This is a genomic window from Micromonospora sp. NPDC047134 (assembly GCF_040643455.1).
Taxonomy (GTDB): domain Bacteria; phylum Actinomycetota; class Actinomycetes; order Mycobacteriales; family Micromonosporaceae; genus Micromonospora.
The window spans coordinates 1-57,671 of record NZ_JBEYUI010000026.1 but is presented as its reverse complement, the minus strand read 5'-3'; the positions used below and the strand labels follow the sequence as shown (position 1 = coordinate 57,671).

General features: G+C 68.5%; 28 protein-coding genes and 1 pseudogene (1 of these 29 running past the window's edge). 7 read left to right on the top strand and 22 right to left on the bottom strand.

Translation table 11 applies throughout. The features are described from left to right. Positions 1–24, top strand: partial view of an FG-GAP-like repeat-containing protein gene (locus tag ABZ795_RS24745; protein ID WP_357532062.1) — the 3' portion only. Its footprint begins 4,374 nt before the window's first position; 24 of the gene's 4,398 nt are visible here — the last part of the coding sequence; its start codon lies off the left edge, out of view; it ends in the stop codon at positions 22–24. Between the two features lie 127 nt (positions 25–151). Continuing rightward, positions 152–473: pseudogene (locus tag ABZ795_RS24740) on the top strand (hypothetical protein); the annotation flags it as partial. A 290-nt stretch (positions 474–763) separates the two neighbouring features. On the opposite strand, the gene ABZ795_RS24735 reads toward ABZ795_RS24740, so the two are convergent. The 5 genes from ABZ795_RS24735 to ABZ795_RS24715 all read right to left on the bottom strand — a co-directional run bounded on the left by ABZ795_RS24735 (position 764) and on the right by ABZ795_RS24715 (position 5,833). Beyond that, positions 764–1,831 carry a DUF808 domain-containing protein gene (locus tag ABZ795_RS24735; protein WP_357532061.1) on the bottom strand — a complete coding sequence of 356 codons (1,068 nt, stop codon included), beginning with the start codon at positions 1,829–1,831 and terminating at the stop codon, positions 764–766. A gap of 861 nt (positions 1,832–2,692) precedes the next feature. Next, entirely contained in the window at positions 2,693–2,962 is a 270-nt protein-coding gene (locus ABZ795_RS24730; RefSeq protein WP_357532060.1) for a hypothetical protein, read from the bottom strand. Positions 2,963–3,023: 61 nt separating this feature from the next. Continuing rightward, a complete protein-coding gene (locus tag ABZ795_RS24725; RefSeq protein WP_357532059.1) occupies positions 3,024–4,550 on the bottom strand; it encodes an alpha-L-arabinofuranosidase C-terminal domain-containing protein in 1,527 nt (508 codons plus the stop codon). 38 nt (positions 4,551–4,588) lie between these two features. Next, positions 4,589–4,741, bottom strand: coding sequence for a hypothetical protein (locus ABZ795_RS24720; protein WP_357532070.1), 153 nt, complete (start codon positions 4,739–4,741; stop codon positions 4,589–4,591). Between the two features lie 96 nt (positions 4,742–4,837). Continuing rightward, complete coding sequence (locus tag ABZ795_RS24715) at positions 4,838–5,833, bottom strand: LacI family DNA-binding transcriptional regulator (protein WP_357532058.1); 996 nt, start codon at positions 5,831–5,833, stop codon at positions 4,838–4,840. Positions 5,834–6,063: 230 nt separating this feature from the next. On the opposite strand from ABZ795_RS24715, the gene ABZ795_RS24710 reads away from it, so the two are divergent. The 4 genes from ABZ795_RS24710 (at position 6,064) to ABZ795_RS24695 (ending at position 10,565) form a co-directional block, all read left to right on the top strand. After that, on the top strand, positions 6,064–7,734 hold the full coding sequence (locus ABZ795_RS24710) for an ABC transporter substrate-binding protein (protein ID WP_357532057.1): 1,671 nt from the start codon (positions 6,064–6,066) through the stop codon (positions 7,732–7,734). Positions 7,735–7,827: 93 nt separating this feature from the next. Continuing rightward, positions 7,828–8,904 (top strand): ABC transporter permease subunit, encoded by a 1,077-nt coding sequence (locus ABZ795_RS24705; RefSeq protein ID WP_357532056.1) that lies wholly within the window; start codon positions 7,828–7,830, stop codon positions 8,902–8,904. A gap of 9 nt (positions 8,905–8,913) precedes the next feature. Then, a complete protein-coding gene (locus ABZ795_RS24700; protein WP_357532055.1) occupies positions 8,914–9,867 on the top strand; it encodes a carbohydrate ABC transporter permease in 954 nt (317 codons plus the stop codon). A 203-nt stretch (positions 9,868–10,070) separates the two neighbouring features. Then, positions 10,071–10,565, top strand: coding sequence for a hypothetical protein (locus ABZ795_RS24695; RefSeq protein ID WP_357532054.1), 495 nt, complete (start codon positions 10,071–10,073; stop codon positions 10,563–10,565). Here the strand turns inward: ABZ795_RS24695 and ABZ795_RS24690 are convergent. From ABZ795_RS24690 to ABZ795_RS24610, 17 genes are all read right to left on the bottom strand, one after another. After that, a complete protein-coding gene (locus ABZ795_RS24690; protein WP_357532053.1) occupies positions 10,496–10,813 on the bottom strand; it encodes a pentapeptide repeat-containing protein in 318 nt (105 codons plus the stop codon). The two genes, ABZ795_RS24695 and ABZ795_RS24690, sit on opposite strands and share 70 nt — an antisense overlap. Continuing rightward, positions 10,810–11,343, bottom strand: coding sequence for a hypothetical protein (locus tag ABZ795_RS24685; protein ID WP_357532052.1), 534 nt, complete (start codon positions 11,341–11,343; stop codon positions 10,810–10,812). Before ABZ795_RS24685 ends, ABZ795_RS24690 begins: the two co-directional genes overlap by 4 nt. A 381-nt stretch (positions 11,344–11,724) precedes the next feature. Then, entirely contained in the window at positions 11,725–11,964 is a 240-nt protein-coding gene (locus tag ABZ795_RS24680; protein ID WP_327026640.1) for a hypothetical protein, read from the bottom strand. A 1,535-nt stretch (positions 11,965–13,499) separates the two neighbouring features. Then, positions 13,500–14,231, bottom strand: a complete 732-nt coding sequence (locus ABZ795_RS24675; protein WP_357532051.1) for an alpha/beta fold hydrolase — start codon at positions 14,229–14,231, stop codon at positions 13,500–13,502. Positions 14,232–14,338: 107 nt separating this feature from the next. Beyond that, a complete protein-coding gene (locus ABZ795_RS24670; protein ID WP_327026642.1) occupies positions 14,339–15,070 on the bottom strand; it encodes an ABC transporter permease in 732 nt (243 codons plus the stop codon). Then, on the bottom strand, positions 15,057–15,950 hold the full coding sequence (locus ABZ795_RS24665) for an ABC transporter ATP-binding protein (RefSeq protein WP_327026643.1): 894 nt from the start codon (positions 15,948–15,950) through the stop codon (positions 15,057–15,059). The genes ABZ795_RS24670 and ABZ795_RS24665 overlap by 14 nt, the downstream gene beginning before the upstream one ends. A gap of 79 nt (positions 15,951–16,029) precedes the next feature. Then, positions 16,030–21,960 (bottom strand): beta-ketoacyl synthase N-terminal-like domain-containing protein, encoded by a 5,931-nt coding sequence (locus ABZ795_RS24660; RefSeq protein ID WP_357532050.1) that lies wholly within the window; start codon positions 21,958–21,960, stop codon positions 16,030–16,032. Positions 21,961–21,962: 2 nt separating this feature from the next. Then, complete coding sequence (locus ABZ795_RS24655) at positions 21,963–25,235, bottom strand: amino acid adenylation domain-containing protein (protein WP_357532049.1); 3,273 nt, start codon at positions 25,233–25,235, stop codon at positions 21,963–21,965. A gap of 92 nt (positions 25,236–25,327) precedes the next feature. Further along, on the bottom strand, positions 25,328–32,083 hold the full coding sequence (locus tag ABZ795_RS24650; protein WP_357532048.1) for an amino acid adenylation domain-containing protein: 6,756 nt from the start codon (positions 32,081–32,083) through the stop codon (positions 25,328–25,330). After that, on the bottom strand, positions 32,080–36,777 hold the full coding sequence (locus tag ABZ795_RS24645; protein WP_357532047.1) for an SDR family NAD(P)-dependent oxidoreductase: 4,698 nt from the start codon (positions 36,775–36,777) through the stop codon (positions 32,080–32,082). The genes ABZ795_RS24650 and ABZ795_RS24645 overlap by 4 nt, the downstream gene beginning before the upstream one ends. Continuing rightward, complete coding sequence (locus ABZ795_RS24640; RefSeq protein ID WP_357532046.1) at positions 36,774–41,360, bottom strand: SDR family NAD(P)-dependent oxidoreductase; 4,587 nt, start codon at positions 41,358–41,360, stop codon at positions 36,774–36,776. The genes ABZ795_RS24645 and ABZ795_RS24640 overlap by 4 nt, the downstream gene beginning before the upstream one ends. Continuing rightward, positions 41,357–42,604: an ACP S-malonyltransferase gene (locus tag ABZ795_RS24635; RefSeq protein ID WP_357532045.1), complete on the bottom strand. Its 1,248-nt coding sequence runs from the start codon at positions 42,602–42,604 to the stop codon at positions 41,357–41,359. The genes ABZ795_RS24640 and ABZ795_RS24635 overlap by 4 nt, the downstream gene beginning before the upstream one ends. Beyond that, positions 42,601–52,536: an amino acid adenylation domain-containing protein gene (locus ABZ795_RS24630; protein WP_357532044.1), complete on the bottom strand. Its 9,936-nt coding sequence runs from the start codon at positions 52,534–52,536 to the stop codon at positions 42,601–42,603. Before ABZ795_RS24630 ends, ABZ795_RS24635 begins: the two co-directional genes overlap by 4 nt. Before the next feature lie 89 nt (positions 52,537–52,625). Continuing rightward, entirely contained in the window at positions 52,626–53,765 is a 1,140-nt protein-coding gene (locus ABZ795_RS24625) for an acyl-CoA dehydrogenase family protein (protein ID WP_327026651.1), read from the bottom strand. Then, positions 53,758–54,054: a phosphopantetheine-binding protein gene (locus ABZ795_RS24620; protein WP_357532043.1), complete on the bottom strand. Its 297-nt coding sequence runs from the start codon at positions 54,052–54,054 to the stop codon at positions 53,758–53,760. The genes ABZ795_RS24625 and ABZ795_RS24620 overlap by 8 nt, the downstream gene beginning before the upstream one ends. Beyond that, complete coding sequence (locus ABZ795_RS24615; RefSeq protein ID WP_357532042.1) at positions 54,047–55,072, bottom strand: HAD-IIIC family phosphatase; 1,026 nt, start codon at positions 55,070–55,072, stop codon at positions 54,047–54,049. The genes ABZ795_RS24620 and ABZ795_RS24615 overlap by 8 nt, the downstream gene beginning before the upstream one ends. Before the next feature lie 109 nt (positions 55,073–55,181). Next, entirely contained in the window at positions 55,182–56,036 is an 855-nt protein-coding gene (locus tag ABZ795_RS24610; RefSeq protein ID WP_327026654.1) for a 3-hydroxyacyl-CoA dehydrogenase family protein, read from the bottom strand. Between the two features lie 643 nt (positions 56,037–56,679). Here ABZ795_RS24610 and ABZ795_RS24605 point away from each other — a divergent pair. Then, complete coding sequence (locus tag ABZ795_RS24605; protein ID WP_357532041.1) at positions 56,680–57,234, top strand: transposase; 555 nt, start codon at positions 56,680–56,682, stop codon at positions 57,232–57,234. The last annotated feature ends 437 nt before the right edge of the window (positions 57,235–57,671 follow it).

The following is a 57,671-nucleotide window of genomic DNA, read 5'->3' as shown; positions in this document are numbered from 1 at the left end:
ACCAACGCCAAGACCATCGGCTGACATCCAGGCGAGAACATCCGCTCAAGCTGAACCGATCAAGGACGGTGCGGATCAGCTCAAAGATCATCAGCGTACGCTCGTTGACGCCCTCACCGGCACCTGCCCGCAGATGACCGCACTGACCGGCTTCATCGGCTCGTTCGCCGGGCTCCTCACGCCCGCAGCCGGCAACGACGACCGTCTCGACTCATGGATCACCGAGGTCAAGGCCACGGACCTGCCCCACCCGGGCACCTTCATCCGCGGCCTCCCTCGGCCTTGACCGCGACGCCGTCAACGGCGCCCTGACCCACCCCTTCCACAACGGCGGCACCGAAGGCGTCAACACCAAACTGATCAAGCGACAAATGCACAGACGCGCCGACTTCGCCCTCCTACGACAACGAATCCTGCTCGGCTGGCCGGCACCCTCGATCACCACCGAATGTGAGACAGAGCCGTTTACTTGACACTCCCGGAACTGGCTGTGCTGTCGGCGCCGCCGCCGGGACGCCGAGTCATCGCTGTGGACGGCAAGGTGCCACAGGGCACTGTTCCGGCCCGAGGAGAGCGGGTCCATCTGCTGTCGGCCTACGACACGTCGACCGGTATGGTCCTGGCTCAGGTCCAGGTCACGGCGAAGTCGAACGAAATCCCCGCGTTCGCCCCGCTGCTGGAGCAGGGTGGTGATCGTCGCGGACGCGCTGCATACACAGGTCACCCACGCCCAGGCCGTCGCCGCGGCCGGATGATTTTGCGGTCAATCGCGTGGCGCTCGGTCCGCAGGAGCGTCGCGACGCTGAGCTGAACGGCTCGGCTGCGCGGGGATGGTGCCGTCAGTACGAGTCGCAGCCGCAGGCTTGGATTTGCGGCGGTGGAGCGTGAGAGTCATGACCAGCACGACCAGCGCTCCGACGATCAGCCCGAGGATCGCGCTGGCCACCGTGTTGACGAGCCAACCGACGAGCCCGCCAAGAACACCCGTGGCGTCGTGGGCGGCGACCTCCACGTGGTGCACGGCCTCGTACAGGAAGTGCAGGTTCAGCTCGTTCGTACCGAGCAGCAGGATGTGCCCGCCCACCCACAGCATCGCCGCGGTGCCGACTACCGTCAGCACGCTGAGGACCACCGGCATCGCCTTCACCAGACCGCGGCCGAACGTGGCGACGGCGCCGGAACGTTGCGACAGGCGCAGCCCGACGTCGTCCATCTTCACAATCAAAGCCACCACGCCGTACACCAGGACGGTTATGACGACGGCGACGACAGCCAGGATCGCCAGGCGGGACCAGAACGCCTGATCGATCACCTCGTTAAGGCTGATGACCATGATCTCCGCCGACAGGATCAGGTCGGTTCGTACCGCCCCAGACACCAGTGTCTTCTCATCCTGCACCTTTTCCTCGCCCGCGCCGGACGCATCGTGATGGGCGATCTTGGCCCACACCTTCTCCGCGCCTTCGTAGCAGAGGTAGGCGCCGCCGAGCATGAGGATCGGAGTGAGCAGCCAAGGCACGAACTGACTGAGCAGCAGCACCGCCGGCAGGATGATGAAGAACTTGTTGCGCAGCGACCCCACGGCAATGCGCTTGATAATCGGCAATTCGCGCTCGGCCGCCAGGCTCCGCACGTACTGCGGCGTGACGGCAGCATCGTCGACGACGACGCCCGCAGCCTTGGCGCCGGCCTTCGCGGCGGCCGCCCCGATGTCGTCGATCGACGCGGCAGCGGCCCGGGCCAGCACCGCCACGTCATCCAGCAGGGCTACGAGTCCACCGGCCAAGGGAGGGTCCTTCCAGAGGGTTGCGCAGAGTTCGAACTGGCCCATTCTCGCCCAGGTCCCTGCGCGCGGCACAACACCTCCGGGATCACTCCACCGCCCGAACTGCCGGCCGCCGTCCCGTCGGTGACGGCACCGATCAATCCCGGCGGCAGTCGTCATGACGCTGGCTTCTGCGGTCTCGCCGCGCTGGTATGTAAATCCTCAGTAAAGACCCCGCGTATCGACCTGATTGCGCTGCGTAACCTCCCGCCAGGAGATCCGCATCCTTGGATCCCATTGGGTTGGAGGCGTAATGCCAGAAGATCGATTGCGCCGGTCAGCGGCGGCCACGGTGTCGGTGCTGCTGACGGTGAGCAGTTTCCTGGCGGTGGCCGAACCGGCTACCGCCGCACCGCACGGCCCGCCTGACTGGGTGGACCAGATTGGTAAGCAGAGCCAGACGGCGCTGCCGGCACCGGAGATCCCGGCGCCGGCGAAGGTGCCGCTGGCGCACAGCACAGCGGCCAAGTCGCCGACATGCGCCTTCCCGACAGCCGCGAGTTGGGACGTACCGGCCGACGCGGGCGCGGCATCCGGCGCGGCTGACCAGGGACGGCCCGTCCGGCTGGTGCTCGCCCCGGCGGCTCGGTCGACAACCGCGCTGCGGGTACGGGTCGCCGACCGGGCCATCGCCGAGCGGGCCGGGGCCAGCGGCTTCGTGTTCAGCGTCAGCGACCCGGCCGCCGGCGCGCAGGCCCCGGCCGGACGGGATCCGGCGACCCCTGGCCGCAACGCCGGACCGCTGGCGGCATCCGAACCGGGCACCGCAGCGGCCGGGCAGCGGCGACCCGCCTTCGGCGGCACCGACAAGGTGGCTGCCCGCATCACTGTCGACTATTCGGGTTTCGCCAACGCCTACGGCAGCGACTACGCCAGCCGGCTCCAGGTGGTGGCACTGCCCGACTGCGCGCTGGCGGCCGCCCTACCGGCCGGGTGCCAACCGGCCGGCAAGCCGGTGCGGTTCAGCAACGACTTAGCGGCACAGCGGTTGACCATCGAGGTCGGTGACCTGGCCAAGCAGGCAGCCGGCACCGACGCCGCCGACGCGTACGGCGCCACCGCCACCTTCGCCGTCACCAGTAGCGTCGGTGGGGACAACGGCACCTTCGGGGCGAGTTCGTTGAACAGCGCCAGCACCTGGTCGGTCTCGCCCGGCTCCGGAGCGTTCCGTCGCGGATGTTCACGTTCGGTCGGTCCATCAGCGCAGCTCGAGCGCCACGGTGACGTAGGAGTGGGCGGGCAGGTCGACCTCGAGCCCCCGGGGATGGGGGCCCACGCCGGCATGGTCGGTGGGGGCGACGGCGTCGGGCTGCTCGGGGATGTTGTGCGCGTCGAGCGCGGTGGCGGTCAGCACCCGCGCGGTGTGCCCGACGACGTCGCGGCCGCGCAGGTCCAGGACGAGGGTGCGGTCCGTCTCGGCGTCGAGGTTGGACAGCGAGACCAGGGCGGTGTCGCCCTTGACCGACGCGGACGCCGAGACCAGCGGCAGCTCGGTCGCGTCGACGGCGCGAGTCTCGACGTCGCGCAGGTGAACCGCGAGGGCGGCGGCATCGTGGTGGCCGGTGTTCATAGCGAAGACGTGGTACGTCGGGGTGAGCACGAGCGCCCCCGTGTCGGGGTCGGTGAGGATCATGGCCTGCAGCACGTTGACGGTCTGGGCGATGTTCGCCATGACCACGCGCTCGGCGTGACGGTGGAACGCGTCGAGGTGCACGGAGGCGACCAGGGCGTCGCGCAGCGTGTTCTGCTGGTACAGGAACCCGGGGTTGGTGCCCTTCTCCACGTTCCACCACGTGCCCCACTCGTCCACGACCAGGCCGACCTTGCGGTACGGGTCGTAGCGGTCCATGACCGTGGAGTGCCGGGTGAGCAGCTCCTCCATGCGCCGGGCGCGGGCCATGGTCACGTACCACTCGTCGGTGCTGAACCCGGTGGCGTCGCCCTTGTCCGACCACGACCCGGCCATCGTGTAATAGTGCAGCGACACGGCCTGGAACGGGCCCGCCGACCCGGCCGGGTCCGCCGCCAGGTCGTCGAACGAGCGCATGAGCGTCTCGGTCCAGTGCAGGTCGGCCTCGTTCGCGCCCGCCGCGATCCGGTACAGCAGGTTGCCGCCGTGGTTGCGACTGTAGGTGGCGTACTGCCGGGCTAGAGACGCGAACTGCTCGGCGCGCAGGTTGCCGCCGCAGCCCCACGCCTCGTTGCCCAGGCCCCAGAACGGCACCCGCCACGGCTTCTCGCGCCCGTTCGCCCGCCGCAGCGCCGCCATCGGTGAGTCGTCCGCCCGGGTCAGGTACTCCACCCAGTCCGACATCTCCGCCACCGACCCGGACCCCACGTTCCCCGACACGTACGGGTCCGCACCGAGCAGCTCGCACAGGTCCATGAACTCGTGCGTGCCGAACGCGTTGTCCTCCACCACGTCGCCCCAGTGCGAGTTGACCATCCGCGGGCGGCTCTCGCGCGGGCCGATGCCGTCACGCCAGTGGTAGTCGTCGGCGAAGCAGCCGCCCGGCCAACGCAGGTTCGGGATCGAGATCGCCCGCAACGCCTCGACCACGTCCGAGCGGATGCCCCGCACGTTCGCGACCGGCGAGTCCTCACCCACCCAGAACCCGCCGTAGATGCACCGCCCCAGGTGCTCGGCGAAGTGCCCGTACACGTGCCGGCTGATCGTGGCGCCGGGCAGGTCGAGGTCGATCACTGCGGTCGTGGTCGTAGTCATTGTCTCCCCATCGGTTGCGTGTTCCGTCATTGCATGCCTCAGCGAGGAGCTCGCGGAAGCCAGACCCGCATCGGGCCGGGGGCGCGGTTGCCCCAGGTCGAGAACGGGATCGCTGTCACCGGGCTCGTCGACGAGCTCGGTGGCGGTGTCGGGGTCGTAGAGGCCGGTGCCGCGTCCCGGTGATCGGGGATACGGGGACGGCGCGCAAGGCGGACGTGCGCCCATAGGTGCTCGACATGGTTTCCTTCGACCGAAACGGGCTAAACGGCGCGGGTGGTTGCCCGGCCCTAAGCCCCACCGCGGGTGGAGCCACGTACCACGAGACGGACGGGCACGACGACGTGCTCGGCCGGGCCGGTCCAGCCCGCCATCTGCCGGTGCAGCAGACCCACCGCGGTCTCAGCGACACCTTCATGGTTCGCGTCGACGGAGGTGAGGCCGGGCGGGACGAAGCTTGACATGTCGAGGTTGTCGAACCCGGCGAGCTGGACGTCGGTGGGCACCCGGAGCCCGCTCTCTGCCAGGGCCGCGACCGCGCCGAGCGCGACGACGTCGGTGACGGCGAAGACGCCGTCGAAGGGCAGACCGGACGCGATCACATCGAGCAGGGCATCACGTCCGGCCGCCGACGTGAACGTGGAGATGGGCACCACATAGCGTGCGTCGACATCGAGGCCGGCATCGCGATGTGCGCGCTCCCAGCCAATGCGGCGGTCCGACGTCATCATGTGCGCGGTGTCGAACGTGCAGCCCAACCCAACGATGCGCCGCGAGCCATGCTCGATCATGTGCGCCGTCGCGAGGCGGGCGCCCTCTTCGTTCGCCAGCCGCACGTGGTTGAACCGGTCGGGCACGTCACGCTCGCCGAGCAGCACGATGGGCTTGGCGGTACGCACGCGGTCCAGCTGGTCGCGGTCGAGTCCGACGACGGACAGCAGGACGCCGTCGTAGAGCTGGAGTCGCGCGACGCTCAGCGCCGCCATCTCATGCTCGGGGCTGCCGCTCGTCCGCTCAAGGACGAGGTGCCGCCCCTCGGCCTCGATCAGCGGCGCGATCTTGTCGGAGACCTCACCGAAGTAGTCGTGGAAGCTCGGCACGATGAAGGCGACGGTGTCGGTCCGTCCCGCGCGCAGGTGGCGCGCGGTCAGGTTGACCTCGTACCCCAGCGCCTCGACGGCGGCCATGACACGGGCGCGCGTCGGCTCGTTGACCGGGAGGCGCTCATTGACGACGTTCGACACGGTCATGACCGAGACGCCCGCCTCACGGGCGACGTCCGCCATCCTCACCACATATCCTCCTTATCGCGGCATTCTGCCAGCTCAGCAACGTCGTCTGGCGAGAAGCCGCCACCCATCCACACGCCGGGGCGGGCCTTGACGCAACACGATCGACTCTTTACTTTAACGCTAAAATCCCGCTCAATATGAGGACGCCAAGCCCCAGCTCGCGTCGATATGCCCACGAATTCCAGTCAAGGACGACCGGAACTGTTCTCAAGGGAGAGCCCGCGGTGCGTACCACAAGAACGAAGTTGTCGATTGTTGTCCTGGCTGCAGCCGTGTTAGTGGGACTTGTCGGATGCACCTCTGCCGACAACCCCGAAGACGACTCGGGAACGCTGACCCCCAGTGACCCCACGACGTTCACGGTCTGGATCACGTCGGCCCAGCAGGCCCCGGCACCCGAGAACAAGATCACCAAGCTGCTCAAGGACAAGCTCGGTGTCACCCTCAAGTACGAGATCGTCACGCCGGACAACGAGGACCAGAAGATCGGTGTCATGCTCGCCGGCGGCGAGTTCCCCGACCTCATCGGCACCGGCGACCTGAAGCAGCGTCTCCTGCAGGGCGGCGCTCTGCGGCGCCTGGACGACATGCTGGCCAAGGGGGATTACCCCAACATCGCCGAGCACGTCAAGGACGACATCAAGAAGATGAGCTACTCGGGCGACGAGGTGGACAAGGGCCTGTACATCCTCCCGAACTACAACCGCTTCTACGGCGACATCACGGGCGGCGTCTACTACGGTCCCGCGTTCTGGATCCAGAAGCGTGTGCTCGCGGACGCCGGCTACCCGGACCTCAGCAACATGACGCTCGACCGCTACTTCCAGCTCATCTCGAACTACAAGGCGAAGCACCCCCAGACCGCCGGCGCCCCGACCGTCGGCTTCGAAATTCTGGCGTCCACGGGCCGTGAGTGGGGCATGACTAACCCGCCGGCGCAGCTGGCAGGCTCCCCGAACAACGGTGGCGTCATCGTCGACAGCAACAACAACGCGTCGATCTTCGCCGACAAGGACATCGCGAAGAACTTCTACAAGGTCCTCAACCAGCAGTACAACTCGGGTGTCGTCGACCCCGAGTCCTTCACCCTGACGTTCGACCAGTACACCGCGAAGCTGGCCACCGGCACCGTCCTCGGCATGCACGACCAGGGCTGGAACTTCCAGACCGCCACCCAGTCGCTGCAGAGCGCCGGCAAGGACGAGTACACCTACGTGCCCCTCATGCCCGTCTACGACGGGGTGAAGCCCTGGTACGCCGACCGCCCCGTCATGAACACCAACCAGGGGTTCGGCGTCTCGGTCTCCAGCAAGCAGCCGAAGAAGGCACTGAAGTTCCTCGACATCATGCTCAGCGAAGAGTGGCAGAAGACGCTCTCCTGGGGCATCGCTGGCGAGGACTACCAGGTCGGCGCCGACGGCATCTTCTCCCGCACGGACGAGCAGCGGAAGAACTACAAGGACCTCACCTGGCGTGCCTCCAACCGTCTCGATGCGCTGCTCGACATGCTGCCCAAGCGCAACGGCAAGTTCTCCGACGGCAACGCCTACAGCCCCGACGACCAGCCCGCCGAGTTCTACGCGACGCTGAGCGACTACGACAAGGACTTCATGGCGAAGTACGGCAAGAAGACCTGGCTTGAATTCGTGAACAAGGCGCCGGAGAACCCCAAGTACTACCCGGCGTGGAACCTCACGCTCTCCGACGAGGCCAACCAGGTCAACCAGCAACTGACCGACACCAGCGTGCAGAAGCTGCCGGGGATCATCGCCGGCCCGCCCGCCGACTTCGACAAGAACTGGCAGGCCTACGTCGACTCCATCCGCAAGATCGACGTCAAGGTGTACGAGGACGCAGTCACCGCTGGCATCAAGGACCGTCTGGCCAACTGGTAACAGTCTGCGAGCAGTCGTGGGGGGGGGCGTGCGCCCCCCACCACGACGCGTTCTCGATTACCACCCATTGCTCCTGACGACGAGGTTGGACAGATGACGGACGCCACGGTCGGCATCCCCGTGACCGCCACCGGGCTCGAACCGGCCCCGGAGCCCGCGAGCAGTTCGCGTGCCCAGAACCGCAAGGCCCGAAAGAATGCAGCGAAGGGTCCCAAGCGCAAGATCACCTGGGACCTGGTCTGGGCGCAGCGAGCCCTGCTCGCGATGGCCGTCCCGCTGCTGCTGTACCAGATCCTGTTCAAGTACGTCCCGGTCTACGGCTGGGCGATCGCCTTCCAGGACTTCAAGCCGGCTCGCGGCAGCAGCCCCTGGCCGGGTCCCCGCAGCCTCTGGAACCAGCAGTGGGTGGGCCTCGAGAACTTCCACAACCTGTTCACCGGTGTCATGGGTGAGCGGTTCATCCGGGTCGTGATCAACACGATAGGACAGTCGGTCCTGACCCTGACCGTCGGTACCCTCGGGGCCATCGTCCTAGCGCTGCTGCTGAACGAGGTCAAGAACCTGCCGTTCAAGCGAGTCCTTCAGAACATCACCTACATGCCCCACTTCCTCAGCTGGGTGATCGTGGCGAGCATGGCATCGGTGGCGCTCTCGCTGCCCTCCTCCGGCGGGTTCATCAACCAGGGCCTCATGAACCTGCACATCATCGACCAACCGGTCCTGTTCCTGACCGAGCCGAACTACTTCTGGGGGATCGTCGCCGGGACGAACCTGTGGAAGGAGCTGGGCTGGAACACGATCATCTACCTGGCCGCGATCACCGCGATCGACCCGAGCCTGTACGAGTCCGCCGAGGTCGACGGAGCAGGCCGCTTTCGCAAGATGTTCAGCATCACGCTCCCGAGCATCAGGCCCACGATCGTCGTGCTGCTCATCATCAACAGCGGCTGGATCCTGTCCACGAACTTCGAGCTGCCGTACTTCCTCGGCAACGGCCTGGTGTCCGACAGGTCCGAGACCATCGACGTCTTCGTGCTGCGCTATGGCTACGAGCTGGGCAACTACAGCCTCGCCATCGTCGCGGGCATCTTCAAGACCATCGTCGCCGTCATCCTGGTGGGCGCGGCGAACCAAGCGGCCAAGCGCCTCAACCAAGAGACGCTGGTCTAGGAGGACTTCATGTCAAGCACCACTGTCGCGAAGCCTCTGGCGCGGCGCGCATCACGGGGCGGGTCACGGCGTCGCAAGTGGACGACCGAGCGGATTGTCTTCACGACGCTCAACACGACCTTCCTGCTGGCCCTCGCGGCGGTCATGGTCTACCCGCTGCTGAACACGCTCGCCATCTCCCTGAACGACGGCATGGACGCCGTCCGTGGCGGGATCGGCATCTGGCCTCGGGACTTCTCGCTGCAGAACTACAACGTCGTGTTCAACATGCACACGATCTACCAGGCGTTCTTCATGAGCGTCCTGAAGACGGTCGTGGTGGTGGCGACAAACCTGTTCTTCACCTCGATGCTCGCCTACGCGCTCAGCCGCACAGAGTTCATCTTCCGCCGCCCGATCACCGTAATCTTCGTGCTGACGATGTACTTCGACGCCGGGCTGATCCCCAACTACCTGCTCATCAAGGACCTGGGCATGCTGAACACCTTCCAGGCCTACTGGGTGCCGACGATCATCAGCGCGTTCAACCTGATCATCCTGCGCACGTACATGAAGTCGATCCCTGAGGAGATCATCGAGTCGGCACGGATGGACGGTGCGGGCGAGTTCCGTACGTGGTGGCAGATCGTGATGCCGCTGTGCAAGCCCGCGCTGGCCGTGGTGGGTCTGTTCGTGGCGGTGGGCAGCTGGAACGCCTGGCTGGACACCCTGCTTTACGCCTCGGGCAATCCGGCGTTGACCACCTTGCAGTACGAGTTGCAGAAGCTGCTGTCGAGCTCGATGAACGCCGGCGTGAACTCCGTGGCCGCCACGGGCGCCGCGGCCTCTGGCGGGCAGGTCACCACACCGATCGCGCTGCGGTCGGCGATCACCATGGTGGCGGCCGTCCCCATCCTGTTCGTCTACCCGTTCCTGCAGAAGCACTTCGTGTCCGGTCTCATGATCGGCTCCGTGAAGGGCTGATCGCGTCGGCCTCCCGCCCACCGCAGGAGGCCGACCCCGTCCTCAGGACCCGCAACTGCGCACACTGAAAGGCCCCGACCATTCTCCGTTTCAACCCCGCGTCGCGACTGTGGCGCATCCTGGACTCGCTCGGCTCCATCATCCTGATCAGCCTGTTCTGGCTCCTGAGCCTCGGCCTTGTCGTGACGGCGGGAGCGGGAACGGTGGTCGCCTACGAGGTGTGCCGCCGGTACGTCCTGGGCAAGGACGGTGGCGTCCGGGCCATTGCTTCGAAGGCCTTGCGGCATAGCTGGAGGCAGGCGACCGTCGTCGGTCTGCTGGCCGTCCCGGTCGCGGCCGTCGGCATCCTCTCGCTCTCCTACCTGCCCACTCGCGGGCTGGCCGAGGTCTGGGTGTCGCTCATTGTCGTCGGACTTTTCCTCCTGCTCCTGGTCTTCTGGTGCCTCCCCCTCGTAGCCCGCTTCACCAACCCCACCTGGCGCCAGGTGCTCAACGGGCTCACGTTGGGGCTGACGACGCCCAGCCTGACGTTCCTGCTCGGGATCGTGTTGGTCCTCGGGGGCGTCGCCATCTGGAACTTCATGCCCGCGGTGTTCGTGGCGCCCGGCCTGATCCTCCTGTGGTGGTGCTACCTGCTCGAGCGGTTCTTCGTCGCCCGGGGGTACGTGCAAATGGAGCCGAAGGAGGCAGAGGCCTGACGCTCTCCAGCCGTGGACCTGAGTTGTCTCGTGAAGCGGCTCGCGTCGATCTTGTACACAGAACGGTGGGGGTGGACCAGCTTCGGTGGCCTGGGCACCGAAGCTGGGAGGTGTCGAATGTCCAGCAGCGTGCAGTCACGGAACCAGACCTCCTTCATCGTGGCACCGGAGAACTGACTCTGGGACAGGTTGCAACCGGTGAATCGGACGCCGGACAGGCGAGCCCCGGTGAAGTCGGCTCTCGTCATGTCGCATGCAGTGAAGGTGACCGCCGTGAAGGCAGCGAACCGCCACCCCGACAGGTCCAGCCGGGACTCCTCGACCGCCACGTCGGCGACCACTCCGTCTCGGAGGCCACCGAGTCGCCGCCGAAGGCTTCGTTCTGCACGCTGATCAGCGCGGCCCGCTGAGAATCGGTGCCTGGTTCGTACAGACTGAGGTGGTCGAGCGTGGGTGGTGTCTTCAATGTGTCGGGCGTACAGAGCAGGTAGGTGTGCCGGGCTTCCACGATGAAGCCGGCGGCGGTCAGAAGTGCTTCCAGGCTTGGGGCGCAGCTGGTGACGTACTCCAGGCGGGGTTTGCGATCAGCCGCGTGGAAGGCTGCGACCAGGGCGGTGACATCGGCCGCGGTGATGGCAGTACCGGGACGCGGCGTCGCGTAGTTGATGTAGGGACTGGTCGTTGTCGGATCCATCCCGATCACGAACGGCCCCACCTCTACGGGCGCGGGTCGGTTGGACAGGTTGGCGGCGACGGACTGCTGAATGCGAACATCCATGATCAACCTTAACCTCGATGCATGAGAGAAGCTGCGGTGCGCGGAAAGAAGCGTTGGACCGCTGAACCGTGATAGAGCCGCGCGACGATCATTCGCCGCGTGGTCGACACTCAGGCGGCCGCTCGGCCTACCCGGATCACAGGCGTCATTCCCTCATGCAGAGTGCCCACGCCGATCGCGTGGTCGGCTGCAAGGTTGCCGCAGCCGGCTTGAGCTTGTCAACCCTTGATCACTGCCGCAGCCGCACATGCCGCCGACCAGGTGCGTTGGCGCCGGAGGGCCTTCACCCCGGGTCGCTTCGAGCGGAGGACGTCGGAGCAGCTACCCGCCAGATGCAGCTTTGAGGATCGGATCTGCTGCACTCTCGTGGACAGAGCGCCGCTACCTCCCGGCGATGGGGTAGCCGATCGCCGGGAAATCGCCGTCGGCGGTGAACACGACCGTCCACTCGTCACCGCTGCCGTTGCTCATCAGCGCCGCCTCGTCGTCGCCCCACGCCGTGGTGTAGTCGTAGTAGGGCTCTCCGCCGTCGATGATGCGTTCCAGGACAGCCAACGCCTTGCAGCGCTGCCGCAGAAGGTCGATGCCGGGCAGTCTGGCGGCCACGTCATACACGGTCACCGCACGAACCTACGTGGCGCAGCCAGCGCCTCGATGCCCACTCGGCCCAATGTTCTTGGCACGTTGCTCGCGGCGCATACGCACATACCGCTGACCGCTGACCGCTGACCTCTACCTCGGCAAGGGGTCCCACCACCGCATACCACCATGCTGTAGTCCTGGCGGTAGCGCCGTTTCCACCTCTCCTCCCGCATGCCCGGCCACCGCTCGCATGCATCAACCGGCACCGGCGATCGCAGCCCAGGTCCGTCAAATCCGCGACCTGGGCGACGCTGTCCGGGCGACGCGAACCTCACCACCCATCCCGCCTCACACACGCATTCCGCCTCCGACGGCAGAATCCGCCACCCGATCTCCATGCGCCACGCCACTCAGCCGGTCAGCACGACGGGCACGGCACGGCCGTCGCATGGGGCTCCACCATTCCGCGCCTCCAGACCCGCGACGTACGTCGCCCCACCTGCGCCCTGGTCAGCCGGATCCCGGCTCGACGCCGACACCTTCGGCCAGCACATCCCTCCCCGAAATGCCGCCAACTATCAGGCGCTGGCTGACACACGACGCTCCCGCCGGTCGTGCACCCGCAGCCAGGGCCAGCCCCGAGCACATCGGCCTTCACCGAAAGCAACTCGCCATGGAAACGCGTCATCAGCTCCAGGTCCGTATCGACCAGACCCCATCAACACGTACGACCACCTCGTCAACGTCCTCCTCACCCGAGCCCTGCTTCAGCTCACGCGACATCACGCAATCGGCAGGCAGACCTGCCCCTCACCCCTTGGCCACCATCGAGGGACAGACCATGAAGGCCCGCCCGCACAGGCCACAGAGCCTCCCGACCACAGCCGTCAGGGGTCGGCTTGACGCCGCGGGGAAGCAGCGGGTGGATAGACGTCCACACCAGACATCTGACGCCACCGCCCACCAGGGCCGCAGCGTCACCAGCCCATGGCCGCAGCCAGGCTGCAACCCCGAAAGGACAGCCGTTTCATGCCCGCCCCACCCCCAACCCACCCCGCCGAACGCCGCCGATCAGCGGCCGTCTGCCGGCTGATGCTCGATCGCCTCACCGACGCCGAGGCCTCCGACCTGCTCACCGGACTGCTCGGGCCGACATGGCCGAGGCGGGAGGCCGGGGCCGCCGCCGAGCTGGTCCGCCCGGCCGGGGCCGGAGACCCGCTGGCGGACGTCCGGGCCGTCTTCTCCTGGTCGGATCAGACCCTGCCGAGGCCCGTGGCGCGCGCCTTCCGACTGCTCGGTGTGCTGCCCGCAGCGGAGGTCGACGCGGACGCTGTCGCGTCCCTGGCGGACGTGACCGTCGGCGCGGCGAGCCAGCACGTCGATACGCTTGCCCGAGGTCGTCGAGGGTCTCGAGACGTGACGACAGCTGATCCACCCGACCGCTGTCACGGTCGGCGCTGGAGCAGGCGATCCCGGTCAGCCGCTTCGCGTCCCGCCTCGTGGTCGCGGCAGGTCGGACCGCTGGGCTGTGGGCGACCGGCCGGCACTGGGCACGGCCGGGCGCCCGGCCCACGTCACCTGGCCGAGGCCGCCTTCCGCTGCCACATCAGCTGGATCTTCGACTCCATGAACACGGCCAGCTCCGGCCGTCGCTCCTCGACGAAGAAGTGCCCGCCGTCGAACTCGGTGGTCTCCACGGGGTGCTCGGTGTACCGCTGCCACTCGTGGGTGATGACCTTGTCGTCACGGCCCTTCATCACCGCGATCGGGCACCGCAACTGTTCGACAGCCACGTCCTGGTAGCCGCCCAGCAACCTGAGGTCGCCCCCGATGATCGGCGCGAAGTAGTTCATGAAGTCCGCGTCGGCCAGGTTCTCCTCGCTGAGCCCGCCGTACTCGCGCAGCACCTTCTTGATGCCCTCCGGGGTGTCCAGATCGGATACTGCCGTGAACCCCCGGCCGCACGGCGCGGCCGACCCGGAGGTGAAGAACATCAGCGGGGGGTTGTCCAGGCGTTGCTGGCAGAGCTTGGCGACCTCGTAGCCGACGATGCTGCCCATGCTGTGTCCCCAGATGGCGTACGTCCCACGGAAGGAGTCCACCAGCTCGGTGAAGATGTCCCGGGCGAGCAGGGGCAACGACGCCGGCATCGGGGTGTTGGTCCGCTGTTCCCGCAGCGGGTACTGGACCACCCGGACGTCGATGCCGTCGCTGAACGCCAACTTCCACTTGCTGTAGTACAACGTCCCCGAACCCGCGTGCGGGAAGCACACGAGCGGGAGCTTCTCCACGATGCTCACTGGCACCCTTTCCCGTCCTGCTGTCAAGCCGTCGACCAGAGCACTCGGATCGCCACGGACGACGACACGGCCACGTCCACAGCACCGCGTGGCCGCGTCGCCGACCGATACGGTCATGCCCTTTCCAGGAACCTCGAGGCACCGAAGAACCCGACCACCGTCCACGCGCCGAGCATGATGTAGCTGATCGGCTCTGCTTCGAACGTCGTGTGCGCCAACGACGCCCTCATCACTTCCGCCATGTGGTAGATCGGCAACACCTCGTGCACGGCCTGGACCCAGCCGGGCAACCGTTCGATGGGGAAGTTGATCGGCGAGAACATCAGTGAGATGAACGCGATCAGCTGCGACAGGGCCATGGCGGGCTCGGCCGCCATGACGAACGAGTAGCCGTACCCGATGGCGAAGCAGGACAGCACCATGAGCACGAAGCCCGGGAGGATCGTCCACGAGATCGCGTAGCCGGGCTCAAAGATCAGGTGCGCGACGAAGACCGAGATGGCGATGGCCGGGACGGTGACCAGGGCCCAGATGCCGACATCGGCGATCAGGAACAGCTTGCGGTCGACCGGTAGCGCCTTGACGAAGTCGAGGTAGCCGGTCATCTTCGCGCCCGCGTTCTGCATCGGCACGGTGACCAGAGCCGTCATGATCAGCACGATCGTCGGCGCGCCGGTCGCGAGGTACAGCATGCCGCCGCCATCCGGCGCGGGCATCAGGTACGAAAAGCCGATCGCCACGCCGAGGGCGATCACGATCATGATGACCGAGAAGACGACCAGGTAGCTGCCCTGCTTCCGGGCTTGGAGCTCGATCACATACTTGAGTTTGCTACCGGTGGACACCTTCGACCGCTCCCTTGTTGCCGACGAGTTCGATGTACATGTCTTCGAGGGTGATCTCCGTGAGGGAGTACTCCGTCAGCAGACCGCCATCACGCTGCTCGGCGGCCCACTTGAGGGCCTCGGCGGCGAGTTCGCGCTCGAAGGTGAGGGTCAGTTTCGCGTCCGCGACCTTCAGGCTCTCGCCCCAGGCGGGCCTGACGAATCGGTCCTCGGGCGCCGTGGCGACGGCTTCCAGCTTCATCCGGTTGCCGGCCGTCTCGCCCTTGATCTGTCGGACGTCGCCCTGCGTGATCACCTTGCCCTCGTTGAGGATGGCCATGGTGTCGACGGCGCTCTCGGCCTCCCGGATGCTGTGCGTGACCACCACGACGGCCGTGCCGTCCTTGGTCAGGTCGCGGATCGCGCTCCACAGGAAGCGCCGCCGGACCGGGTCGACGTCGTTCGTCGGCTCGTCCAGGATCACCACGCGACCGGGCGCGACGGCGGCCATACAGAACCCGGTGAGGCGTAGGATCCCGCCGGAGAGCTTGTTGCCCGGCGCGTCCGCCCACTGCATGATGTCGAGCCGCTCGAACAGCTCGGTCGTGCGCCGGTCCACCTCCTCGGCGCTGATCCCGCGGAGCTTGCCCATCACCCGGGTGACCGCACGGGGCGTCAGCTCACCCAGCGGGGTCTTGGACTGGGGCTGCACCGAGCACAGGTAGCGCCCCAGGTTCCGGTTCTTCGTGATGTCCTTGCCGTCGATCACGATCGAGCCCGCGTCGGGCTTCAACAACCCGAGCAGCTGGTTCACGATCGTCGTCTTGCCCGCGCCGTTGTGGCCGAACAGGCCGAACACCTCGCCCCCGTCGACGCGCAGGCTCACGTCGTCGTTGGCCACCGTCCGACGACCCCTTGACTTATACGTTTTCGTGACGTGGTCCAGTTCGATTACAGCCATTATCACCCTCCTTCGGCAATCACAAACCATAGCTGGCGGAAACGCGGCCAGTCAGATACTCGACCTCGTCATCCAGAATTCGGACCAGCTCATGCGGGTCCTCGACCCATTTGCTCAGAAGGAGCAGATCCAGGCGTCCGTTGCCGACCTTCGAGACACAGTAGCAGTCGGCATAGTCCAGTTTGGACTGATCGTCGGTCAACTGCGCGAGCGTCATGTCCCAAATTGCATCGTATTCGTCCTCGACATTTCCGACAAAATTCAGCAAGCACGTCGGCCGGAGTGTCTTGCCCATCACGGACAGCACTTTCCGGTGTTTGACAATCGACCGTACGTTTTGCACCAGGTTCAGGAAACTGACGTTGTTCTTGTTCATCATGCGGACCTTGTCGGTGATGATCCCGTCGAGGTCACCCATCGTGTCGCGCTCCGCCGGCACCAGCACGGGGAGGCTGCCGAGGACCATGCCCATCACCTCGGAGTAGTCCTTGTCCTCGAACACGCGCGACTGGAGGAGCGTGATCAGCGCCACCTTGTCGATGCCGAGCAGACGGCCGACGACGCGGGCGTAGAGGTGCACGACCAGGTAGAACAGGTCCGGCTCGGTGCCGTCGGCGGCCCGAAGCCGGTCCAGGTCGACCGAGTAGCGGACGTCCCGGATCTGGCTGTCCGCGAACCGGGCAGATTTCTCCTGGATGGTCTTCGCGTACCGGACGTACTCCACCAGGTCGAACTTGTCGATCAACTCGTCCGAGGTGATGTCGACCGGGCCCTTGGCGATCTGGTCCTGCAGGTGCCGGTAGCTCTTGGCGATCGGCATCGCCCGACTCGTGCCGGCCATCAGCTCCTCGTAGCGCTTGAGGAGATCGCCCCGGAACAACTGGCCGGACGCCGCATCGAAGATCGAGTGGTCGAACTGGAAGAGCAGGTCGTGCGAGCGGTCGTTGTACGTGATCAGGACGACCTGGTACATCGGCTTGTCGACGACCTTGAAGTCCATGCTCCACTCGCGCTTGACCAACTCCGCCCGCAGCTCCTCCTGCTCGTGCGGCTCCAGGCCGGACATGTCCAGGCGCGGCAGCGCGATGACCTCGGGAGCCTCGAACTCCTTCCACCGGAACCGCCCGAACGACCGGACCAGGAAGCTGCGCATGAGCCCGTGTCGCCCGATCACGTCGCACAGCGCCTGCTGGAGCACGTCGAGGTCGATGAGCTCGCGGAGCTGGATCAGGTAGAGCTGGAGGCGCGATTCGGTGGCGAAGTGCTGCTTCTGCATCGCACTGATCGGGTACGTCCACTTCACCGGCTGGGCGCCGATGGACCTGCGCAGCTCCTCCTGCCGGCGGTCGATCTCGTCGAAGACCGCGGCATAGCCGCCCGGGTAGGACGGTAGGCCCGCGCTCGCCTTGAGCGCCTCGAAGTCCCAGCCCATGCCGATGTCCTCCGGGCCGCCCCGAACCACGTAGTGCGGCAGGAATTCGGTCGGCACCCGGAGCTCGGTGAACTCCCGGACCACTCGCTTCTTCAGCGTGTCGTCCAGGCCCGCCACGGCTAGCACGACGAGCGTGTCCTCGTCACGTCCCGACTTGACCTCACGGAAGGCACACGGCGCGCCGAGGCGTTGTTCCAGCAGCACGGCGAGGCTGTCGAAGGACATGTCCTCCGATCCGCCACGCCTGATCGTCCGCTCGATGAAGGCGGCGAGCCCGGCGATCGTCGGGTGGTTGTAGACCTCCTTGGCGAGGACCTTGTAGCCGTTCCTGTCCAGGGCGTTGGTGAACTGCACCAGCTTCACCGAGTCGAGGCCGATGTCGAAGATGTCCGCGCGGCCGTCGATCTCGCTGAAGCCGAGCAGCGTCCGGATCTCACGCTCGATCACCGCCGCGATCGCCTGCCGCTCGTCGGCACCGCCGGGCTCCACCTCGACATCGACCAGCTTGGCCGCCGCCTGCGTCCGGAGAAGGTCCACGCCGTGGTACGCCGTGCGGATACCGCCGTCGCGCATCCTGGGCAACAGGTCCAGGACCGAACCATCGGCCTCCCGCAGGTCGGCGAACGAGTAGAGCCGCGTGACGCCCGCTTCGGCAGCGCCGCGCTCGTTGTCGGCGAACCAGGTGGTGACGTGCCGGTCCCACCCGTCCCGGTGCAGACCCGGCCGGGACAGGACGTAGCACGGGATCCGCCGCTCCCGGCCCACCTCGGTCAGCAGGCCGAGGAGTCGACGCTGGTCGAGACCGTCGGTGGCGCCGTCCCGGCTCGGCGTGTCCCACAGCACGACCTCGTCGACGGCGGGCAGGGCACGCAACCCGGTCGACAGCGTGCCGGCCAGCTCCTCCCACGTGGACCCGGTGACCACGGGACGCACGGTGATGCGCTCGTCCACCACGCCGACCCGGGTTCCCGCGGAGTCCGAGCCGAGGTCGAACGGCAGGATCTCGACGGTACGGGCAGGGTTCGCCCCCGCGAGGTCGCGCACCATGTCCTCGATGTCGCGACGACGACCGAGGACCGCCGTCCTCACCGCCCGCCCGGCCGCCGCGACGGCGCCGTCCAGCGGGACCATCCGGGGCACGAGTCGCCGACCCCGCTCGTAGCTGACCGCGACGTCGTCGGGCCGGTGCGCCTCCAGCTCGGTCTGGAGGTGTTCGCGCCATGCTGCCCGGCCGGCACGGCCATCGAGGGAGGAGTCGCACCGGACGGCCCGGACCCGGAACGTCGGGTGCTCGTGATTGATGCCGATGAGCAGTGGCACGACGTCGCCGTGAGCGCCCAGGAGGTCACCGGTGTCCAGCACCACGACGTCCTTCACACACCGTTCCCGCATCCCGGGGATGGCCGCGCAGAGTCCCCGCAGGGTGGTCACCAGCGACGGGCGGTCGGTGCGGTTCACCACGACCGTGTCACCGGCCAGGGCGTGCCGTTCCAGGTCGTCCAGCAGCCGCTTGAGGTCGTCGTCGTGGCCGGGGCGGACCACCGCACCGGATTGCCCTTCGAACCGGTACTGCGCACCGAACGAAACATATAGCGTCCGCCAGTGCGCGACCTCGTCCAGCACGCGCTTGAGCCCACGACGGTCGTCGGTCAGGACGATCAGGACCTTCGGCTGCTCCTTCCCGGTCGAGGACGGGCGCATGGACGGCGCCCAGGCCAGCCGCGACGCGGGTACCGGCCCGGTCGTGGCGACGGCGCCGGTGACAGCCTGCCGGGCCGGCGCGACGGTCGCGACGCGCGGGCCGCCGTCGGTCTGGCCCTCGACCAGCTGCTGGAAGTGTTCGATGTCGACCGGATACTCGACCTTTTCGAACGGATACAGCGGCAACGTCACCTTGCGCGGCAGACGGCCCTTGTGGAACGCCTTCCAGTCCAGCGAGAGGCCGTTCTCCCAGAGCTTCTTGACCGCACGGGCCAGGTGCTCGCCGTCCTCGATCTCCTCCATCCGGTGCCGCAGCATGTTCACCGTGGTGACCGCGGCGTCGCGGGCGATGGCGCGCACCAACGACGACAGCGACTTGCCCGGTCCGACCTCGACGAACAGGGTGCCGCCGCGCTCCAGGATCGCCTCGACGCCGGGGGCGAACCGGACCGTCTCGCGGGCGTGCGAGCAGTAGTAGTCGCGGTCGGTGGCCTGTGCCGCCGTGATCCACGTACCGGTCACGTTCGACAGGTACGGGATCTTCGGCTGGTGCAGGGTCACCTGGTCCATCACCGCACGGAACCGGCCGAGCATGGAGTCCATGTACTGCGAGTGGTAGGCGTGGTCGGCCTCGATGTGCGAGAACTTGATTTCCCGCTCCGCGCACTGCCGTTCGATCTCGGCGACGGCCCCCGGGGTACCGGAGACGGTGCAGTCCTCGGGGCCGTTCACCGCGGCGATGGCCAACTCGTCGGTCAGCATGCCCCGGACGACGTCCTCCGGCGCCCGCACCGAGGTCAACGCCCCGTCGGCCGTCGTGTCCATCAGGCTGCCCCGGGCCTGGACGAGGCGGATGCCGTCCGCCAGCGAGAACACGCCGGCCACATACGCCGCCGCCAGCTCCCCGGTGCTGTGCCCGATCATCCCCTTCGGCTTGAGACCCCACCCGATGAGCGTCCGGGCCATCGACGTCTCCAGCATGAACAGCAGGATCTGGGTGGTCCCGATGTTGTTCAGCTGCTTCTCCGCCGCCGCGGAGTCGCCAAAAAAGACCTCGCGGGGCACCTCGTGGCCCAGGTCCGCGCTGATCGTGAAGCACTCGTCCAGGTACGCCCGGAAGTCGGATTCCGTCTCGTAGAGGCCGCGGGCCATGCGCAGGTGCTGCGCGCCGAGACCGCTGAAGAGGAAGTAGACGTCGCGACGCGCGTTCTTGTGGACCTGCGCGGATGGTTCGTCGGCGTCCAGGGACTCCTGGAGCCGCTCGCGCAACTGCTCGACGTCACCGAACTCCACGGCGTACCGGTGTGCGAGGCGGCGTTGGCGGTTCTGGAGTGTCCACGCCAGGTCCGAGCCGTCGAGGTCCGGGTGCGCGGCCAGGTAGTCGACGAAGTTCCGCTTGATCCGCCCGATGGCGTCCGCGGACGTCGCCGAGACGACGAACGTGTTGTACGTCCGGCCCTTGGACGGCGCCGGCCTCGCCTCGGGCGCTTCCTCCAGCACCACGTGTGCGTTGGTGCCGCCGATGCCGAACGAGCTGACGCCGGCGCGCAGCGGCAGCACCTCGCCGGCCTTCGACAGTTTCGGCCGCAGTTCCTGCTGCTCCGCGACGACGTAGAACGGGCTGCCCTCAAGGTCGACGTTCGGGTTCAGCTCCTGGAAGTGCAGGCTGCGCGGCACGGTCCGGTGTTGCAGGATCTTGCACGCCTTGATCAGGGAGGCGACGCCGGCGCCCGTGTCGAGGTGGCCGATGCTCGCCTTGAGCGAGCCGATCCCGGTCGTGTCCGGCTCAGCCGCGCCGAACGCCTTACGCAGCGCCTCGATCTCGATCGGGTCGCCGAGCGAGGTGCCGGTGCCGTGTGTCTCGACGTAGGACACCTCGGCGGGGGGGACGTTGGCGACGCGGTAGGCCTTGCGGATGACCTCGGCCTGTCCCTCGATGCTCGGCGCGGTGTAGCCGACCTTGCGGTTACCGTCGTTGTTGACCGCCGAGCCTTTGATCACCGCGTAGACGTGGTCGCCGTCGCGCAGAGCGGTCTCCAGCCGTTTGAGCACCACGATGCCGACGCCGTTGCCCTCGACGGTGCCGGCCGCGTCCTTGTCGAACGGCCGGCAGTGGCCGTCCGGCGAGTGGATCATGTTCTCCTGGTAGCGGTACCCGTTCTTGTGCGGAAGCGTCAGCCCGCTCCCGCCCGCGAGCGCGATCTGGCACGACCCGGTCCACAGGTTACGGCACGCCATGTCGATGGCGACCAACGAGGTCGAGCACGCCGTGTGCAGGGTGAAGGCGGGGCCCTTCAGGTCCAGGGCGTACGCGATCCGGGTGGCGGCGAAGTCCTTGTCGTTGAGCTGCATGCCGGTGAACGTCATCCCGGATTCCAGGATGTGCCGGGTCAGGGTGTGCGTCTCCCAGGGGAGGTTGTTCGTCGCACCGAGGAACAGGCCGATGGCCTCGGGCCGCCCCTCCGCCGAGTAGCCCGCGTCCTCCAGGGCGTGGAAGACCTCCTCGTGCAGGGCGCGGACCTGAGGATCCAGCAGGGTGGCGTCGGCCGGGGCGTAGTTGAAGAACTCCGCGTCGAAGTACTCGATGTTCGGGAACACACCCTTGGCCCGGACGTACCTCTCGTCGTCGAGCGCCGTCTTGGCCACACCCACCCCGAGCAGTTCGTCGTCGGTGAAGCGGGAGATGGCGTCGACGCCCTCGACCAGGTTGGCCCAGAACTGGTCGATGTCCTCGGCCTGCGGGAACCGGCCGGCCATGCCGACGACGGCGATCTCCAGCCCGGTCTCGCGGCGCTTGGTGGCCCTGCTCTCCGGCATGGTCAGAGCTCCTTTTCAAGATCGGCGGCGAGTTCCTCGGCGATTTCGTCCGCGATCTCGCGCAGCAGGGCGGTGGCGGAGAACGTGTGCTCCTCCTCCTGCTCGGCGAAGGCGTCTTCGGCGTCGGCTTCGGCGTCGTCGGGGTCGGCGGTCGGATCGTCGCCGCTGTCAGCGACGGCGAGGAAGGCGGCGAGGGAGGCGATGGAGGTGTGCTGGAAGAGCTGTACCAGCGGCACGTTCCGGTCGAGCACCTTGCGCAGCCGGTTGTTGATGGTCAACAGGTTGAGCGAGTTGATCCCGAGGTCGAAGAAGTTGCGGTCGACGTCGATCGTCTCGGCGGGGACGAGGTCGGCGATGATGTCGAAGAGGATCCGCGTCATGTCGGACACCGGTCCGAGATGCGGCGCCTCGGGGCGGGCCTCCGGCTCGGGGCGGATCTCGGCCAGCCGGGTCCGGTCGACCTTGCCGCTCTTGTTCAACGGGATCCGGTCGAGCTGCACCAGCCCGGCGGGGATCATGTACGGGGCGGCCTGCTGCGCCATCCCCTGCCGTACCACCTCGGGCGCGATCCGCTTACCGGCGACGTAGTAGCCGCGCAGGCTCTTCTCCCCGTCCACCTCGACGCAGATCACGGCGGCGTCCTCGACGTGCTCGACGGACCGGAGCACGCTCTCGACCTCGCCCAACTCGACCCGGAAACCGCTGATCTTGACCTGGTCGTCGGCACGGCCGAGATAGTCGAGCGACCCGTCGGGCAGCTCGCGGACGAGGTCACCCGTGCGGTAGAGGCGGCGGCTGGACAGCGCCGGCACCGTGACGAAAGCGGCGAGGTCGAGGTCCGGCCGGTTGTGGTACCCGGTCGACACGCCGTCACCCCCCACGCACAGCTCGCCGACCGCGCCGGGTGGCAGCAGGTTGAGGCCCCGGTCCAGGACGTGGGCCGACGAGTGCGCCAGCGGGTGGCCGATGGGAATCCGCTCGCGGAGCAGGTCCTCGTCCCGAATCTGGTACGTCGTTGAGAACGTCGTGTTCTCGGTGGGACCGTAGCCGTTGGTGATCCGCAGGCTCGGGCAGGCGCTGCGGACCTTCGTAAGGTGCTGGACCGACAACGCGCTGCCGCCCACGATGAGGTGTCCGAGCCGGTCGAAGATCGCCGGGTCGTGGTCGCAGAGTTGGTTGAACAGCGGCGCGGTGAGCCACATGCCGGTCACCTCGTTGCGCTTGATCGCCTCGCGCATCAGATCACCGTCGAGCACGTCCAACTCGTCGGCGAGCACGAGGGTCGCGCCGAACAGCATCGTTCCCCAGATCTCGAACGTGCTGGCGTCGAAGGCGGGCGAGCCGGTGAACATCAGGACCTGACGGTCGTCGAAGTCGAAGAACTCCTGGTCCGCGACAAGGCGCAGGATGTTGCGGTGCGTGATCTTGCAACCCTTGGGGTTACCGGTGGAGCCCGACGTGTACATGAGGTACGCCGTGGCGCCGTTCAGGTTGCGCTGCCGGGGAAACGGCGGCACGTCCCCGATCGGCGGGTCGACGAGCAGCACCCGGGTCGCCGCCGGCGCCCGGTCGGCGAACTCCGCCACGGTGCACAGGTCGCGCACGCCTGCGTCGGCGACGACGTACTCCACCCTGGGCTTGGCATCCTTGGTGTCGATCGGGACGTAGAAGTTCCCGTTCTTCAACAGGCCGAGGATCGCCACGATCAGCTCCGGGCGGCGGTCCGCGAGCACGCCGACCGCCACGCCCGGAATCACGCCACGGCTCTTGAGCTCCCAGGCCACGGCATCGGACCAGCGGTCCACCTCTGCGTAACTGAACTCCCTGCCCCGCCACACCAGCGCGGTCTTCTCGGCGTGGGTCGCGGCGACATCGGCGAAGACGTCCACCACCGATGAGTCCAGCATGGCGGAGTGAGCCGGCTGCGGCACCGCCACGTCCGCCGCCCGGCTGTCCCACAGGGCGATGTCCGCCACGCGTACCCGCGGGTTGCGCACCGCCGCGGTGAGCACGTTGCGCAGGCTGTGCTCCAGCGCCTGGATCAACCCCGGTGCGTAGTGGTTCTCGTTGTAGGCGAACGTGATCGCGAAGTCCCGACCGGGGTTGACCACGATGTGCAGGTCGTAGCTCGTCCGCTCGAAGACCTCGACGCCGTCGAACGCGAGCCCGTCACCGGTGTCGCCGGCGAAGTCGCGCAACTGCTCGGACAACGGGTAGTTCTCGAAGGCCACGACGTGGTTGAGAAGCTTGTTCCTCAGCGGGGTGAGGCCCTGGATCTCGTGCAGCGCGTAGTGCTCGAAGGCACTCGCCCGCAGGTAGGACTGCTGCACCTCCCGGCACAGCCCGGTGAAGTGCTGGTCCTGCGTGGTCGTCACCCGGACCGGCTGCGTGTTGCAGAACAACCCCACCGCCTCGCCGATGCCGGCCATCTCGGTGCCGCGCCCGGACACGACGCTACCGAAGACGACGTCGTCGGCGTAGGTGAACTTCTGCAGCACGACGCCCCAGGCGGCCTGGAAGACAGCGCTCTGCGTCACCCCGGCCTTCTGCGCGAACCCCTTCAGCCCGTCGTACAGCTCGGCGGGGAGGGCGAAGCGGTGGGTCGCGCCACGGTAGCCGCCGGGACGGGGGCTCGCGGGGAGAACCGCCTCGGTTTCGTAGCCCTCCAACGCCTCCGCCCAGTACCGCCGGGCGTCCTCGTCGTGCTGCCGCTCGTACCAGGTGACGTAGTCGCGGTAGGGCAGCGCCTCGGGCCGCGACTGGAACGAGCCGGACCGGGTCAGCTCCTCGTAGTAGCCCATCAGCGTCCCGAACAGCGGGCCGAGCGACCAGCCGTCCAGGATGATGTGATGGAACGTGAACACGAGACGCCAGCGGCGGTCGGCCAGCCGGATCAGGGTCGCCCGCAGCAGGACGTCCGCGCTGAGGTCGAAGCCCTTCACGCGGTCGGCGACCTTGAACTCCTCGACGTCCCGGTCACGGTCGGGCCGGTCCCGGTAGTCGCGGACGTCGAGCTGCGGCGCCCACTCCTTCAGCACGATCTGGTACGGCTGGTCGGTGTTGCGGTACGAGAAGATCGTGCGCAGGACGCTGTAGGTGCGGGACACGCCCGCGAGCGCCGCCCGCATGTGCTCGACGTCGACCTCGCCGGTGATCACGAAGTCGAACTGCTCCACGTAGGCGTCCGAGCCGGTGTCCACGGCGTGACTGAAGAGCATGCCCTTCTGCATCGCGGCCAGGCCGGCGATGGACTCGATGTTGTCTCTCTCAACCATGAACCAGGCTCTCTACTTAGCACCCACGCGGTGTTCGGGTCGTGGCGCCCGGCGACCGGCGCCGGGGTGAGGGATCGTCGTCACGCCGGCCGCTAGATCCCGCCCCCGACATCCAGCAGGATGTCGGCGAGCACGTCCTGACGGATCGGCGAGGAGACCTGGAAGCCCCGTGGTTCACCGGACTTCAGGGCGTCTCGGACTTCGTGGAACGACTCGTCCACCGCCGCGATGATCTTCTTTGCGGTGCCGCTCGCCTCCCACGCCCGTGGGTACCGCACCTCGACCAGGAGCTCACCCCCTCTGCGGGAGGCGACGATGTCGAGGGGGTACGGCAGGCGGTGATCCCCGTCGGTGGTGATGTCCCCCGGGAGATGGGTGAAGCTGATGCCGTCGGCGCTGTCCTGGCCGCCCAGGTAGTTGAAGCCGATCTGCGGCCGGACTGCGGTCAGCGCGCTCCGTTGCGCACCCAGGCCGGCATCGATCCGCACCAGGGGACCGAAGCCGGCGCCCTTGTCCGGCAGCCGGTCGAACGACCGCCGCACCGCGTCCACGGTGTCCGCCACGCCCTGCTCCACCTGGACCAGGTGCGGGAAGGTGCTGGTGAACCAGCCAACCGTCCGACTGAGGTCGTGGTCCCCCGCGATGGGTTCGCGGCCGTGCCCTTCCAGGGCGAACAGCACCCGCTGCTGGCCGGTCACCGAGGCCAGCGCCCGCGCGACGACGGTGAGGACGATCTCGGCGTGGCTCGCTCCGTGCACCTCCCGGGCGGCGGCGAACAGCGAGAAGTCGTCGGTCTCGGTCAGTCGCACGACCGTCGCTGCGGTCTCGGACCGCTTCACGTCGCGCTCGGCGAACACCTCGCCCGCCTCGCCCGCGCTGCGCGCCAGGTCGAGCCAGTAGGGCAGTTGGGCGCGGAAGCCGCCGTCCAGGGCGCGCTGCTCGACCTCCCTCGTCCACGCCGGGAACGGCATGGTCTTGGCGGGCAGCTCGGCGTCCGGGTCGGCGAGGCTGATGGCCAGGTCCTCCAGCAGGACACCCCACGACACGACATCCACGGCCAGGTGGTGGATCGCGATGGCGAACCGCGCGCCCCCCTCACCCAGTCCGGCGGCCAGGCTGACGACCGGGCCGCCCCGCACGTCGACCCGCGCCTGCACCGTCCGCAGGTACTCGGCGAGGGCGTCGTCGGAGAGCCCGTCCGGCGCCTGCTCACCGTGGACGAGCGTCGGGGCGTCGACGTCGCGCAGGCGGAGCCCGCCCTGCTCGTCCACCTCGACGCGGAGCATGTCGTGATGGCGCACGAGCCGCTCCACCGCCCGCACCAGGCGCTCCAGCGACACCGGCTCGGCCGGCGTGACCAGCAGGCACTGGTTGAACACCCGGGTCCGGGCGTCCGGGTCGTCGAGGAACGCCAGTTGGATCGCGCTCGCCGTGATCGGCCCGGACAGCGGCTTCTGGTCGTACACCCGCAGCCCGCTGCCAGCGCCGGCGGACTCGGACAGCTTCTCCTCCAGCGACCGGATGGTCGCGTTGCCGAGGAGGTCCGCGGCCCGGATCGTGATGTCCTGCTCGCGGAGCCGGGCCACGATCTGGATCGCCTTGATCGAGTCGCCGCCCAGCGCGAAGAAGTCGGCGTCGATGTCGTCCACCGGGATGCCCAGCACGTGCTGCCACGCGTCGGCGACCACGCGCAGCGAGTCGGTCTCCGGCGCCGCCGCCGTCGCCCCCGCCGTGAAGTCGGGCTTCGGCAGCGCCGCCACGTCGACCTTCCCGCTGGCGTTCAACGGAACCGTGTCGGCCTTGACGATGAAGGACGGCACCATGTAGTCGGGCAGCCGTCGGGACAGGGCCGCCCGCAGCGCCGACCCGTGGTCCTGGTCGTCCACGTACCCGACCCAGAGGCACAGGCTCCTGCTGCCCTCGGCGGCCTCGTACAGACCCGCGTGCGCCCAGCGGACGAAAGGCTCGTTCAGGGCGACCTGGATGATCTCCGCCAGCTCGATGCGATAGCCCCTGAGCTTGATCTGCTGGTCGAGGCGTCCCGTGTAGTAGAGCAGACCGTTGGTCTTGAAGGTGACGATGTCGCCGGTCTTGTAGAGCCGCTCCCCCGGCACCGCCGGCGAGTACACGAACCGCTCGGCGGTCAGCTCGGGCTGGTTCAGGTAGCCGTCGGACAGGCCAGCCCCGCCGATGTAGAGTTCGCCGCCGACGCCGACCGGCACCGGCTCCAGCCGCTCGTCGAGCACCCACAGCGAGGTGTCGTTGATGGCCGTGCCGATCGGGATGGCGTCGTCGGGGTCCATCGCGTCGAGCGTGTGGATGGTCGCGAAGACCGTGGTCTCCGTCGGGCCGTAGGCGTGGCTGATCCGCCCCGGCCCGAGCAGCTCGAACGCCCGCTTCACATGCGCCGGCGAGGCGATCTCGCCACCGAAGATCACTCTGCGGACCGTGCCGAGCGACCCCGACGCGTGGTCGATCAGCGCGTTGAACATCGCCGTGGTGATGAAGAAGCTGGTGACCGCGTGCCGCTCGATCGCGGCACCGAGCCGGTCGAGGTCCAGCACGGACGCCTTGTCCAGCAGCACCAGCGACGCGCCGTTGGTCAGCGCCCCGAACATGTCGTAGATGGAGCCGTCGAACGAGTATTCCGAGATCATGAGGAAAACGTCGCTCGGATCGGCGGCGTAGAAGACGGACTGGTGGACCACCCGCAGCACGCTCCGCTGCCGGATCACCGACCCCTTCGGCACACCGCTGGTCCCGGACGTGTACATGATGTAGGCCTCGTCGGCGCTGCTGCCCGGCAGTCCCGGGTTCCCGCTCTCGGCCGTCGACTCCACGAGCGGGTGGACGCCGACGATCCGAAGCCGTTCGGAGATCAGTTCCGCCGCCTGCCCGCTGCGGGCGTCGGAGGTGAGCAGGAGGCCCGCGCCCGCGTCCTGCACCATCATTCGCAGCCGCTCGGGCGGGAAGTCGGTGTTCAGCGGCAGGTAGAAGCACCCCGCCTTCAGCACACCGAGGATGGCGGCGACCATGTCGATCGAGCGGTCCAGCAGCAGCGCCACCGGTGAACCGGGTGTCACGCCCAGACGGATCAGGCCGTGCGCGATCCGGTTGGCCCTGACGTTCAGCTCCCCGTACGTCAGGCTCCGGTCGTCCGCGATCAGCGCCGTCCGGTCGGGGGCGGCGGCGACATGTTCTTCGAACAGCCGCGCAATACCGCGGGAGTCAAGCGACGGCGCGGGTACCGTCGCGAACGTCCGGATCAGCTCGGCCTCCCGGTCGGGCATCAGGTCGAGCATGCCCAGCGGAGTGTCGGCGGCGGCGGCGAGGAAGGACCTGAGTAGCACCGCGTAGCGCTCCGAGTAGAGCGCCATGGTCTCCTCGCGGAACAGGGCGGTGGAGTACTCCCACTCCAGCAGCAGCGCGCCGTCGGCCTCCCGCGTGCTCAGGGTGATGTCGTACTTGGCGCTGCCGTCGTCGAACGGGAGGATCCGCTCGTCGTCGGGCTCCAGGCCCATGTCGGTGTTCTGGTGCACGAAGCAGACGTCGAACAGCGGCCGGCGGCCGGGTACGCGAGGCGGGTTCAGCTCCTCGACCAGGGACTCCAGCGGGTACTCCTGGTGCTCGAACGCCTCCAGCACGGTGGTTCGCAGGCCGGCGAGGAAGTCGCCGACGCCGGTCGTGGGCGCGGCGGTGACCCGGATGGGCAGCGTGGTGACGAACATGCCCACGAGATCCTGGTAGGTCAGGTCGGGCCGGCCCATCACCGGTGCGCCGATCACGACGTCGCTCTGACCACTCAGCCGGGACAGCAACTGCTGGAACACGCCGAGCAGCACCATGTAGAGGGTGAGGTTGTGCGCCCGCGCGTACCGCTTGGCGGCCTCCAGCGTCTCGCCGTCGACGGACGCGAAGAGCGTCGCGCCCGCCGCGGTGGCGACTTCCGCCCGCTGCCAGTCCGTGGTGAGTTGGAGGGTCGGCGCGCCGTCGGCGAACCGAGCGACCCAGTAATCGCGGTGCACCACCATGTCGGTGCCGTTCTGCCGCTCCAGCAGCCCGCGGATCGCCGACCGGTAGTTCGACGGCAGCGGCGGCAGCGCGGCGCCGTCCGCGACAGCTCCGAGGTCCCGGAACAGGATGCCCATCGAGGTGCCGTCGGTGATGATGTGGTGGATGTCGATCGCCACACACGACACGCCGTCGTCGAACTCGAAGTAGCCGACGCGGAACAGCGGGGCGCTGTCGAGCAGGAACGGGCGGACGAACCGCTGCATCTCCCGGCGGGCCGCGCTCTCGTGGCTGTCGCCTTCCGAGGGGGCACCGAGCCGGCGGTGGTCGACCGCGACCGGCACCTCCGCGTGCACCCGCTGGAAGGGTTCTCCATCCCGCAGATGGAACGTCGAGCGGAGGCTGTCGTGCCGTCGCACCAGGACGCGCAGCCATTCCTCCAGCTCGGCGATGTCGAGCGTGCCGGGGCGGATCGTCAGGCCGCTGACGTTGTACGCCACCGACTCCTCGTCGACCTGGCTGGAGACGAACATGCTGCGCTGGGCGGCGGTCAGCGGCAGCTCGTAGGACTCGACGACGTGCTCCACGGGCACCGGGCGGCGGGTCGACCCGCTCAACCTCGACCGGATCAGGCTTTCGTCCACCCCGTGGGCGCGGATCACCACCTCCGCGAACTCGTCGAACGTCGGCTTCGTCAGCAGGGTGGTCGGCGGGAGGTCGATGCCGAGCACCGTGTTGAGCAACTGCGTGATCTTCACTGACGAGATCGAGTCGCCGCCGAGGGCGAAGAAGTCGTCGGCGTCGCGGATCGTCGGGTAGCCGAGAATGCCGGACCACACCCCGGCGATCACCTTGCGGGGCACCGCGTCCCCGTCGGACCCCTGGAGCCCTTCGAGGTGCGACGGCCGGGACAGGATGACCCGGAGCCGGTCGACCGGGTCGGCCGGTTCCTGCTCCCTCTCGCCGGGAACCGGATGCGCCCGGACCGTCTCGTCCCACAGTCGCACGTGCTGGAACGGCTGGGGCGGCAACGGTACCCGCCGCACGCCCGCGTCCCGGTCGAGGTCGGCGAACGGCCGGGCGCGACCCGCCAGGAAGGCGGTGATCGCGTCGCGGAGGTGACCGGAGCCGGCGCCGAACCGCCACGGCGTGTCCTCGCGCAGCACGGCGCCGTCGTCCACCGAGGGCGAGTCGTCGGCCTGCTCCGGACGCAGCAGCCGGAGCAGGCCGTCGCGCAGGCCGGCACGGGTCTCGCACAGGATGACCGCTCGGACGGCCTGGTGCTCGCGGCCCACCTGCATGGTGAAGCACACGTCGGCCAGGCGGTGCTCGGGATGGCGGTCGAGGTGCTCCAGGTGCAGCGCCGCGGTTCGGGCCAGCAGCTCCTCGTTCCGCGCCGAGATCGGGAAGACCCGCGGCTGGCGTGCCTGGTCGGAGACGGCCGCTCGGGCCGGCGCCTCCTCCAGCACGACGTGGCAGTTCGTTCCGCTCAGGCTGAAGCTGCTCACTCCGGCGCGGCGGGGGGTGTCGCCCTCCTCCCACTCGGTGAGCCGGTCGGCGACGTAGACCGGGCTGTTGGCCAGGTCGAGCAGCTCGTTCGGCACGTCGAAGTGGATCGACGGCGGAATGGTCCGACGGTCCAGGCACATCAGGGTCTTGATCAGTGACGCCAGTCCGGCGGCCCCGACGGTGTGGCCGATGTTGGTCTTCACGGAGCCGATCGCGCAGAACTGCCGGCGATGGGTGAACTCGGCGAAGGCGCTGGTCAATCCCTTGACCTCGATCGGGTCACCCAGCGTCGTGCCGGTGCCGTGGGCCTCGATGTAGGACACCGACTCGGGCGCGATGCCGGCGCGTTTCCACGCGCTGACCAGCAGGTTCTTCTGCGCCTGCGCGTTCGGGGCGGTGAGGCCGTTGCTGCGGCCGTCGTTGTTGACCGCGCTGCCGAGGAGCACGCCGTAGATGTGGTCACCGTTGGCGAGCGCGCGCGAGAGCGGCTTGAGGTAGACCCCGGCCACGCCCTCGCTCCACACCGTCCCGTCGGCTGCGGCGTCGAAGGCCCGCACCCGGTGGTCGGCGGACTCGGTCTCGTTGCCGAGGCTGGACGGCGACAGGAAGAGGTTGATGGCGGCGACGAACGCGGTGTCGCAGTCGCCGTTGCGGAGGGCCTTGATCGCCGCGTCCACCGCGACCAGGCCGGACGAGCATCCGGTGTCGATGACGGTGGCCGGTCCGCGGAGGTCGAACAGGTACGACAGCCGGCTGGCCAGGATGCCCGACCACGAGCCGGTGATGGCCGCGAAGTCCAGTTCCGAGAGGAACGGCAGGTATGACGTGATCAGCCGGTGCGTGTGGTCGTTGCCGACGAAGATGCCGGTCCTGGAACCGTACAGCTCGCTCCTGGCGTATCCGGCGTCCTCCATCGTCTCCACCAGCACCTCCAGGAGGTTGCGGTGGTACGGGTCGAGCTGCGTCGCCACGTGCGGCGGGATGCCGAAGTACTCCGCGTCGAACAGGTCGATGCGGTCCAGGTAGCCGCCCTTGCGGACTGCCGAGGTCCCGCCCTCGACCCGCCGGAGGTCGTCCAGGCGCAGCGGCGGGAAGTCGCCGATCGACTCACGGCCGTCGACCAGATTGCGCCAGAACTGCTCCTTGTCCGACGCGCCGGGAAAGCGGCAGGCCATGCCGACGACGGCGATCCGGTCGTCGGCGTCCCGGCCGTCGTCACCGATCGCCCGGATGAACTCCTTCGCCCGGTCGACGTCCAGCGCCTCCTGCTTGACCTGCATGAGCAGGTACCGCAGCAGGTCCTTCTTGAGCTCGGCGTTCGACCTCATGCCTGGTTCCTCCCCGTACCGTCGGCGTCGGCGGCGAACATGGTGGTGAGCTCCGCGTCGCCGATCTCCGCCAGGACGTCCTGGAGTGACTGGTCCATATCCCCGAAGTCCGCCGCGCCGGGCTCGGCCGGGCCGGACTCCGCCGCGATGCGCTCCTCGATGTAGCCGGCAAGGCTGGCGACGCTCGCGTAGGAGTACAGGTCGGCGATGTCGATTCGCCCGGGGTAGACGTCCTCGACCCGCTGCAGAAGCTGCGCCGTCATCAGCGAGTTGCCGCCCAGGTCCTGAAAACTCATGTGGGCGTCGACCTCCGCCATGCCGAGCACCGCGCCGTAGACCGCACCGATCCTCAGTTGAATCTGGTTCGGGTCGGACAGGCCGACGACCCGGACCTCGGTCGTCTCGCCGCCGGAGGACGACCCGCCCGCACCCGCCCGCGCGACGGCGTCGGCGACGTCGTCGTCGAGCAGGAACGGCATCTCGTCCAGCCGTTCGTGCAGCACCCCGAGGTCGAACCGGGTCGGGATGACGCCATCGGCCGGGTCGCGCAGGAAGTGGCTCAGCCAGGCCAGGCCGTCCTTCACGGTGAGGGCGCGGAACGGCGAGTCGCCGTCGCCGATCCCGTACTGCACCGCCATGCCGACCTCGGACCACGTCGGCCAGTTGATCGACAGCGCGCGGACGCCCTCGGTCCGCGCCCGCACCGCCAGGGAGTCCATGAACGCGTTGGCGCTGCAGTAGTCGCCCTGCCCCTGCCCGCCGGTGATCGCGGTGATCGACGAGAAGAACACCAGGAAGGCGCCGGGGTGTTCCTTCGCCAGCTCCACCAGGGCGACACTGCCGTCGACCTTGGGCGCCAGCACGGCGTCGAAGACCGGACGGGGTTTGTTCGCCAGGAACCCGTCGCCCGCCACACCCGCGGCGTGGACGATGCCGCTGAGGGTCACGGCCTCCTGTCGCAGGCGCGCGGTCAGGCCGCGCACGTCGGCCTCCCGCGACACGTCGCACTCGACGTACTCGGCACCGGCGATCTTCTCGACGCGCCGCGCGATCTCCTCGGCCAGGGGCCTGCGGCCCAGCAGGATGATCCGCTCGGCGCCCTCGCGGGCCATCTCCTCGGCGATGCCAAGGCCGAGGCCGCCCGCACCACCGGTGACCAGGAACGTCCCGCCCCGGTACAGCGGCTCGCCCGTTTCGTCGGCCGTCTCGGCGTATCGCAGGCGCCGCAGGTAGCTCTGCGAGCCACGGATCGCCCGCAGCGCACCGCCCGAGCCGCCCAACGCCTCCCGGACAAGGAAGTCCAGGTCCACGTCCGCACCCGCGTCCAGCACGTCCACCCGCAGGTGCCGGTGCTCCTGCCCGACCACCTGCGCGAGCGCTTCGGTGGCGGCGGAGTACGGATCGGTGACCCCGTCGCCGGGCCCGACCTGCCAGGCGTGTCCGCCCAGGACCTTCAAACCGCGGGTGAGTTTGACCCGGTGCGCCACGAAGGCGCGGTACAGCTCGAACAGCGCGTCCACGCCGACTGCCCGCCGCTGCCCGGGGGTGAGCGCCGCCTCGCCGGCGACGTCGGGTGCGGTGAAGTCGGTGGCGAACAGGACGCCGTCGACCCCCTCCTGCCGCAGCCGTGCGGCCACCAGCTCCGCGCCGGCCTCGTCCAGGGCGAACACGTTCCGACTCTGGTCGGTCCGCTCGCCGACGTAACACGGGACGACCCGGTGTCCCTGCGCCTCGACCGCGACGACCAGCCGCCTGCCGGTCGGGTTGTCCAGCACCACCGGCGCCCACACCGCGCCGCCGGCCGCCTCCGCCGCCACCCGCGGCACCGCGAGCCACTCGACCTGGAGGAAGCGGCGCGGTCCCGCCAGGCTGAACCGCTGCCAGTCGACCTTCTTCACGGTGTAGTCGGTGATCCGCGCGAACGGCTCACCGTCGACGTCGACGAGGTCCACGTCGTAGGTGATGGTCTCGCCCTCGTGGCTGTCGTCGCGGATGGTACGGATCAGCGAGTAGAACGTCTCCGGCATGGGCCGGTGCAGGACGAAGCTCTTGTACATGTACGGCAGGAACGTCTCGCCGCTGTTCTGCGAAATGAGGTTCACCGCGTTGTCGAGCTTGGCCGGGTGCAGGCCGAATGTCTCGCTCGGCACGCCCTCCGGCAGGCGCAGCAGGGTCAACGCGCCGGTCTCGTGCCTCCACACCGCCCGGACGTTGTCCCAGCGCGCACCGAATTGGAACACGCCCGTGTCGGTCTCGGTCGGGTACGGGTCGGTCACCTCGATCGCGGCGCGCTTCTGGGCGTCGATGTCGACGGGTGCCGCCGGGCCAGCGTCGCCCAGCGGGCTGATCCGACCCTCGACGTGCGTGATCCACTCGCCGCCCTGCGAGCTGGCCACCTGGAAGGAGTAACCCCGCTCCAGCCGGTCCAGCCGGGTCCGCACGGTCGTCTCCTCGCCCTCCTCGACGGCGAGGGGGACCAGGAAGAACACGTTTTCGAACCGCATGCTGCCGGTGTTCTCCACCGCGGCCAGCGCGGCACGCGCCATCTCCAGGTACGTCGTGCCGGGCACCACGGGCCGGTGCTCGATGCGGTGGTCGGACAGCACCCAGTGCCGGTCGACCGACAGCGTGTTCTCGAACACGATCGCGGCGTCCGAGCGGCTGATCTCCGCGCCCAGCAGGGGGTTGGTCTCGGTGCCGCCGAAGCTCCGCACGCTCGTGCGCATGGGCCTGGCCCAGTGGCGGATCTTCTCGAACGGGTAGGTGGGCAGGGGTACCCGCTGACGCGGCTCGTCGGCGTAGAACTCGGCGAACTCGACGCGGGCGCCGCGGACGTAGGCGTTGGCCAGCTCGGTGAGGGCGGCCTGGTCGCCCCGCGAGCGGTACTCGGCGAGTTTGGCGTTGGCCGAGTCGGAGAGCCGCTTGCCGGTCTGGGCCGTGATGTCGCCGGGACCCAGGTCGCTCCGCTTGTCGCTGACGACGGCGTGTACGCCGTGGTGGACGCCCTGCTGCTCGTCGGTGCCGAGACCGCGCCGCCGGAGCCGGTCGACCGACTCGGCCAGTTGCTCCTTCGTCGCCGCGATCACCATGACGCGGTGCTCGTGGTGACCTCGGCCGATGTTGGACGTGTAGCAGATGTCGGCGAGCGACCACGGGCTGTCCGCCAGCACGGCCGCGTACCCGTCGAGGAGCTCGGTCAGGGCCGCCTCGGTCTTGGCGCTGACGGTGAAGCAGTAGCGCTCCCGCAGTTGCTGCCCGGCGCGGTAGCGGGGTGCCTCCTCCAACACCATGTGGCAGTTCGTGCGGATGAAGCCGAACGAGCTGATCCCGGCCCGCCGGGGTTCGCCGTTGGTGTCCCACGGCATAAGCCGGTCGTTGACGTACAGCGGGCTGTCGGTGAAGTCGATGTAGGGGTTGGGCACCTCGAAGTTCGCCGAGGGCGCCAGCAGGCCGGATTCGAGCGACTTGACGACCTTCGCCAGCGAGGCCGACCCGGACGCGGCCACCATGTGGCCCATGGTGGTCTTGAGGGATCCGATACCGCAGAACTGCTTGCGGTCGGTGTGCCGGCGGAACGCGTTGGTCAGGCCCTTGACCTCGATCGGGTCACCGAGAACGGTCCCGGTGCCATGGGCCTCCACGTACGTGATCGTCTCCGCCGGCACGTCCGCCTTGGCCCAGGCGTCGAGGATGACCCGCTCCTGCATCAGCGCGTTGGGCGCGGTGATGCTGTTCGACGTGCCGTCGTTGTTGATGGCGGAGGCCTTGATGACGGCGCGCACGTGGTCGCGGTCGGCCAGCGCCTTCTTCAGCGGCTTGAGCAGCACGATGCCGGCGCCTTCGCCCCACAGCGTGCCGTTGGCGTGGGCGTCGAAGGTGCGCACGCTGTCGTCGCCGGAGACCACGTTGTCCATCGTCGCGCCGGACAGGAAGCTGGTCTTCGGCTCGCCGCCGGAGGACAGGTTGATGCCGCCCGCCAGGGCCATGTCGCACTCGCCGAGCAGCAGTGACTGGATGGCCTGGTGGACGCTGACGCTGCCGGCGGAGCATGCGGTGTCGGTCATGATGCAGGGGCCTTTGAGGTCCAGCAGGTAGGAGATGCGGCTGGCGACCATCCCCTCCCACGAGCCGGACAGCTGCATCGGATGCCGCTCGGAGAACATGCGGTAGTAGGAGTAGTTCGACTGGTCGCGGCCGAGGAAGACTCCGGTCCTCGACCCGATCGCGCTCTCGCCGCCGTAGCCGGCGTTCTCCAGCGCCTCGTACGCCACTTCGAGCGCGATGCGCTGGTTCGGGTCCATGTAGTCCGCTTCGAGCGGGGGGATGCCGAAGAAGCGGGAGTCGAAGTGGTCGATCCGGTCCAGATAACCGCTCACCGAGTAGAGCCGGTCGAGGTCGGCCTCGTCGACCGGCCGGCCCAGCATGACCTCCGCGTAGTACGGGTTGCGGAGGATGTCGTACATGTCCTCCTTACGGGACTGCGGATAGTCCCGGATGCAGTCCCGGCTCACCTTGAGGAACTCCCAGAACTGGTCGACGTTCTTGGCCTCGGCGAACCGACCGGCCAGTCCGATGACCGCGATGTCCTCGTGCAGGTTCGCTTTCGACAGTTCGAGCAGCAACCGCTTGGTGCGGTCACGGTCGATCTGATTGTTGACGAACTGCTCGAGGATGAAATCCTTCACGCTGCTCATCTGGTTTCCGTTTCCTCAAGTAGGCCCTGGCTGCCGCCGACCGTGATCGAGCCCTGTTCCAGCAGGTCCAGCAGTTTGTCGATGTCGCTCTCGTCCGCCCTGACTGCCGGCGGCGGCCCTTCGGCGGCCGGCTCGTCCGGGTGCAGCCTGGCCCTGAGGCAGGCCACCTGGGCGGCGACGGTGGTGTGGCGGAAGAGGTCCGTGATGTCAATCAGACCCGGGTAGCGCTCGTCGTAGAGCTTCAGCATCTGCGCCGTCAGCAGCGAGTTGCCGCCGAGGTCACCGAAGTCCTCGTGCGCGTCGAGCACGTCGAGGTCGAGCGCTTCCGCCCAGATCTCCGCTACGCCCCGTTCGAGGTCGCCGACCTCTTCGAGCCCGTGCACCTCGACGGCACGCCCGACCGCGCTCCGGCCGGCGTCGCGCGGCACCTGCCGGGTCGCCTTCCGCATCCGGCCGGGCATGAGCACCGGCGGATGGCCACCGGAGGTCATCAGGGCGTCGAGCAGGTCCACCGCCTCGGCGGTGTCCAGCGGCGGGAACAACTCATCCTCGTCGGCCGCGTCCATGCGCTGGGCGATGCCGGTCTCGCGCCATGCCGGCCACTGGATGCTCAGGCCGGGTAGCCGCTCGCGGTCGCGGTACTGGGCCAGGCTGTCCAGCACCAGGTTCGCCGCCGTGTAGTCGGACTGGCCCGGGTTGAGCAGGAGCCCGGCGATGCTGGAGAACGCGACGAAGTAGTCGGGCCGGTCCGCCAGGGTGGCCTCGTGCAGGTACACCCCGCCCAGTGCCTTGGGCCGGTAGACCGCCATGAACTCGTCGAGGTTCTTCGTGTACAGGAACCCGACGCCGGGCCGCCCTGCGAGGTGCAGCACGCCGGACACCCGGCCGTGCCGCGCGCGGAGGTCGCGCACCGTCCCCTCGACGGCCCGCCGGTCGCCCAGGTCGAGCCGGACGACCTCGAACACGTCCAGATCACGCTCGAACTCCGCCCATTCCGGCCGGGTCTCGGCCGCCCGGTCGGACCCCAGCAGGACGAGTTTGCGGACGCCCCGCCGGATCAGGTGCCGCGCAACGGCGGTGCCGAGGTCGCCCGTGCCACCCGACATGACGGTCACCCCGTCGCCACCGGACAGCGGCGCCCGGTCACCGTCGGGCAGCGGGATCGGCTGCCGCTTCACCTGCGGCTCGTACGGGTGCCCGTTGCGGTAGAGCAGGAACGGCGGCCGGTCAACGCTGGTGGCCTCACCCACCAGCAGCGCCGGGCCGGTGTGCTCGTCGCTGTCGACGCACCGGATACCGAGCGCCTTGTACTCCAGGGCCGCGACGCGCATCATGCCGAGCAGGCCGGCCTGGCCGGGGTGCAGCGCTGTCTCGTCACCGGTGACCGCGAGCGCGTTGTGCGTCAGGACCACCAGTCCGCCGACGAACCCGAACTGCCGCTCCGAGATGAGCTTGAGCAGGCCCAACGCCGCTTCGACCGGCTCACTCGGGTCGGCGAGCGGGTCGCCCTCGGCCGGTTGGCAACCCACCACGCCGAAGGCGAACTCGCGGCGCTCGCCGAGCCGCTCGTCGCCGACCGCGTCGGTGACGCTCGACACCTGGACGCAGTCGTAGCCGGCCGCTTCGAGGTGCCCCCGGACGCCGGCGAACGTGGTACCGACATCTCCACAGAGCAGGACGGTTCCGCTGCCGCGCCGGGACGGCGTCGGCAGGGCGACGCGTCGGTAGGTCTGGACGTACCCGTACTCGCCGGGCCCCGTGACGTCGAGGTCGACCGCCGACTTGATGCAGTAGTTGTCCACCGTCAGCAGCACCCGGCCGGTCGGGTCGACCACGGTCACGTCGAACGCGTACAGCGCACCGGCCACAGACTCGGGCCGCTTGCGGAAATAGGCGAGCACCCGGGCGGGCAGTGAGTCGCGGACGGTCAGCACGCCGTAGGAGAACGGCAGGTACAACCGTTCCTGGTCGTAGACGTTGCTCGGCGCGTTGATGACGGTGTCGAACAGCGAGGGGTGCAGGACGTAGTCCGACAACTCGGACCGGTACCGCGACGGCAGCTCGAACTCGTACAGCAGCTCGGTCGACTCCGGGTCGGCGTGCCCGGCGCCCAACGTCGCGGTCCACCGTTCACTGACGTCCAGCCCCTTGGCGCGATCGGAGCCCTCGGGTTCCCGCAGTGGCCGGTCCAACCGCCGCCGCAGGCCCTCGACGTCGAGCGACGCGACCGGCCCGGCGGCGACGTCGCGGACCAGTTCGCCCCGGGCATTCTCCACCCAGTCACCGTCGGCGCCCCGACTGGCGATGGTGACGGTACTGATGTCGCCCGAGGTCTCGAAGATGACGTGCACCTCCTTCTCCTCGCCGTCGGCCACCGCGAGCGGGGCAGCGAAGAAGACGTTGCGCAGCGTCACGTCCGACTCGGCCAGGCCGAGCCGCCGCGCCGACATCACGACCATCTCGACCAGCCCGGTACCGGGTAGCACGCTGACGCCGTGGATGCGGTGTTCGGCCAGTTCCCAGAAGTTCTCGGGGGCGAGCCGGCACACCACGATGTCGCGGTGCAGCGAGCGCACCACGTCCGCGCCGTCGACCAGGCCCCGGCGGCCCTGGTCGACGGGGTCGATCCAACAAGGCGTCCGCTCGAACGGGTACGTGGGCAGCGATGTCCGGCGGCCGCCCTCGGGCGCGGCCCGCTGCCAGTCGACCTCGGCGCCGCGCGAGTAGAGGGACGCCAACCCGCGCAGCGCGGCGCGGTCGGGCGCCACGGCGGTGCCGGCCACGACCGCTGCGGCCTCCCGGTTCAGCTCGTCGTGCTCGGAGTACAGCAGGTCGTGCGGCTCGCGCTTCTCGCCACGCTCCAGCACCAGGCGAAACGTGCCCCGGCTCAGGTCCGGATTCGCGCTCCTGCCCTCGCCGTCCTCGACGAACCGGGTCAGCAGCGTGCCGAGCTCCGCCTGGCTCTCGAAGACGAACGCGGCGCGCACGCCGTGGTGCAACCGGCCGACCGACGCGGTGAAGGCGAGATCGGCGAGGTCCACCTCGTGACGGGACAGGAAATCGCGGTAACGCTCGGCGAGCCTGGTCAACGCTGGGGCGTTCCGGGCGCTGAGCGGCAGCAGGAAGCAGGATGGCGAGCCCATGCCGGCACGGTCGGCGGCCGGCTCCGGGTCCGCGCTCCGCAGCACGAGGTGACAGTTCGTCCCGCTCAGGCCGAAGCTGTTGATGCCGGCGAACAGCGTCTCCCGCTCGTCGTCGGACCAGGCCACCGTCCGGTCGTTGACGAATACAGGCGTCTGCGCGAACGTGATGTTCTGGTTGGGCTCCTCGAAGTTGAGGCTCGCCGGCAGGACCCGGTGCTTGAGCGACAGGACGAGTTTGGCCAGCCCCGCGAGGCCGGAGGCGTTGTCCATGTGGCCGATGTACGTCTTGACCGTGCCGATACCGCAGAACTGCTTGCGGGCGGTCTGTCGGGAGAACGCCCGCTCGATGCCGCTGACCTCGACGGGGTCGCCGAGCCTGGTGGCGGTGCCGTGCGCCTCGATGAAGCTGACCTGCTCGGCCCTGACCCCGGCGTCGGCGAGGGCCTCGGTGATGAGGTCGGCCTGCGCGTCGGCGTTGGGCGCGGTGATGCCGTTCGACGCCCCGTCCTGGTTGATCGCGCCGCCCATGATGACGGCGTGGATGTTGTCGCCGTCGCGCCGCGCCCGTTCCAGTGACTTGAATACGAAGACGACACACCCTTCGGCGGCGGTGGTGCCGTCGCACTTCTGGTCGAACGTCCGGGTGTGCCGGTCTGCGGCCAGCGTGTCCTGGATGTCCTTGAGGCCGATGCCGGACTCGTCGTCGGCGTCGACCGGGAGCAGGTCGGTCTTGACGGCGCCGACGATCGCCATCGAGCACTCGCCGTTCTGGATCGCGCGGTACGCCGTGTACGCGGCGACCAGGCCCGACGAGCAGGCCGTGTCCACCAGCAACGACGGTCCCCGCAGGTCAAGCAGGTAGGCGATCCGGCTGGCGATCATCGACCGGATGTTGCCGGCGACCGCGATCTCGGGCGCGCCGGGGTCGACCGCCTGGATGATCGCTCGGTAGTCCTCGCCGAAGTCGGCCGACATGCCCGCGTAGACGCCGACCTTCCCACCGCCGATGTCCTTGTTCAGGTAGCCGGCGTCTTCGAGCGCGGCCCAGGCGGTCTCCAGGAAGATCCGCTGATTCGGGTCGATCGCCTTGGCTTCCTGCCGGGACAGCGAGAAGAACCGGTAATCGAACTCGGACACGCTGGGCAGCCGGGTGCCGCCGGAGTAGCGCTCGGCCGCGATCGGCAGCCGCACGCCGCGTGCGGCGAGGTAGGCGTCGACGTCGGCACGTCGGGCTTCCGGCAGGTCGCGGTACCCCTCCTCGCCGCGCAGCAGCCTCGACCAGAACTCGTCGAGGTTCTCCGCCTCGCCGATCCGACCGCTCATCCCGATGACGGCGACGGGTTCGGCTCTGCGCCGTGGGCTGGAGCGCGTGACGCGGACGTCGGCACCGTCCGAGGGCTCCGTCAGGTCCAGGTCGTCAAGATCGAGCAGGGAGCTCATGTGGCGAGCGCCCCCGCGTTCGTCCGGAGGCCGACCTCACGGGTGCGGCGCAGGATCGACTCGATGCGGTCCCGCTGCTCGGCCTCGGCGACCCGCTTTGTCCGCATGATGGTGAGCAGCAGGTCCAACGCGGTCTGTTTCTGCTGGTCGGAGAGCGACTCCTGGTCGAGCTTGCTCAGCTCCTGGAGCTTGCGGTACGACAGGACGACGCCGTTGTGGTATTCGTCGGCGTCGAAGTTCCGGTTCCGGGTGGCCGCGGCGGCGCCCAGGCACAGCCCGACCACCCCGGGCTCGCGCTTCTTCAGCTCGACGAGGTGGTCGAGCACCGCGCCGACCCGATCGGGCTCCTCGTCCAGGCTGTACACCTCGCCCGAGCCGACGGCACCGGTGAGCATCCTCTTCAGGACCTGCTTCGGCCCGACCTCGATCCACACCGCTGCCTTACGGTCCACCAGGGACGCCACGATGTCGCTCCACCGGACCGGACTGGTCAGCTGGACGGCCAGCGTCTCCCGGATGGCCTCGGCGCTCTCGTACGCCTCGCCGGTGACGTTGCTGTAGACCGGGACGGCGGGCTCGGTGATCGTGACCTCGCTCAGCGCCTTGGTGTACTCGGGCAACGCGCCGGCCATGAACGTGCTGTGGAACGCGCCGGCGACGTTGAGTTTCACCACCCTCGCCCCACGGTCCTCGAGGTAGGCGGTCATACCCTTGAGGCTGTCCAGGCTGCCCGACAACACAGTCTGCAGCTCACCGTTGTAGTTGGCGACCTGCACGTCGTGACCCGCCGCGTTGAAGTCCTCGACGCACTTCTCCACGTCGGCGACCGGCATCCGCACCGTGGCGATCATCCCGGTGCCGCTGTCTGCGGCGCAGCCCTCCATCGCCTCACCGCGCACCTTGACCAGGCGTACCGCGTCCTCGAACGTCAGCGCGCCCGCCGCGAGCAGCGCGGTGATCTCCCCCAGGCTGTGCCCGGTCAGGTAGGAGACCGGGACCTTCCGCCCCGCGGTCATCACCTCGTACATCGAGTAGCTGAGCACCAGCAGCGAGACCTGGGCGTACCTGGTCCTGGTCACCTCGGCGGGCGGCGCGGTGAAGCACAGGTCGGCCAGCGAGTATCCGACGATGTCGGACGCCTGCCCGAAGCGGTCCCGCACACTCTCGTGCTCGTCGAACCACTTCCTGCCCATGCCCGCGAACTGGGAACCCTGCCCCGGGAACACGATCACGAGATCTTTCATGACTGTACCTTCTTCTTCGACGCGGGCCTGCCCAGGATTCCGAGGACTTTCAGGTGGCCGCCCATCAGCTGTTCCACCCGCGCGGGGTCCACCTCGCGGGCGTGGTCGATCCGGACCACGACGGGGTCGGCCAGGACGTCGATCGCGTACACGATGTCGAAGTGGCGGAGGAGGTCGTCCTCCGCCACCTGCCGGGCGCTGCCGCACGCGACGGACACGGTGCGGTCGACACCCCGGCAGGCGACGAACCGCTGCAGGTCGAGCCGGTCGTTGTGGTCGCGTTGCCGCCGGTAGTCGGCCAGCACGTCGGCCAGGTCGGCCGTGCCGGCGAAGTCGAACCGGACCACGGTCGCGCGGGCGTCGTCGTCGACGACGCACAGCGAGATGTCGTCCGTTCCGAGCAGTTTGTGGAGGGTGACGGCGAGCGCGACGTGTGCCAGGTCCGCCGGATCCTGCGCCCCGCTCGTACGCAGCCGTCGCAGGGTGGCCATGGTCCGTGCGGGCAGCACGGCCTCGACCCGGCCGTCCGCGGTGGTGTCGTCCGCGAACCACGATTCGGGCAGCTGGACACCGAAACCGGTCAGCAGCGCGTCGGCTTCCTGCCCGGCGAGCCTGGAATCCAGGAGCTTGCGGAGCTTTCCGATCGTCGGGTTCGCGAACAGGTCGCTCACGTCGAGCATGCCCGGGAACCGCTGGTGCAGCTCCTCCATCAGCAGGACCAGGCTGAACGAGTTGCCACCGAGGTCGAAGAAGCTCTCGTCGGCGCCGATCGGAACCTCGCCGAGGACCTTGCGCCATGCCGTGACTAGTTCCTGGGCGACGCCCGTGCCCCGCTCCTCGGGACGCCCCGGCTCCACCGGCTGGCCGGCCTGTGCCATCAGCGTCTTGCGGTCGACCTTGCCGCTCGTCGTCATGGGGATGTCCGACACCACGGCCAGGGTCGCCGGGACCATGTAGTCGGTCAGCCGCTCGGCCAGCCAGTCGCGCAACGCCTCCGGCGCCAGGTAGCCGCCTTCGCGTACCTGATAGAACGCGCGGATGACCTGGCTGCCGCTCGGCAGGTCCTGGACGATCACCGCTGCGCCGGTCACCAGGTCGTGCCCGGTGATGGCGAGTTCGATCTCGCCCAGCTCGACCCGGTAGCCGCGGATCTTCACCTGGTCGTCCATCCGGCCCAGGCAGTGGACCTCGCCGCCCTGCCACAGCGCGCGGTCGCCGCTGAGATAGATCCGGCCGTCCCCGAACGGGTTCGGGAGGAACCGCTCGCGGGTCAGCTCGGGCCGGTGCAGGTACCCGGGCGACACACCCAGCCCGCCGATCCACAGGTTCCCGGTCACCCCCTCGGGCACCAGCCGGAGGTTGTCGTCCAGCACGTAGAACGTGGTGTTGGCGATCGGGGTACCGATGCTGACCCCGGTGTCCCCGGTGAGGTCCTTGACGCTCGACCAGATGCAGGTCTCGGTCGGGCCGTAGACGTTGTAGACGCCCAGCGACGGGTGCTCCCGCAGTCGCGGCAGCAGGTCCTCCGGGAACGCTTCGCCGCCGACGACGAGTTTGTCCAGCCGCGCCAGCGTGGCGCGGCCCGCCTCGGGGTCGGCGAACAGCAGGCGCAACCGGGTCGGCGTCATCTGGAGGTACTCGACGCCGTTGGCCGCGACGAACTCGGCGATCTCCGCTGGCGTACGGACCTCCGACTCGCCCGCCACCACGACCGTTCCGCCGGTGACCAGGGTCAGCAGCGTCTCCAGCAGGTGGATGTCGAACGACGGGGTGGTGAGGCAGCCCACCACCTTCTGGTCGGCCCACCCGAGCGCCTCGGGCATGCCGACGAGGAAGTTCGCCAGCGACCCGTTCGTGACCGTGACGCCCTTGGGTGTACCGGTCGACCCGGACGTGAAGATGACGTACGCCAGGTCGTCCGGCCCGCCCGGCGACCCGGCCGGCGGGGACGGGTCGACCGAGGTGTCCGCCGGCAGATGGAGCGCGATGTCGCCGAGTTCCACCGCGGCGGCCAGCTCCTTGCCGCAGACGACCCTCGTGGGGTCGGCGGTGTCGATCACGAGCCGGAGCCGCTTCGTCGGGTCCTTCACGTCCATCGGGAGCCACGCGGCGCCGATCCGGTTGACCGCGAGCATCAGCGTGACCAGCTCGGGTGTCGGCGGCAGTAGGAGCCCGACCAGGTCACCCCGACCGAGGCCGTGCTCGCGCAGCACACCGGCGTACCGGTGCACCCGTTCGGCGAGGTCGGCGTAGCTGACCTCCTCGCCGCGGTACCGGATCGCGGGTCGTCCCGCGTGCTCCCGCACCACCGTGTCGAACATCTCGGCAAGGGCCGGCAGGTCCGCGACGACCGGCCCGGTGCCCAGGGCCAGGAGCCGGTCCCGGGTCTCGTCGTCCAACCGGGACAGGTCGCCCACCGTCTGGTCCGGCTCCCGGACCACCCTGGCGATCAGGTCCACGTACTGCTCGGCCAGCTCGGTCATCCGCCGCTCGCCGTACACGCCGGAGAAGTTCAGGTCGCCGAACAGGCCGCCGTCGCGCTCGGTGAGCTCCAGGGCGAGCGCGAACATCGAGCGGGGCACCCCGAAGTCCTCCGACGTGCCGGTGACGTCGCCGAACCGGTGCACGCGTTCGCGGGCGTTGGTGAAGGTGAACATCACGTCGAACAGGGGGTTGCGCCCGAAGTCCCGGTCGAGGTCCAGCTCCTGGACCAGGACCTCGTAGGGGTAGGGCGAATGCTCGACGGCGGCGAGGCTGGTGTCACGCACCGCGCGGAGCAGGTCCGGCAGGCGGGTGTCCGCGGTGGTACGGATGCGCAGCGGCAGCGACTGGGCGAACATGCCGACGGTGTCGTCGAACGAGCCGATGATCCGCTGGTCCAGGGGGACGCCCACGCACAGGTCGTCGGTGTCCGCGGCGGTGGCCAGCAGCACCGACCACAGCGACAGGTAGAAGATGAACGGCGTGGTGCGGTGCCGCTCGATGACCGCCTTGGCCGCCTGGTGCAGCGCGTCGTCGATCCGGAAGTAATGGTGCGTTCCGGTGAAGTCGTTGACCAGCGGGTACGGGGAGTCGGTCGGCAGGTTCAGCGGCGGCGGGACGGTCTCGAACTCGCGCAGCCACCACCGCCGGTGTTCCTGGTAGGAGGGCAGGCCGACGGAGCGCGCCTGCTGCCGGACGAACGACGGGTAGCCGTCGGACCGTACCGGCGTCAGCTCTCCCCGCCCGAGGTACTCGGCGAGGTCGTTGAGGAGGATGTCGATCGATCCGCCGTCGGCGATGATGTGGTGCAGCGAGAGCAGCAGGTGGTGGGTGCCGTCCTCGTCGATGACGATGCCGTAGCGCCACAGCGGCGGGTTCGCCAGGTCGAACGGCCGGTTCATCACCGCGACGACGTCCTCGGTGCGCAGTCCGGGGTCGCGCCTGTGGTCGAAGAGGTGGAACTCCGGGGTGACCTGCGCCGCGACGCGTGCCGTGATGTCGGTCGCGTCGATCTCGTAGTAGCCGCGCAGCTTCTCGTGCTTGTCGGCGATCGCCTGGAATGCCTCGGCGAGCCGCTCCCGGTCGGGGGCACCGTCGAAGCGCAGACCGGCCAGGATCTGGTAGGCCTCGTTACCGCCGCGCATCCGCGACAGCACGTAGATTCGCTTCTCCTGCTCGGACACCGCGGTGGGGTCGAGCGGTGCGAGGTCGGCGTCCCGGGGTCCGGCGGGCAGCCCGCGCGGCGCGGTCGACGTCGACCGCCGGAAGTCGAACCCGCCGCGGCGCAGCGCGTCGACGCTGGTGCGGATGGCCTCGAAGATGCGGTCCTGATGCTCGCGGGTGTGCGCCAGCGAAAAGAAGGCGGTCCGGCGTTCCCACACGTAGACGCCGTGGAACACCATGAGCTTGAAGAACAGGTTCAGCGTCAACGACATGTGGCTCATGTCGCGCGGGACGAGCGTCTCGTACTTGTACAGCGACGCGAAGTGCGACACCTTCAGCGGCACTTCCTCCGCCTCGAAGTAGTCGTTCACGCGACGCGCGAAGTCGGCGGTGACCTGGTTGAGAGCGGCGAGCTCGGTGGCGCCCCGCTCTCGCAGGTAGGACAGCACGGCCCGGCACGCGGCCATCGTCAACGGGTGCTTGCAGAAGGTCCCGGCGAAGAACGTCGTTGGCACCGCCGGCGTGGAGTCGTCAACGTCCGACCACGCGCCACCGTCGACGGCGTCGAGGTACTTGCTCCGGCCGGCGATGATGCCGATCGGCATCCCGCCCCCGACGAGCTTGCCGTACAGCGACATGTCCGACTCGACGCCGAAGTGCTCCTGCGCACCGCCCAGCGCGATCCGGAAACCCACGATCATCTCGTCGAAGATCAGCGCGATGCCGTGCTCCGTGCAGATCTCGCGCAGCTCCCGCAGGAACTCGGTGGGCTGCAACGTCGGGTTGCGCGACTGGACCGGCTCGACCAGCACGGCGGCCAGTTCGGGGCCGTGCCGCCGGATGCGGTCCAGCGACTCGGCACTGCCGTAGGTGAGCACCATCGTGTCGTCGACCGCCGACTGCGGAATGCCGATCGAGGTGGGGATGCTGTCCTCGCCGTCGGCCTCGGCCAGCACGGCGTCGTAGCTGCCGTGGTACGAGGTGAGGAACCTGACCACCTTGTCCCGCCCGCTGACGGCCCGGGCCAGGCGCACCGACACCATCACCGCCTCGGTGCCGGTGTTGCAGAACGCGACCCGCTCGGCGCCGGTCATCTCGTGGACCAGCTCCGCGACCTCCCCCGCGATCCGGTTCTGCGGGCCCAGCTCGTAGCCGCGGTCGAGCTGGTCGCGTACGGCATCGAGGATGAAGTCGGGTTGGTGGCCGAAGAAGTGGACGCCGTAGCCCATCGCGGTGTCGACATACTCGTTGCCGTCCAAGTCCCAGAACGTCGCCCCGGACGACCGGGCCGACACGACCGGGTAGACCGTATCCTTGATGCTCGGGTTGAAGTTCAGCGAGGCGATCCAGTCCGCCAGCACCTCGCGGTGCTGCCCGGTGTACGACCTGGAACTGGGGGTCTTCGCGGTGAACCGCGCCACGAAGTCGCGGATGAACGCGCCCTGTTCGGCGGTGAGCCGGTCCTGGCTGAGCTCGATGTTGTTGCTGTACGTGCCGACCTTGCGGGCGGGCGCCGGGCGGCGCTTCGTCACCTCCGGGGCGGCCGGCGCGACCGGCGTGCCGACCGACGCACCCGTCGTCGCGCCCGACAGCACCACCAACTGCTGCTGCATGATCTCCAGCTGCTGCCGGATGATGGCTTCGACACCGGGCGCCGGCGGGGCCGCCGGGTCGAGTCGACCGCGCGTCTCGGCTACCGGCGCTGCGGCGACCCGCGGCTGCGGGACCGCGGTGGCCGTGGGCTCCGCCGGGGGCACCGGCGCCACCTCGCGGGGCCGGTGTTCGAGGACGAAGTCGGCCAGCAGGCCGGGCGTGTAGAGGGACTCGAAGAACGCCTTGTTCGGGATGTCGATGGCGTACTCGGCCTCGAGGCGCTTGCTCAACTGGACGAGCATCAGGGAGTCGATGCCCAGCGCGAAGAGCTGCACCGACTCGTCGATCGCGTCGAGGCTGACCCCGGTGACCTGGCTGACGCACCGCCTGACGAACATGAGTACCGGCTCGCGATCGGCCATCCGCTGGACACCGGTCCCTTCCTGTTCGGCGACGGCGGACCGCGCCACGTCGATGCGCGCGGGGGCGCGGTCGGAGTACCAGATCCGCTGCCGGTCGAACGGCGTGCGCGGCAGGTCGCGGACGAGGGTGCCGGCCGCGCCGGGCAGCCGGTCGTACTCCAGCGCCCGGCCCAACTGCCAGAGTTCAGCCGCGCTCTCCAGCAGCTGTCGGCAGTCCGAACGTCCCTTTCGCAGGCTCGGGACGACGATGGCGGTGTCCGCGAACTCCTGCGCGATCAGGCCGCCGACCGTGGCCGTCGCGCCGACCTCGACGAAGACCCGCGATCCGCGGCCGATCGCGGCGCCGACGGCCGCCCGGAACAGGACCGGCTCCACGAGGTGCCGGCTCCAGTACGCCGCGTCGATCGGCGCGTCCGCCGTGACCGGCTCGCCGGTCCGCGTCGAGATCCACGAGATGGCCGGCGGGTCGAACTCGTGGTGCCGGATCTGCTCGTACAGGTCGTCGGCGGCCTGGGCCATCCGGACCGAGTGGTACGGGTGCGAGACGTCCAGGCGCTCGGTGAAGATCCGCTGCTTGCGCGCGGCCTTCAACACCTTGGTCATGCTCTCGGCGGACCCGGCGACGGTGGTGTTCTCGGCGGCGTTGACCGCGGCGACGGAGACGTCGGGGTAGTCGGCCAGGAGCTGCTCCGCCCGCTCCCGCGAGCACAGCAGCGTCGCCATGGAGCCGTCGCCGGTCGAGGCCGCCACGACCCGCGCCCGGCGGGTCACCAGGTCGACCGCCTGGGTGAGACTCATGACGGAGGCGAAGCAGGCGGCCGCGTACTCGCCGATGCTGTGGCCGATCACGGCCGACGGCGTGACGCCGAGCGCCTGCCAGTACCGCGCGAGCGCCAACCCGACCGCGAAAATCATTGGCTGGGTGTACCGCGGTGACCGAAACGTCGCCTCGTCGTCGCCGAACATGGCCTCGATCGGGGAGACGTCGCCGATCCGGCGGAACACCCGGTCGATCTCGTCCAACTCGCGCCGGAACAGCTCGGCGTGCTGGTACAGCTCCCGCGCCATGCCCGGGTACTGCGTGCCCTGGCCGGAGAAGACGAACACCTGGCCCGGGTCTACCTGGTCACGGCTGGTCCCGGCGGCCAGCACCGCCTCGACCGCGGCCGGGATGCCGGTGACGGAGTCGCAGACCAGTGCCGCCCGGTGTCGCAGGCCCGCTCGTCGGGCACCCAGCGTGTGGGCGATGTCGGCGAGGTCGGCGGTCGTGCCCTCGCTCCACTCGGCCAGGTTCCGCAGGGCGGTGCGCAGCCCCGCGTCCGACTTCGCCGAGACGGGCAGCAGACGCGGCAGAGCGGGGGACGTCACCGGCGCGGGGCGCGGCTTCGGCTGGTACTCCTCCACGATCATGTGGGCGTTGCTGCCGCTGATGCCGAAGGAACTGATCCCGGCGCGCCGCCGGCCGCCGGTCGGCTGCCACGCGATCTCGTCGGCCACCACCTCGATCGGGATGGCGTCCCAATCGATCAGGCGGTTGCCCACACGGAAGTGCTGGGTGGCCGGGAGACGGCCGTGCTGCATCGACACGATCACCTTGCACAGCGCCGCCATACCCGCCGCGGACTCCAGGTGCCCGAGGTTGGATTTCACGCTGCTGACGTACAGCTTGTCGGTCCGGCCGGCGAAGACCCGGGCCAGGGCGTTGAGTTCCTGCGGGTCGCCGATCGGCGTACCCGATCCGTGGGCCTCGACGTAGGAGACGTCCTCGATCCCGACGCCCGCCTCGGCCATCGCGGCCTCGACCGCCCGTTGCTGGGCGGCGCCGTTCGGGACGGTGAAACCACCGCTCTGACCGTTGTGGTTGATCGCCGATCCGCTGATCACGGCCAGGATGTCGTCACCGTCGCGTTCGGCGTCGGACAGTCGCTTGAGGATGACGACCGTCCCGCCCTCGCTGCGGATGTAACCGTCGGCCCCGTCGTCGAAGCTGCGACACCGCCCGGTCGGGGACAGCGCCTGCAGCCGCGACCACGACACGTGGCCCTCGGGGCTGAGGATCAGGTTCACCGCCGCGGCGACGACCATGTCGCAGCCGCCCTGCCGGAGTTCCCGTCCGGCCTGGTGCAGCGCGTACAGCGAGGAGGCACAGGCCGCGTCGATCGCCTGGCTGGGACCTTCGAAGCCGTAACTGTAGGAGATCCGCCCGGCCGCCGAGTTGGCCATGTTCCCGGTGTAGGTGTACCGCTCGGCCGAGTGACCGAGGTTCTTGCCGACCTGGGCGTAGTCGTTGTTGTAGATACCGACGAAGACACCGACGCGCCGGCCCCGCCCGGCCGTCACCGGGTTGATCCCGGCGTCTTCGAGCGCCTCCCAGGTCAGTTCCAGCAGCAGGCGCTGCTGCGGGTCGATCGACTCGGCTTCCGCCGGTGAGATGCTGAAGAACAGCGGATCGAACTGGTCCACCTGGTCGAGGTAGCCGCCCTGGGTGGTGGTCACCTCGCTGGTGTCGAGGGCGCTGTGCGACCACCGGTCGGCGGGCACCTCCCGCACCACGTCGACCCTGCCGCTCAACGTCTCCCAGAGCTGGTCCCGTGTGCTGATGCCACCGGGCAGCCGGAACGCCATGCCGACCACCGCGATGGGCTCCGCGGAGAACGGGCCCGGCGACGCCGGGGCGGCGGCGCGCGCGTCGGTCGGCTCGCGACCCCGCTCGACCCGGCGGGCCAGCTCGACGGTGAGCGCGTCCGCGGTGGGGTGGTCGATGATGAACGTGTTCTCCAGCGAGACGCCGAGTTCCCGGGCCAGCCCGCTCTGGAGCTCGATCAACTGCATCGACGTGCAGCCCAGCTCGAACAGACTCTTGGTGTGGTCGTCCCGGGCCAGCTCGGGGCCGATCCCGAGCACGCCCGCGACCTGTGCGGACACCAGGCTCGCCAGCGACGGGCCGACACCGGCCGGCCGGGTCGGCGCGGTGTGCGCACCGGAGCCGGCCGACGCGGGCAGGTCCAGGTCGGACAGGTCGATCGGCCGGCCACGCCCGGCGAGCACCGGCTCCCAGTCCACCGCGACACCCTGCACGTGCGCCTCGGCGAGCGAGGTCAGGAAGTGTTCGATGCGCTGCTGGTCGCGACGCAGGGAGGTGAGCACCGGCACCGTCGCGCCGACGGCTTCCACGGTCTGCCGCATGGCCAGGGTCAGCACCGGGTGCGCGCTCAGCTCGACGAACGCCTGGTAGCCGTCGGCCAGCATCGCCCTCGTGGCGCTCTCGAAGAGCATCGGCCGACGCAGGTTGTGGTACCAGTACTCCGCGTCCAGCCCGGCGGTGTCGAACCTCCCGCCCGTCATACCCGAGTAGAACGGGATGTCCGAGGCTCGCGGGTTGATCGACGCGAGCGAGGTCAGCACGGTGTCCCGTACCTCCTCGACGCGCGGCGAGTGCGCGGCCAGCGGCACGGATGTCACGTGCGCGTAGACACCCGCGGCGCGCAACTGCTCGGCGGCGAGGGCGAGCACTGCGCTGTCACCGGAGACCACCACCGTGCGCGGCGCCATCACGCCGGAGACGTCGACGTCGTGGCCGTGCTCGGCGAACCACGAGGTCACCTTGTGCACCGGCAGCGCCACCACGGCCATGCCACCCCGGCCGGCCAGCGTCGACTGGGCGCGGCTCCACAGCACGGCGGTCTTCGCGGCGTCGTCCAGGGACAGCGCCCCGGCCACGTGGGCGGCGGCGGCCTCGCCGATGCTGTGCGACACGACCGCGTGTGGCTCGACGCCGTAGGACCGCCACAGCTCGGCGAGCGCGACCATGATCGCGAACAGCACCGGCTGCACGATGTCGGTCTGCTGGTACAGGTCCGGGGAGTCCGACCTCAGCACGTCGACCAGCGACCAGTCCACGTGGGGCGCCAGCGCGTCGGCGCAGTCCTCGACGCGCCGGGCGAACACCGGCGCGGAGTCGAGCAGCTCCTCGGCCATACCGGGCCAGACCGCGCCCTGGCCGGGGAAGACGAACGCCGGGCGGGCCACGGCCGCAGCCGTTCCCCGCACCACGTGCGGACTCGGCCGCCCCTGAGCGAGCAGGCGCAACGACGCTGCGAGATCGTCGCCGCCCAGCAGCACAGCCCGGTGCGCGTGCGGCGGTCGGGCCGCCAGCGTGCGGCTCACGTCCACGGGGTCGGCACCGCTGTTCTCGACGAGGTCGTGCACCCGCCCGGCGAGGTCGCGCAGCGACTGTTCGCTCGGCGCGCCGAGGATCCAGGGAATGGTCACCGGCGCCTCACCAACCGGTCACACGGGGTGCTTGCCATGACGCTCTCCGGGGTGTTCGCGACGTGCGGGATCGGACAGGGTTTCATCGCCTAGGCCTTCCGGGAGAACTTCTTGTAGCCGACATCGGCGATCAAAATCTGCTGCAACTGGGAGGTCCCCTCGATGATCTCGAGGATCTTCGCCTCCCGGAACAGGCGTTCCGCCGGGTATCCCGACCAGCACCCGTTCCCGCCCAGCACCTGGACCGCGTCCGACGTCGCGCGTTGGGCGATCGTCGACGAGAAGTACTTCGCGATGATCGTCTCCGTGGTCGCGTCGGCGTGGCGCTGCGCGAGCGACCGGCCCGCGCTGCGACACAGCTCCCGGGCCGCAGCGACGTTGGTGACCGTGTCGGCGACCATCTTCTGCACCAACTGCTGCGTGCCGATCTTGACCCCGAACTGCTCACGTCGCGTCGCGTAGGAGCACATCTCCTCCAACGCCGCCTGCGCCAGCGCGACGCCGGCCCACGCGATGCTGTACCGGCCGTGCAGCAGGGCCGTGTTCACCACGAAGCCGAAGCCCGCGCCGATACCCGCGATGAGATTCTCCGCCGGCACCTCGACGTCGTCCAGCTCGACCTCCGCGATGTGGGTCGCGCGGTTGCCCAGAAAGCCGGACATGGGCCAGGTCCGCACGCCGGGCATGTCGCGCTCCACTATGAACGCGCTCGGAACGCCGTTGTCGGAGGCCAGCACCAGGAACAGGTCGGCGATATCGGCAAAGGAAATCCACTTCTTACGACCGTTGAGGACGAACGAGTCGCCTTTCCGGATGTAGGACGTGGCGACCGAGGCCGCGTCCGACCCCGCGCCTTCCTCGGACAGCGCGAAACAGCCGATCTTTTCGCCGCGGGCAAGGGCGGCGAGGTATTTGCCCTTGAGCCGTTTCGACGCCAGATCCAGCAGCGTCCCGGCCACGATGGAGGTGTGGACGGTCAGCAACGCCCGGGTGGACGCGCAGGCCTTGCCGATCGCCTCGGTGACGTCGCCGTACTCCAGCGGATCGAGGCCGAGTCCACCCCACGCCGTCGGGATCGACGCGCCGAGAAAACCCTGCTCCGCCATCTTCTTGATGACATCCTGCGGCAGGAACTCGTCACGGTCGAACTCCGCGGCCCGCGGAGCCAACTCGGTCTCGGCGAACAATCTCGCTCGCGCGATGACGTCGGACCGGTCCGTGTCACTCACCAGCCGAAGCCTTCAGTTCACCGACCATGTCCGCGAGACGGCGGACCGAACTGAAGTTGCGCAGGATGATGTAGTCGTCCGGGACCTCGATGTCGAATGTGGACTCCACGTAGTGCAGGAGTTGCATGGCGAACAACGACGTGAAGTAACCACGCTCGAAGATGTTCTCCTCGTCGTCCAACTCGACGTCCTGGAACGCGGTCATGTTCTCCCGCAGGTATCCCCGGATCTTCGTCGCAGCATCCGCCACCATCACGTCTGCCATGTTCGCCACCATCTCGTCACGCATCGATCTTGACCTCAATGTATCCGGGGTATTCCTGGCGGACTGCTAGATCGTTCTCGTACAGGTAGTCGTTGCCCTCGCGCCACACCACACGGAAGTTCGCCAACTGGTAGGTCACCAACATCTGGCGGTTCCGGTCGGTACGGCGGAAGCGGGCGAAGAAGCGCTTGCCGTTCTCGGCGGCCCGGTGCAACAAGAAGGACAGCAGGACCGTGCCCACGCCCTTGGACACCGTCCGACACGACATCAGCAGGAGGTTGACCGTCCAGCGGTCGTCCTGCTTCTCCACCAACGCCACGCCGATCTTGCCGTACGAGCCGTAGCGGTCGGTCAGCTCACACACCCAGAGGTCGTGGTCGGGACTGTCCATAAGCTCTTCGAGCTGCTGGTACGAGTACTGGATGCCAGTGGAGTTGAGCTGGTTGGTGCGCTCGGTCAGCTCGGCGAGCCGCAGCAGGTCGCCGTCCTTCGCCCGAGAGATCGTGAAGATCATGTCGAGCCCGCTGAGGAACTCGTCCGAGGCGCCCTGGTAGGCGAGCTCCGCCTCGCTGCGTGCTTGATCCTCCAGGTACATCTGCCGGCGTCGGGCGGCGTCCTCGGTCACCACCGTGGGCGACAGGCGCGGCATCGAGAGCATCGTGCCCAGTTCCGCCGAGTCGACCGTCTCGACGTCCGGGTGGACGAAGGCGACCTCGTCGCGCTCGAACGGCTGGTCGTCCACGAACATGATCGTGTCGATGCCGATGTTCAGCTTCTCCCGGATCGCCGCGACGGAACTGGACTTGCTGTTCCAGTTGATCTGCGGGTAGAGGAAGTACTTGGCGAGGCCGAACTCTTCGAGCTTGCGCACCGCGTCATCGTGGTTGTTCTTGCTGGCCACCGACTGGAGGACGCCGCGGGCATCCAAGGTCTTGATCACGTTGACCACGCCGTCGCGGAGGACGAGGTCGGCGCCGGCCGACAGGGTGCCGTGCCACAACGTGTCGTCGAGGTCCCAGACGACGCACTTCACCATCTTCATAGATCGGAGTCCTCCAGGGGATCGCTGCTCTGCGAGGCAGTGCATGACTGCATCAGTGACTCAGGGAGGTGTTTCAGCGGTGTGCGGAAGTTCGGTGGCGCGGGTGGGCTCAGCGGCCCGCGTAGGTGTAGAACCCCTGGCCGCTCTTGCGCCCCAGCAGGCCCGCGGCAACCATCTTCTTCAGCGTCGGGCAGCAGCGGAACTTGCTGTCCTGGAACTCCTCGTAGAGCACGTTCAAAGAGTTGACCACCGTGTCCAGGCCGATGAGGTCGGCGGTCTCCAGTGGCCCCATCTTGTGCCCGTACCCGAGTTTGAAGATGGCGTCGACCTGCTCCGGCTCGGCGACGCCGTCGTGCACCAGGAAGGCTGCCTCGTTCATGAACAGGTGCGACAACCGGTTGGACACGAAGCCGGGCATGTCGTTGACCACGATGGACCGTTTGCCCAGCGACCGGACGAACTCCTCGGCCTGCTTGATCGTGTCGTCGGACGTGTGGTAGCCGCGGACGACCTCCGCGCACTCCAGCAGCGGAACCGGGTTCATGAAGTGGATGCCGACGACGTTCGGGGGTCGTGGGGTGCAGGCGGCGAGCTTGGTGATGGAGATGCAGCTCGTGTTGACCGCGATCCGCACGCTCTCGCCGCAGATGTCACGGAGAGCGAGGTAAAGCTGCTCCTTCGCGGCCAGGTCCTCGACGATGTTCTCGACGATCCAGTCGACCCCGGCGAGTTCGCCGAGGTCGGCGCCGCAGCGGATGCGGCCGAGGATCTCGTCGGTCTTCCACCCGGCTGCGGCCGGGGACATCATCCGGAACTTCCGGACGAGCTTACGGAGATCGCGGGGCGCGGCGGCCAGCACGTCGGGATCATGATCGGACAAGATCACGTCGTAACCGTTGGCCGCGCACGTGATGGCCACATCCTTGCCCATCACACCCGCGCCGACGACCCCTACTGTCGCCATTCTCTAGCCGCCCCGGGTAATGGGGAAAAATGCACGCGTATACACACCGACGTCTTCCCAACATTCGTCTTCGCACACTACACAACGACGTTGGGCCTAATACCGACCCGGCGCCTCTTACACGATTACCCCGCCGTTCGGTCCCACTTCATAAATAAGTGGAACCCGGCAACCGGCTCTCGCTCACCCACCGCTGCTAGTTGTGTCAGGTTCAGAACTTCGTGCGACGGATAATACACAGGGCCCGGGGGGCCGTAAAGGCGCATCGCTACTACGGATGGTAGTCGCTCAATTGCGGACCGAGGTCGGGCGACATCGTCTACCCCACCTAGTGATCATGCCGGTAACAATTCACACCCGACCGGCCCGGACATATCATCGCCAAAGCCTGCGGACCAACTGCATTACCGGTCAAAACTGGGCAGGAGTCGATATACGTAGATGATCCGCCGAGTTCCAGCGGTGCAACGAATTCTTTCGGTACACAGCGGACGGACCGCAAGCCTGCCGGCCGGCCACCTCGGCGCCCCCGCACGGCACCGACCATGACGCGGCGCCGCAACCATGCCGCACTGTCCAAACCGCTCCCAACTCGGTGAGGTCGGGCGGGACCGAGCGGACGTGAGGATCGCCCTGTCTGCACGTGAGGAGGGGTGAGCAGCCGCCGTGGATCGTCTCCGACGAGTCGTGGGCCGAGGTCGAACCGCTGCGGCCACCCCGTCCGCCTCGCCGGTACCGCTACCCCGGACGTGTCTCGGGCGGTGAACGACGGCTCCCACGCCCGGGCACTCAAGGGGCGGCCCAGTCCAGTCCGAGCCCGGTTCACCGCCGCAAGCCCGGCTCGAAACACCACGTCATCACCGACGCGGGCAGCCCTCCTCGCCACGGCCCGGACCGGCGGCAACCGCCACGACGTCACCCAACTCATGCCCTGGTCGACAAGATCCCACCGATCAGAGGGACCTGCGGCCGACCCCGGCAACCACCACATCGGATCCACGCCGACCGGGGCTACGGCTACGACTGCTACCGCCGCCAAATTCGCGCCAAGGGCATCACCCCGGTCGTAGCCCGACGCGGAACAGGACACGGCTCCGGACTCGGTGCCCGAAGGTGGGTCGTCGAGCAGACCATCGCTCTACTGCACCGGTTCCGCCGTCTGCGCATCCGCTGGGAGATCCGCGACGACATCCACTAAGCCTTTCTCACCCTCGCCTGCGCCATCATCTGCTGGCGCCGACTCCACCGCTCAAAGAGTTAGGAGTTGTAAATCCAGACGGTCAGAGTAAAGCGCACGGATCACCGCTGCTCGGCGGGCCGATCCCGGGGACAGCCGAGACCTCCTGGGCAAGCAGGAAATTGGCATCATCGGACTCGACGCGTTCCACGCGCAATTTTTCTCCGAGCGAGCGCAACACGCGAAGCCGGTATCGAATCCGCGTCACCCCGAACCAACTTGATCACCCATACAGATCTCGAATGGTCAGGTTGTGTCGGGTTCGAGAGTCAGTCCGGTGTGCGCGAGGAAGGCGTCGAATAGGGGCTCTTCGAGCTTGAGCGGGGTTCGCGGCTGGCGGTGACCCGGATGTGAAGGGCTCGCAGCCCATCGGTGATCATCTGAGTGTCTAGTTCGGA

Coding starts and splice junctions, on each gene's coding strand:
- ABZ795_RS24660 (WP_357532050.1), bottom strand. CDS start 21,960: ATGCCGGAGAGCAGGGCCACCAAGCGCCGCGAGACCGGGCTGGAGATC.
- ABZ795_RS24610 (WP_327026654.1), bottom strand. CDS start 56,036: ATGGCGACAGTAGGGGTCGTCGGCGCGGGTGTGATGGGCAAGGATGTG.
- ABZ795_RS24645 (WP_357532047.1), bottom strand. CDS start 36,777: ATGAGCAGCGTGAAGGATTTCATCCTCGAGCAGTTCGTCAACAATCAG.
- ABZ795_RS24655 (WP_357532049.1), bottom strand. CDS start 25,235: ATGGTTGAGAGAGACAACATCGAGTCCATCGCCGGCCTGGCCGCGATG.
- ABZ795_RS24650 (WP_357532048.1), bottom strand. CDS start 32,083: ATGAGGTCGAACGCCGAGCTCAAGAAGGACCTGCTGCGGTACCTGCTC.
- ABZ795_RS24640 (WP_357532046.1), bottom strand. CDS start 41,360: ATGAGCTCCCTGCTCGATCTTGACGACCTGGACCTGACGGAGCCCTCG.
- ABZ795_RS24620 (WP_357532043.1), bottom strand. CDS start 54,054: ATGCGTGACGAGATGGTGGCGAACATGGCAGACGTGATGGTGGCGGAT.
- ABZ795_RS24725 (WP_357532059.1), bottom strand. CDS start 4,550: ATGACTACGACCACGACCGCAGTGATCGACCTCGACCTGCCCGGCGCC.
- ABZ795_RS24690 (WP_357532053.1), bottom strand. CDS start 10,813: ATGACGAGAGCCGACTTCACCGGGGCTCGCCTGTCCGGCGTCCGATTC.
- ABZ795_RS24635 (WP_357532045.1), bottom strand. CDS start 42,604: ATGAAAGATCTCGTGATCGTGTTCCCGGGGCAGGGTTCCCAGTTCGCG.
- ABZ795_RS24735 (WP_357532061.1), bottom strand. CDS start 1,831: ATGGGCCAGTTCGAACTCTGCGCAACCCTCTGGAAGGACCCTCCCTTG.
- ABZ795_RS24615 (WP_357532042.1), bottom strand. CDS start 55,072: ATGAAGATGGTGAAGTGCGTCGTCTGGGACCTCGACGACACGTTGTGG.
- ABZ795_RS24685 (WP_357532052.1), bottom strand. CDS start 11,343: ATGGATGTTCGCATTCAGCAGTCCGTCGCCGCCAACCTGTCCAACCGA.
- ABZ795_RS24715 (WP_357532058.1), bottom strand. CDS start 5,833: ATGGCGGACGTCGCCCGTGAGGCGGGCGTCTCGGTCATGACCGTGTCG.
- ABZ795_RS24700 (WP_357532055.1), top strand. CDS start 8,914: ATGTCAAGCACCACTGTCGCGAAGCCTCTGGCGCGGCGCGCATCACGG.
- ABZ795_RS24705 (WP_357532056.1), top strand. CDS start 7,828: ATGACGGACGCCACGGTCGGCATCCCCGTGACCGCCACCGGGCTCGAA.